Annotated in this window: 58 protein-coding genes and 1 riboswitch (2 of these 59 only partly in view); of the genes, 24 read left to right on the top strand and 34 right to left on the bottom strand. The window is 64.3% G+C overall.

Going from position 1 to position 55431, the window contains the following annotated elements:
- A protein-coding gene (gene thiB, locus RFN30_RS12865; protein WP_320262444.1) for a thiamine ABC transporter substrate binding subunit crosses the window boundary here: on the bottom strand, positions 1 to 905 show its 5' portion. It extends 106 nt beyond the left edge of the window; the window shows 905 of its 1011 coding nt (coding positions 1-905); its start codon is at positions 903 to 905; the stop codon falls past the left edge of the window.
- A 43-nt stretch (positions 906 to 948) separates the two neighbouring features.
- Positions 949 to 1064: riboswitch (TPP riboswitch) on the bottom strand.
- A gap of 146 nt (positions 1065 to 1210) precedes the next feature.
- Here thiB and RFN30_RS12860 point away from each other — a divergent pair.
- Genes RFN30_RS12860 through RFN30_RS12850 form a run of 3 tightly spaced genes read left to right on the top strand, consistent with a single transcriptional unit; the run spans position 1211 to position 3977 of the window.
- Positions 1211 to 1855 carry a thiamine diphosphokinase gene (locus RFN30_RS12860; RefSeq protein ID WP_320262443.1) on the top strand — a complete coding sequence of 215 codons (645 nt, stop codon included), beginning with the start codon at positions 1211 to 1213 and terminating at the stop codon, positions 1853 to 1855.
- Position 1856: 1 nt separating this feature from the next.
- Entirely contained in the window at positions 1857 to 3677 is a 1821-nt protein-coding gene (locus tag RFN30_RS12855) for an ABC-F family ATP-binding cassette domain-containing protein (RefSeq protein ID WP_320262442.1), read from the top strand.
- A 57-nt stretch (positions 3678 to 3734) separates the two neighbouring features.
- Entirely contained in the window at positions 3735 to 3977 is a 243-nt protein-coding gene (locus tag RFN30_RS12850) for a type II toxin-antitoxin system CcdA family antitoxin (RefSeq protein ID WP_320262441.1), read from the top strand.
- 49 nt (positions 3978 to 4026) lie between these two features.
- Here RFN30_RS12850 and RFN30_RS12845 read toward each other — a convergent pair whose 3' ends face one another.
- The 7 genes from RFN30_RS12845 to glmM form a co-directional block, all read right to left on the bottom strand.
- Entirely contained in the window at positions 4027 to 5814 is a 1788-nt protein-coding gene (locus RFN30_RS12845) for a hypothetical protein (protein WP_320262440.1), read from the bottom strand.
- A gap of 68 nt (positions 5815 to 5882) precedes the next feature.
- Positions 5883 to 7181 carry an adenylosuccinate synthase gene (locus tag RFN30_RS12840; RefSeq protein WP_320262439.1) on the bottom strand — a complete coding sequence of 433 codons (1299 nt, stop codon included), beginning with the start codon at positions 7179 to 7181 and terminating at the stop codon, positions 5883 to 5885.
- A 298-nt stretch (positions 7182 to 7479) separates the two neighbouring features.
- Entirely contained in the window at positions 7480 to 9081 is a 1602-nt protein-coding gene (serA, locus tag RFN30_RS12835) for a phosphoglycerate dehydrogenase (RefSeq protein WP_320262438.1), read from the bottom strand.
- A gap of 66 nt (positions 9082 to 9147) precedes the next feature.
- Positions 9148 to 10323, bottom strand: a complete 1176-nt coding sequence (locus RFN30_RS12830; protein ID WP_320262437.1) for a phosphoserine transaminase — start codon at positions 10321 to 10323, stop codon at positions 9148 to 9150.
- Between the two features lie 194 nt (positions 10324 to 10517).
- Positions 10518 to 11393, bottom strand: coding sequence for an outer membrane protein (locus RFN30_RS12825; RefSeq protein WP_320262436.1), 876 nt, complete (start codon positions 11391 to 11393; stop codon positions 10518 to 10520).
- 207 nt (positions 11394 to 11600) lie between these two features.
- Entirely contained in the window at positions 11601 to 12446 is an 846-nt protein-coding gene (locus tag RFN30_RS12820) for an outer membrane protein (protein WP_320262435.1), read from the bottom strand.
- Between the two features lie 217 nt (positions 12447 to 12663).
- The gene (glmM, locus tag RFN30_RS12815; protein ID WP_320262434.1) at positions 12664 to 14016 is read right to left on the bottom strand and encodes a phosphoglucosamine mutase; all 1353 of its coding nucleotides are present in this window, start codon (positions 14014 to 14016) and stop codon (positions 12664 to 12666) included.
- 369 nt (positions 14017 to 14385) lie between these two features.
- On the opposite strand from glmM, the gene RFN30_RS12810 reads away from it, so the two are divergent.
- Entirely contained in the window at positions 14386 to 15258 is an 873-nt protein-coding gene (locus RFN30_RS12810) for a hypothetical protein (protein ID WP_320262433.1), read from the top strand.
- A 515-nt stretch (positions 15259 to 15773) separates the two neighbouring features.
- Here RFN30_RS12810 and ftsH read toward each other — a convergent pair.
- From ftsH to ybgC, 10 genes are all read right to left on the bottom strand, one after another.
- A complete protein-coding gene (ftsH, locus tag RFN30_RS12805; protein ID WP_320262432.1) occupies positions 15774 to 17708 on the bottom strand; it encodes an ATP-dependent zinc metalloprotease FtsH in 1935 nt (644 codons plus the stop codon).
- Between the two features lie 105 nt (positions 17709 to 17813).
- Positions 17814 to 19205 carry a tRNA lysidine(34) synthetase TilS gene (gene tilS, locus RFN30_RS12800; RefSeq protein ID WP_320262431.1) on the bottom strand — a complete coding sequence of 464 codons (1392 nt, stop codon included), beginning with the start codon at positions 19203 to 19205 and terminating at the stop codon, positions 17814 to 17816.
- 51 nt (positions 19206 to 19256) lie between these two features.
- Complete coding sequence (ybgF, locus tag RFN30_RS12795) at positions 19257 to 20405, bottom strand: tol-pal system protein YbgF (protein ID WP_320262430.1); 1149 nt, start codon at positions 20403 to 20405, stop codon at positions 19257 to 19259.
- A 269-nt stretch (positions 20406 to 20674) separates the two neighbouring features.
- Positions 20675 to 21181 carry a peptidoglycan-associated lipoprotein Pal gene (gene pal, locus RFN30_RS12790; RefSeq protein WP_095816681.1) on the bottom strand — a complete coding sequence of 169 codons (507 nt, stop codon included), beginning with the start codon at positions 21179 to 21181 and terminating at the stop codon, positions 20675 to 20677.
- A 242-nt stretch (positions 21182 to 21423) separates the two neighbouring features.
- Complete coding sequence (locus RFN30_RS12785) at positions 21424 to 21762, bottom strand: four helix bundle protein (protein ID WP_320262429.1); 339 nt, start codon at positions 21760 to 21762, stop codon at positions 21424 to 21426.
- A gap of 108 nt (positions 21763 to 21870) precedes the next feature.
- Entirely contained in the window at positions 21871 to 23190 is a 1320-nt protein-coding gene (tolB, locus tag RFN30_RS12780; RefSeq protein ID WP_320262428.1) for a Tol-Pal system beta propeller repeat protein TolB, read from the bottom strand.
- Between the two features lie 40 nt (positions 23191 to 23230).
- On the bottom strand, positions 23231 to 24385 hold the full coding sequence (gene tolA, locus RFN30_RS12775; RefSeq protein WP_320262427.1) for a cell envelope integrity protein TolA: 1155 nt from the start codon (positions 24383 to 24385) through the stop codon (positions 23231 to 23233).
- Positions 24386 to 24391: 6 nt separating this feature from the next.
- Positions 24392 to 24853, bottom strand: coding sequence for a protein TolR (gene tolR, locus RFN30_RS12770; RefSeq protein WP_127857324.1), 462 nt, complete (start codon positions 24851 to 24853; stop codon positions 24392 to 24394).
- Positions 24854 to 24862: 9 nt separating this feature from the next.
- Positions 24863 to 25573: a protein TolQ gene (gene tolQ / locus RFN30_RS12765; RefSeq protein ID WP_320262426.1), complete on the bottom strand. Its 711-nt coding sequence runs from the start codon at positions 25571 to 25573 to the stop codon at positions 24863 to 24865.
- A gap of 289 nt (positions 25574 to 25862) precedes the next feature.
- On the bottom strand, positions 25863 to 26336 hold the full coding sequence (ybgC, locus tag RFN30_RS12760; protein WP_320262425.1) for a tol-pal system-associated acyl-CoA thioesterase: 474 nt from the start codon (positions 26334 to 26336) through the stop codon (positions 25863 to 25865).
- A 132-nt stretch (positions 26337 to 26468) separates the two neighbouring features.
- Between ybgC and RFN30_RS12755 the strand changes: the two genes are divergently transcribed.
- Entirely contained in the window at positions 26469 to 27719 is a 1251-nt protein-coding gene (locus RFN30_RS12755) for a glycoside hydrolase family 5 protein (protein WP_320262424.1), read from the top strand.
- A gap of 60 nt (positions 27720 to 27779) precedes the next feature.
- Here RFN30_RS12755 and RFN30_RS12750 read toward each other — a convergent pair whose 3' ends face one another.
- The 7 genes from RFN30_RS12750 to rcdA all read right to left on the bottom strand — a co-directional run bounded on the left by RFN30_RS12750 (position 27780) and on the right by rcdA (position 32403).
- Positions 27780 to 28682 (bottom strand): metallophosphoesterase, encoded by a 903-nt coding sequence (locus RFN30_RS12750; protein WP_320262423.1) that lies wholly within the window; start codon positions 28680 to 28682, stop codon positions 27780 to 27782.
- Between the two features lie 134 nt (positions 28683 to 28816).
- The gene (gene ruvB / locus RFN30_RS12745) at positions 28817 to 29854 is read right to left on the bottom strand and encodes a Holliday junction branch migration DNA helicase RuvB (RefSeq protein ID WP_320262422.1); all 1038 of its coding nucleotides are present in this window, start codon (positions 29852 to 29854) and stop codon (positions 28817 to 28819) included.
- Between the two features lie 43 nt (positions 29855 to 29897).
- The gene (gene ruvA, locus RFN30_RS12740) at positions 29898 to 30518 is read right to left on the bottom strand and encodes a Holliday junction branch migration protein RuvA (protein WP_320262421.1); all 621 of its coding nucleotides are present in this window, start codon (positions 30516 to 30518) and stop codon (positions 29898 to 29900) included.
- A 15-nt stretch (positions 30519 to 30533) separates the two neighbouring features.
- Positions 30534 to 30947, bottom strand: coding sequence for a type II toxin-antitoxin system VapC family toxin (locus tag RFN30_RS12735; RefSeq protein ID WP_320262420.1), 414 nt, complete (start codon positions 30945 to 30947; stop codon positions 30534 to 30536).
- Between the two features lie 2 nt (positions 30948 to 30949).
- Entirely contained in the window at positions 30950 to 31201 is a 252-nt protein-coding gene (locus tag RFN30_RS12730; protein ID WP_320262419.1) for an AbrB/MazE/SpoVT family DNA-binding domain-containing protein, read from the bottom strand.
- Between the two features lie 61 nt (positions 31202 to 31262).
- On the bottom strand, positions 31263 to 31772 hold the full coding sequence (gene ruvC, locus RFN30_RS12725) for a crossover junction endodeoxyribonuclease RuvC (protein WP_320262418.1): 510 nt from the start codon (positions 31770 to 31772) through the stop codon (positions 31263 to 31265).
- A 100-nt stretch (positions 31773 to 31872) separates the two neighbouring features.
- A complete protein-coding gene (gene rcdA, locus RFN30_RS12720; protein WP_320262417.1) occupies positions 31873 to 32403 on the bottom strand; it encodes a protease adaptor protein RcdA in 531 nt (176 codons plus the stop codon).
- 521 nt (positions 32404 to 32924) lie between these two features.
- On the opposite strand from rcdA, the gene RFN30_RS12715 reads away from it, so the two are divergent.
- On the top strand, positions 32925 to 33476 hold the full coding sequence (locus RFN30_RS12715) for a DUF2269 family protein (protein WP_320262416.1): 552 nt from the start codon (positions 32925 to 32927) through the stop codon (positions 33474 to 33476).
- 52 nt (positions 33477 to 33528) lie between these two features.
- On the opposite strand, the gene RFN30_RS12710 is transcribed toward RFN30_RS12715, so the two are convergent.
- Positions 33529 to 34299 carry a sulfite exporter TauE/SafE family protein gene (locus RFN30_RS12710; protein ID WP_320262415.1) on the bottom strand — a complete coding sequence of 257 codons (771 nt, stop codon included), beginning with the start codon at positions 34297 to 34299 and terminating at the stop codon, positions 33529 to 33531.
- A 188-nt stretch (positions 34300 to 34487) separates the two neighbouring features.
- Between RFN30_RS12710 and RFN30_RS12705 the strand changes: the two genes are divergently transcribed.
- Complete coding sequence (locus RFN30_RS12705; protein WP_320262414.1) at positions 34488 to 34946, top strand: GNAT family N-acetyltransferase; 459 nt, start codon at positions 34488 to 34490, stop codon at positions 34944 to 34946.
- Positions 34947 to 35093: 147 nt separating this feature from the next.
- Here RFN30_RS12705 and RFN30_RS12700 read toward each other — a convergent pair whose 3' ends face one another.
- On the bottom strand, positions 35094 to 35528 hold the full coding sequence (locus RFN30_RS12700) for an SRPBCC family protein (protein WP_320262413.1): 435 nt from the start codon (positions 35526 to 35528) through the stop codon (positions 35094 to 35096).
- Positions 35529 to 35690: 162 nt separating this feature from the next.
- Between RFN30_RS12700 and RFN30_RS12695 the strand changes: the two genes are divergently transcribed.
- Positions 35691 to 36788, top strand: a complete 1098-nt coding sequence (locus RFN30_RS12695) for an adenylate/guanylate cyclase domain-containing protein (protein ID WP_320262412.1) — start codon at positions 35691 to 35693, stop codon at positions 36786 to 36788.
- Positions 36789 to 36885: 97 nt separating this feature from the next.
- Here RFN30_RS12695 and RFN30_RS12690 read toward each other — a convergent pair whose 3' ends face one another.
- A complete protein-coding gene (locus RFN30_RS12690) occupies positions 36886 to 37326 on the bottom strand; it encodes an Lrp/AsnC family transcriptional regulator (protein ID WP_320262411.1) in 441 nt (146 codons plus the stop codon).
- 134 nt (positions 37327 to 37460) lie between these two features.
- Between RFN30_RS12690 and RFN30_RS12685 the strand changes: the two genes are divergently transcribed.
- From RFN30_RS12685 to RFN30_RS12640, 10 genes are all read left to right on the top strand, one after another.
- On the top strand, positions 37461 to 38360 hold the full coding sequence (locus RFN30_RS12685) for a DMT family transporter (protein ID WP_320262410.1): 900 nt from the start codon (positions 37461 to 37463) through the stop codon (positions 38358 to 38360).
- Positions 38361 to 38618: 258 nt separating this feature from the next.
- The gene (locus tag RFN30_RS12680) at positions 38619 to 39266 is read left to right on the top strand and encodes a thiamine phosphate synthase (protein ID WP_320262409.1); all 648 of its coding nucleotides are present in this window, start codon (positions 38619 to 38621) and stop codon (positions 39264 to 39266) included.
- 1 nt (position 39267) lies between these two features.
- Positions 39268 to 40398 (top strand): tetratricopeptide repeat protein, encoded by a 1131-nt coding sequence (locus RFN30_RS12675; RefSeq protein WP_320262408.1) that lies wholly within the window; start codon positions 39268 to 39270, stop codon positions 40396 to 40398.
- Positions 40399 to 40531: 133 nt separating this feature from the next.
- Entirely contained in the window at positions 40532 to 41098 is a 567-nt protein-coding gene (efp, locus tag RFN30_RS12670) for an elongation factor P (RefSeq protein WP_067001754.1), read from the top strand.
- Positions 41099 to 41123: 25 nt separating this feature from the next.
- Complete coding sequence (locus RFN30_RS12665) at positions 41124 to 41924, top strand: inositol monophosphatase family protein (RefSeq protein WP_320262407.1); 801 nt, start codon at positions 41124 to 41126, stop codon at positions 41922 to 41924.
- Between the two features lie 200 nt (positions 41925 to 42124).
- A complete protein-coding gene (trhA, locus tag RFN30_RS12660) occupies positions 42125 to 42817 on the top strand; it encodes a PAQR family membrane homeostasis protein TrhA (RefSeq protein ID WP_320262406.1) in 693 nt (230 codons plus the stop codon).
- Between the two features lie 162 nt (positions 42818 to 42979).
- Entirely contained in the window at positions 42980 to 43999 is a 1020-nt protein-coding gene (locus RFN30_RS12655; protein ID WP_320262405.1) for a MotA/TolQ/ExbB proton channel family protein, read from the top strand.
- A 1-nt stretch (position 44000) separates the two neighbouring features.
- Positions 44001 to 45029, top strand: coding sequence for a peptidoglycan -binding protein (locus tag RFN30_RS12650; protein ID WP_320262404.1), 1029 nt, complete (start codon positions 44001 to 44003; stop codon positions 45027 to 45029).
- Positions 45030 to 45287: 258 nt separating this feature from the next.
- Positions 45288 to 45698, top strand: a complete 411-nt coding sequence (locus RFN30_RS12645) for a hypothetical protein (RefSeq protein ID WP_320262403.1) — start codon at positions 45288 to 45290, stop codon at positions 45696 to 45698.
- A gap of 420 nt (positions 45699 to 46118) precedes the next feature.
- The gene (locus RFN30_RS12640) at positions 46119 to 46544 is read left to right on the top strand and encodes a hypothetical protein (RefSeq protein WP_320262402.1); all 426 of its coding nucleotides are present in this window, start codon (positions 46119 to 46121) and stop codon (positions 46542 to 46544) included.
- Positions 46545 to 46612: 68 nt separating this feature from the next.
- On the opposite strand, the gene RFN30_RS12635 is transcribed toward RFN30_RS12640, so the two are convergent.
- A complete protein-coding gene (locus tag RFN30_RS12635; RefSeq protein ID WP_320262401.1) occupies positions 46613 to 46966 on the bottom strand; it encodes a DUF1304 domain-containing protein in 354 nt (117 codons plus the stop codon).
- Positions 46967 to 47113: 147 nt separating this feature from the next.
- On the opposite strand from RFN30_RS12635, the gene RFN30_RS12630 reads away from it, so the two are divergent.
- Positions 47114 to 48601 carry a carboxypeptidase M32 gene (locus tag RFN30_RS12630; RefSeq protein ID WP_320262400.1) on the top strand — a complete coding sequence of 496 codons (1488 nt, stop codon included), beginning with the start codon at positions 47114 to 47116 and terminating at the stop codon, positions 48599 to 48601.
- A gap of 24 nt (positions 48602 to 48625) precedes the next feature.
- Here RFN30_RS12630 and RFN30_RS12625 read toward each other — a convergent pair whose 3' ends face one another.
- Entirely contained in the window at positions 48626 to 50428 is a 1803-nt protein-coding gene (locus tag RFN30_RS12625) for an ABC transporter transmembrane domain-containing protein (protein ID WP_320262399.1), read from the bottom strand.
- A gap of 206 nt (positions 50429 to 50634) precedes the next feature.
- On the opposite strand from RFN30_RS12625, the gene rpmE reads away from it, so the two are divergent.
- Entirely contained in the window at positions 50635 to 50856 is a 222-nt protein-coding gene (gene rpmE / locus RFN30_RS12620; protein WP_040974396.1) for a 50S ribosomal protein L31, read from the top strand.
- 323 nt (positions 50857 to 51179) lie between these two features.
- Here the strand turns inward: rpmE and RFN30_RS12615 are convergent, their stop codons facing one another.
- The gene (locus RFN30_RS12615; RefSeq protein ID WP_320262398.1) at positions 51180 to 51821 is read right to left on the bottom strand and encodes a TetR/AcrR family transcriptional regulator; all 642 of its coding nucleotides are present in this window, start codon (positions 51819 to 51821) and stop codon (positions 51180 to 51182) included.
- Positions 51822 to 51955: 134 nt separating this feature from the next.
- Between RFN30_RS12615 and RFN30_RS12610 the strand changes: the two genes are divergently transcribed.
- Positions 51956 to 52432 carry an anthrone oxygenase family protein gene (locus tag RFN30_RS12610; RefSeq protein WP_320262397.1) on the top strand — a complete coding sequence of 159 codons (477 nt, stop codon included), beginning with the start codon at positions 51956 to 51958 and terminating at the stop codon, positions 52430 to 52432.
- A 32-nt stretch (positions 52433 to 52464) separates the two neighbouring features.
- Here the strand turns inward: RFN30_RS12610 and RFN30_RS12605 are convergent, their stop codons facing one another.
- The 3 genes from RFN30_RS12605 to RFN30_RS12595 form a co-directional block, all read right to left on the bottom strand.
- Complete coding sequence (locus RFN30_RS12605) at positions 52465 to 52776, bottom strand: Rdx family protein (RefSeq protein WP_320262396.1); 312 nt, start codon at positions 52774 to 52776, stop codon at positions 52465 to 52467.
- Positions 52777 to 52794: 18 nt separating this feature from the next.
- On the bottom strand, positions 52795 to 53544 hold the full coding sequence (locus RFN30_RS12600; RefSeq protein ID WP_320262395.1) for a YebC/PmpR family DNA-binding transcriptional regulator: 750 nt from the start codon (positions 53542 to 53544) through the stop codon (positions 52795 to 52797).
- A 214-nt stretch (positions 53545 to 53758) separates the two neighbouring features.
- Complete coding sequence (locus RFN30_RS12595; protein WP_320262394.1) at positions 53759 to 54082, bottom strand: ArsR/SmtB family transcription factor; 324 nt, start codon at positions 54080 to 54082, stop codon at positions 53759 to 53761.
- 51 nt (positions 54083 to 54133) lie between these two features.
- Between RFN30_RS12595 and RFN30_RS12590 the strand changes: the two genes are divergently transcribed.
- The 3 genes in view from RFN30_RS12590 to RFN30_RS12580 are tightly spaced (at most 54 nt apart) and all read left to right on the top strand, a layout consistent with a single transcriptional unit that may run on beyond the window.
- A complete protein-coding gene (locus RFN30_RS12590; RefSeq protein WP_320262393.1) occupies positions 54134 to 54616 on the top strand; it encodes an SRPBCC domain-containing protein in 483 nt (160 codons plus the stop codon).
- 29 nt (positions 54617 to 54645) lie between these two features.
- Positions 54646 to 55035, top strand: coding sequence for a VOC family protein (locus tag RFN30_RS12585; protein ID WP_320262392.1), 390 nt, complete (start codon positions 54646 to 54648; stop codon positions 55033 to 55035).
- A 54-nt stretch (positions 55036 to 55089) separates the two neighbouring features.
- Positions 55090 to 55431, top strand: the 5' portion of a protein-coding gene (locus tag RFN30_RS12580; RefSeq protein ID WP_320262391.1) for an SRPBCC family protein. Its footprint extends 120 nt past the window's final position; 342 of the gene's 462 nt are visible here — the first part of the coding sequence; the start codon lies at positions 55090 to 55092; its stop codon lies off the right edge, out of view.

The raw sequence follows: 55431 nt of genomic DNA, 5'->3' as shown, positions 1-55431 counted from the left end.
AACGCGGGGTTGAGCGGCTTGTCGGTCTTGCCGGCCGGGAACATCCAGTTGGTTTCGGGGATGACGTCCTGGAATTTCGGCCCGGTCATGAAGGCGATGAATTTTTCCGCCAGCGGGTTCTTCGCGCCGGTCGTGGTGATGCCGGCGACCTCGATCTGCAGGTACTCGCCCTCCTCGAAGGAAGCCGCCTGGTAGCGCTCGGTGTTCTCGGCCACCATGTGATAGGCCGGCGAGGTCGTGTAGGACAGCACCATCGGCGCCTCGCCCTTGGTGAACAGGCCGTAGGCCTCGCTCCAGCCCGGCGTTACGGTCAGAACCTTCGACTTCAACTTTGCCCAGGCTTCCGGCGCCTTGTCGCCATAGACCGACTTAACCCACAAGAGCAGTCCGAGGCCCGGCGTCGAGGTGCGCGGATCCTGGATGACGATCTTGTCGGCGCCGGCACCCTCGACCAGCTCCTTCAGGCTTTTCGGCGGGGTCTTCAGCTTCTCGGTGTCGTAGACGACGGCGAAATAACCATAGTCGAAGGGCACGAACGTGTCGTCCTTCCAGTCGCCGGGCACATTCAAATCGGCAATGGCGCCATGCGGCGCGAACAGCCCACTGGCCTTCGCATCCGCGGTCAAGTTGGTGTCGAGGCCGAGCACGACATCGGCCTTGGTGCCGGCACCCTCCAGCTTGACGCGGTTGAGCAGCGCCACGCCGTCGGCCACCGAGACGAATTCAAGATCGCAGCCGCATTCGGCTTCGAATTCCTTCTTCACCGCGGGTCCCGGACCCCAGTCGGCGGTGAAGCTTTCATAGGTATAGACGGTGAGCTTGTCCTTCGCCTCGGCGGGCACGATGCCTGCCAGAAGTGAAACAACGACCGTTGCGAGGATAAGCTGGGACAACAGTAAGCGCATCGGCGCCTCCTTCGTTCGTGTTAAAGGAATTGAGGCGTCGGATGGTCCCGAAACGTCTAATCCCTCCGCCGGTACAAACCGGATCAGGTTCAGCGGGTTGGCTTTGTCGCCTCTCAGCCGGTTCGCAAAAGTCAGCGTCCGGCACCCCGTTAGAGCGTTTCGAGACATAGGCCCGGCGGAAGCGGCGCGCAAGCGGAAGTTGCCGGGCATCCAATGCATCACGGCTTATTCTGAAACGCAGCGCCGTTCCGTTTGGATACGGCCCGGCTTCCGTTTCGCGGGCGGGGCTGGTAAGGGCGACGCCCATGGGCACATTCACCATCCTGCTTGGCGGCGACCTCGTCCGCACGCCTCGGCTCGATCGCCAGATCGAAGGCTCCCGCGTCATCGCCGCCGACGCCGGCATGGGCCATGCCCATATGCTCGGCCTGGTGCCGGAGCTCTGGGTCGGCGATTTCGACTCGGTGCCGGCGAACTTGCCGGAGGATCTCGCCGCCGTGCCGCGCAAGATCTTCCCGGCCGAGAAGGACATGACCGACGGCGAGCTTGCCATCGCCGAGGCGCTTGCGCGCGGCGCCACCAGCCTGGTGCTGGCCGGCGCCTTCGGCGGCAAGCGCGCCGACCATGCCTTCCTGCATCTGGCTCTGAGCGTGCGACTGGCCGAGGCCGGGACGACGGTGTTGCTGACCAGCGGCGCGCAGGAAGGCGTGCCCATCCTGTCGGGCAAAGCCGGCTTCGACTATGCAGACGGCACGCTGTTTTCGGTGCTCGGCTTCTCCGAGCTTGCCGGCCTGACGGTCTCCGGCGCCAAGTGGCCGCTCGACCGTGTCGAGGTGGCGTTCGGCTCCTCGCTCACTATATCAAACGAGGTCAAGGGCCGGCTCGAGATCGCCCTCGAGCGTGGCCGGGCGCTGCTGCTCGCCCACCCCTATCCTCTTCCCGAAAGCTGACATGACTCCGCCTCTTCTCAATCTCGACGGCATAAAACTGACCTTTGGCGGCACGCCGCTGCTCTACGGTGCAACACTCAGCGCCTCCGCCGGCGAGAAGATCGCACTTGTCGGCCGCAACGGCTCGGGCAAGTCGACCTTGCTCAAGATTGCCGCCGGACTGATCGAACCCCAGGACGGCGAGGTGTTCCGCCAGCCCTCGGCGACGGTTCGCTACCTGCCGCAGATGCCGGACATGGACGGCTTCGCCGACGTGCGCGCCTATGTCGAGGCCGGTCTGGGGCCGGCCGACGACCCGCATCGTGCCACCTATCTGATGGACCATCTCGGCCTGACCGGCGAGGAGCGGCCGAACGACCTTTCCGGCGGCGAGGCGCGCCGTGCAGCGCTTGCCCGGGTGATGGCGCCCGTACCCGACATCCTGCTGCTCGACGAGCCGACCAACCATCTCGACCTATCGGTCATCGAATGGCTGGAAGAGGAGCTTGCCCGCACCTCGTCCGCAGTCATCCTGATCTCGCATGATCGCCGCTTTCTCCAACGCGTCTCGCGCGCCACGGTCTGGCTCGACCGCGGCCAGACGCGGCGGCTGGACAAGGGCTTTGCCCATTTCGAGGAATGGCGTGACCAGGTGCTGGAAGAGGAAGAGCGCGAGCAGCACAAGCTCGGCCGCCAGATCGTGCGCGAGGAGCATTGGCTACGCTATGGCGTGACCGCCAGGCGCAAGCGCAACATGCGCCGGTTGGGCGAGCTGCAGGCCATGCGCCAGCGCTTTCGCAGCCATCGCGGCGCCGAGGGCACCGCGACCATGGTGGCGAGCGACGCCGCCGAATCCGGCAAGCTGGTGATCGAGGCCAAGGGGATCGACAAGAGTTTTGGCGATCTCACCGTGGTCAAAGGTTTTTCGACCCGCATCCAGCGCGGCGATCGTGTCGGCCTGGTCGGGCCGAACGGCGCCGGCAAGACGACGCTGCTCAAGATGCTGACCGGCGAGCTTGCGCCGGATGCAGGCTCAGTGCGGCTCGGCGTCAATCTGGAGATCGCGACGCTCGACCAGAAGCGCGAGGCCGTCGACCCGCAGGAGACGCTGGCGCATTATCTCACCGACGGCCGTGGCGAGAACCTCGTCGTCAATGGCGAGCAGCGCCATGTCGTCTCCTACATGAAGGATTTTCTGTTCAAGCCGGAGCAGTCGCGCACGCCGGTGCGCGAGCTTTCGGGCGGCGAGCGCGCGCGCCTGCTGCTGGCCCGCGTGCTGGCGCGGCCGGCGAACCTTTTGGTGCTCGACGAGCCGACCAACGACCTCGACATGGAGACGCTGGAGCTGCTGCAGGAACTGGTCGCGGGCTTTGCCGGAACCGTCATCCTGGTCAGCCACGACCGCGATTTCCTCGACCGCACCGTCACCAGCGTCATCGCGCCGGACGGCGGCGGACGCTGGATCGAATATGCCGGCGGCTATTCCGACATGCTGGCGCAGCGCGGCGGCTCGAGGCTCCAGGACCGCAAGGCAAAACCGAGGGCCGAAGCCGCGGACGCAGGCGCTGCGTCCAAGACTGATCAAGCCGCCTCGAAAGGCCCGGCGAAGAAACTCTCGTTCAAGCAGAAATTCGCGCTGGAATCCCTGCCGAAGAAGATCGAGGCGGTCACGGCCTCGATCTCAAGGCTGGAGAACAACATCGCCGATCCGTCCTTCTACGAGCGCGATCCTGTCTCGTTCCAGAAGACCATTGCAGCGCTGGACAAGGAGCGCACGACGCTGGCCGCGCTCGAGGAAGAGTGGCTGGAACTTGAGATGCTGCGCGAGGAGATGGAGGGGTAGCTGGCTTGCTCACGGGCTTCTACGCGTTTTACGATACGCATAGTCGGAGGCTCCAAGATGCTTCGGCCCGGTTCCAAATCTGAGCGGAAATCAGTCAGACTCTCGATTGACTCTCGGCTGATCGAAGATGCCAAGGCATTGGGCATAGGTATCTCCAGCGTTGCCGAAGCGGCTATCGCGGCGGCGGTCTCAGCTGAAAAGACGCGTCTATGGCAAGAAGAGAATAGGGAAGCCATCGATAGCTGGAATAACTACGTCAGGCGCCACGGCCTGCCCTTGGCCAAGTACCGCCTGTTTTGATCCCGTAGCAGGTTCTGCGGTCCCGGAAAAATCCGGGGTCGCCCTCACCTCACCCCGAAGTCTTCGTCGCCCAGGCCTTCAGCGCCTCGTCGAAAACCTTTTCGCCGGGAATGCCCTTTTCCATGGTGAGGAGCGCGCGGCGTCCGGTCTTGTAGACCACCGGCACGTCGATCCAGTCCTGTCCCCTGAGCAGCGTCAGGTTCGCGTCCTCGTCGGCCTTGGTGTCGTTGAGCGCGACGAGGAAGAAGCCGTCGGCGATCTTGGCCGGGATGCCGATCAGCGGGCTGCCGGCGTCCTGCTCGGAGCTCTTCATGGCGATGCGCAGGATGTTGTCGACGCCGCCGCCGTCGAAGCCTTCCGGCGTCAGGAAGATCATCTCGATGATGTGGCTGGCCGGCAGCGTCTGGTCGGTGTTGCGCCGGATGGTCATGCGCAGCTGGATGTCCTTGCCGGGAATCGTCGCCTCGGCGCGGATCGCCGGCTCCGGCGGCAGGTCGCCGCCCGGCGATTCCTGCACCAGCGACCAGACGATGCTGCCGGGCTCGGCGGTGCCCTGCTGCGTGCTGGTGCGCTCCTCATAGAAGATCGCCTTCTGGCCGACCGGCACGGTCGCCTGGGCCGTCGCCGGCGCGGGCGTAGTTCCGGCGGCGGGCGGCGTGGTGGCGGCCGCCGGCGGTGTCGTCCCCGCTGCAGGCGGTGTGGCCCCGGCGGCCGGCGCGGGCGGATTGGCGGCGGCACCGGCAGGCGCCGGCGGCGTTGCTCCCGCGACAGGCGGTGTCGCGCCCGGCGTCTGTGTGGCGGCGGCGGGCGGCGTGCCGGCGGCGGCCGGCGGAGTTGTCGTCGCAGGCGCGGCCGGCGGCGGCGTGGTCAGCGCGGCGACGGATTCACCCTCGCCGATGGTGGTCTGTCCGCCGGCCGGGCCGGGATCGACCTCCTTGCCTTCAGGCGTCAGGCGCTGGGTGAACTTGGTTTCGGCCGGTTCGTTGGCGCCGGATGCGTTGGTGCCCCCGGCGGCAGGTGCAGCCGCCGTCTCGGTCGCCGGCTTTGTCGGAGCGGGCTTCACCAACGGCTCGACCGAAACCGTCTTGCTGCCGCCGCCGTTCAAGCCGAGCATCGAGCTGAACGCATCCTTGTTCAGCCAGACGCCGTAACCGCCGCCGCCCAGCACCAGCAACGCGACGACGATGGCGATCAACCCGCCATAGCTGCGCTTGCGCGCCGGCGATCGCAGCCGCTGGAAGGTGTCTGCCGCCGGCTGCTCGTCATTGGCGAAGACATCGCTGCCGTCGTCCGGCTCGGCGGCGTTCATGCCGGGCAGGTTGACATCGTCCTCGCGCGGCGAGGGCATCGGCGGCGGTGCCGCAGGCACTCTGTGCCAGCCGCCGGGCTCCGTCTTCGTTGCGCCTTGCCAGCTTGGCTCGGTCTTTGGAGCGCTTTGCCAGCTCGGTTCCGTCTTCACCGGGGCGGGAGCCGGCTTGAAAGGCTCCGGCTTGGCAGGTTCGGGCTTCGTTACCGGCGGCTGCCGGACGTGGCTCGGCTGGTTCTTGTTACGGTCGATCGACGAAAAGATATGTTCCAGCTCCGCCAGCGGATCTTCCGCCGGAGCGGGCTTGGGCGGCGGAGCGGGCGTGACGTATTCCCGCTCGACGCTGGAAATCGCGTCTTCCAGCGAGCGCTTCTGCTTGCTGACGACATCGGCGGACAACGGCGGAGAATAGTCCGCGAGCTTCTTCGCCAGTGCCGCACGCGCATTCTCATAGATGCGCTTGCGCAGCTCGGACGAGGGCTCGCCGTGCTTCTCGAGCTGCTTCTTCAGAACACCAACGAAATCTGCCATGCGTCAGTCGACCTGCATTCTTTCCCCGGGCCGCAAATCAGCGGTGGCGCCGGGAAGGGGCTGTGAAACTAGTCTTGAAACGGATCGGTCACAAGTATCGTGTCGTCCCGCTCCGGGCTGGTGGAAAGCAGCGCAACCGGGGCTCCGATCAGCTCCTCGATGTAGCGGACATATTTGACGGCCTGCGCCGGCAGATCGTTCCAGCTCCTGGCGCCGGCCGTCGTCCCCTTCCAGCCTTCGAGCGTCTCATAGACCGGCTCGACGCGCGCCTGTGCGCCCTGGCTCGCCGGCAGGTAATCGATCGGCTCGCCGTCGAGGCGGTAGCCGGTACAGACCTTGATCTCGTCCAATCCGTCGAGGACGTCGAGCTTGGTGAGCGCGATGCCCTTGATGCCGTTGACGGCAACCGCCTGGCGCACCAGCACCGCGTCGAACCAGCCGCAGCGGCGCTTGCGGCCGGTGACGACGCCGAATTCGTGGCCGCGCGTGCCGAGGAACTCGCCGATCTCGTTCTTTTGCTCGGTCGGGAACGGCCCCTCGCCGACGCGCGTCGTATAGGCCTTGGTGATGCCGAGCACATAGCCGATCGCACCGGGGCCGGTGCCGGAGCCGGCGGCCGCCTGCCCCGCCACCGTGTTGGACGAAGTGACGAAGGGGTAGGTGCCGTGGTCGATATCGAGCAGCGTGCCCTGCGCGCCCTCGAACAGGATGCGCTCGCCGGCGCGCCGCTTGTCGTCGAGCACCTTCCAGACACGGTCCATGTAAGGCAGGATGTCGCCGGCCACCGACGTCAGCTCCTGCATGATCGCCTCATGCGTCGCCTCGGCATGTCCGAGCCCGCGGCGCAGCGCATTATGGTGCGTGAGCAGCCTGTCGACCTTCAGGGGCAGCGTTTCCAAATCCGCCAGATCCATCACCCGCACCGCGCGCCGGCCAACCTTGTCCTCGTAGGCGGGGCCGATGCCGCGGCGGGTCGTGCCAATCTTGGTCCCGGAATTCGAGGCGGCGTCTTCGCGGAACCCGTCCAGTTCCCGGTGCAGCGACAGGATAAGCGCGGTGTTTTCGGCGATTTTCAGGCGCTCTGGCGTCACCTCCACGCCCTGCTCCTTGAGCTTCGCGACTTCCGCGACGAAGGCATGCGGATCGAAGACCACGCCGTTGCCGATGATCGACAGCTTACCCTGCCTGACCACGCCGGACGGAAGGAGCGAAAGCTTATAGACCTTGCCGTCGACGACCAGCGTATGACCTGCGTTGTGGCCGCCCTGGAAGCGCACGACCACGTCGGCACGTTCCGACAGCCAGTCGACGATCTTGCCCTTGCCTTCGTCGCCCCACTGCGAGCCGACGACCACCACATTGGCCATGTTCTTTTCCCTTGAGATGCCGCCTTGGCGGCTTGAAACGACAGGCCTCTATAACCTCATGTGCAGGCCGATGCGACCCTTTCTTTGCCGCCGAAACCAGCCAAGGCACAACAACCAGGCGCAACAAATTCCAGCTTTCGCATCATTTACTTGGCCTCGCTATCGCCATAGGCCGGCTTCGATCCTCGAACGCGCCTCCCGTGCCGGGCCGGGGCGCGCAAAGATCATCCCGACAGACAAAGCCCCGTGCGCAGGCACGCACGGGGCTTTGTCATTGAGGCATGTTCAGGCGCAGTTCTCAGGCGGCGCCGACATCGAAATGCAGCGGCTTGGCCGAGTCGATCGACTTGTGCGCCCGCAGCTGATCCAGCACCTTTTCCGGGAACGGGGCGTCGAGATAGAGCAGCGCGATTGCATCGCCGCCCGGCCGGTTGCGGCCGAGCTGGAAGTTGGCGATGTTGACGCCGTTCTCGCCGCAGACGGTGCCGAGCAGGCCGATGATGCCGGGCGCATCCGCATTGGTCGTGTAGAGCATGTGCTGGCCGACCTCGGCGTCGAGATTGATGCCCTTGATCTGGATGAAACGCGGCTTGTGGTCGGAGAAGCAGGTGCCGGCGATCGAGCGCGTCATGTGCTCGGTCTTGACGGTGAGTTTGATGTAACCGTCGAAGACGCCCGACTTGTCGCGCTTGACCTCGGCGACGATGATACCGCGCTCCTTCACCATGATCGGCGCCGACACCATGTTGACGTCGGAGACCTGCGGCCGGATGAGGCCGGCAAGGGTAGCGCTCACCAGCGCGCGCGTGTTCATGGTCGCGGTCGAGCCGTCGAACAGGATCTCGACCTCCTTGATCGGATCCTCGGTGACCTGGCCGACAAAGGCGCCGAGCACTTCGGCCAGCTTGACGAAGGGTTTCAGCCGCGGCGCTTCCTCGGCGGTGATCGAGGGCATGTTGATGGCGTTGGAGACAGCGCCCTTGATCAGATAGTCCGACATCTGCTCGGCGACCTGCAGGGCGACGTTCTCCTGCGCCTCGGTGGTCGAGGCGCCGAGATGCGGGGTAGCCACGACGTTCTCCATGCCGAACAGCGGATTGCTCTCCGCCGGCTCCACCTCGAAGACGTCGACGCCGGCGCCGGCCACCTTGCCGCTCTTCAGCGCCGCGACCAGGTCGGCCTCGACGACCAGCCCGCCGCGCGCGCAATTGATGATGCGCACGCCATCCTTCATCTTGGCGATCGCGGCCGCATCGATGATGTTGCGCGTCTTGTCGGTCAGCGGCGTGTGCAAGGTGATGAAATCGGCGCGCGCGAAGAGCTCGTCGAGCTCGACCTTCACGACGCCGAGCTCTTCGGCGCGGCTGTCCGACAGGAATGGATCGAAGGCGATCACATGCATCTTCAGGCCGACGCCGCGCGTCGCGACGATCGAGCCGATATTGCCGCAGCCGACCACACCCAGCGTCTTGCCGGTGATCTCGATGCCCATGAAGCGGTTCTTTTCCCATTTTCCGGCATGCGTCGAAGCATTGGCCTCCGGGATCTGGCGCGCCAGCGCGAAGATCATCGCCACGGCATGCTCTGCCGTGGTGATCGAGTTGCCGAAGGGGGTGTTCATCACGATGATGCCCCTGCGGCTTGCCGCGGGGATGTCGACATTGTCGACGCCGATGCCGGCGCGGCCGACGACCTTGAGCCTGGTGGCGGCATTGATCAGCTTCTCGGTGACCTTGGTCGCCGAGCGGATGGCGAGGCCGTCATACTGGCCGATCACCTCGAGCAGCTTTTCCTTGTCCTTGCCGAGATCGGGCAGGTAGTCGACCTCGATGCCGTGGTTCTTGAAGATCTGCACGGCGGTGGTTGAAAGTTTATCCGAAACGAGAACGCGGGGCGCCATAACGGCCTCCTTGAAGCGAATTGAAAGTGTTTGGAAATGGTGGCGGCCCGCGGGCCGCCACGGATTTCAGGCCGCTGCTTTCAGCGACGCCTTCTGCGTGGCGAAGGCCCAGTCGAGCCAGGGCAGCAGCGCTTCGAGATCGGAGGTCTCGACGGTCGCGCCACACCAGATGCGCAGGCCGGGCGGCGCATCGCGATAGGAGCCGATATCGTAAGCGATGCCTTCCTTGTCGAGCGCCGAGACGATGCCCTTGGCGAAAGCCGCCTGACTGTCGGCGTCGAGCCCCGCGACATCCGGATCGGTGAAGGACAAGCATACGGAAGTGTTCGAGCGCGTCGCCGGGTCGACGGCCAGATGACCGAGCCACGGTGATTTGTCCACGAACCGGTCTAGCACCGCGGCATTGGCCTCGGCGCGGGCGATCAGCGCTTCGAGGCCGCCGATCGATTTCGCCCATTGAAGCGCATCGAGATAATCCTCGACGCACAACATCGACGGCGTGTTGATGGTCTCGCCCTTGAAGATGCCCTCGATCAGCTTGCCGCCCGAGGTCAGGCGGAAGATCTTCGGCAGCGGCCAGGCGGGCTTGTAGGTCTCCAGCCGCTCGACGGCGCGAGGCGAGAGGATCAGCATGCCATGCGCGCCCTCGCCGCCCAGCACCTTCTGCCAGGAGAAGGTGACGACATCGAGTTTTTCGAAATCGAGCCGTTGCGCGAAGGCAGCCGAGGTAGCGTCGCAAATGGTCAGACCCTTGCGATCGGCCGGGATGAAATCGCCGTCGGGCACGCGCACGCCCGAGGTCGTGCCGTTCCAGGTGAAGACCACGTCGCGGTCGAAATCGATCTGCGTCAGGTCGGGCAATTCGCCGTAGCCGGCCTCGAACCTGCGCACGTCGGCGAGCTTGAGCTGCTTGACCACATCGGTCACCCAGCCGGAACCGAAACTTTCCCAGGCGACCATGTCGACGCCGCGCTCGCCGAGCAGCGACCACAGCGCCATCTCGACCGCGCCGGTATCGGACGCCGGCACGATGCCGATCCGGTAGCCGGCGGGAACCTTGAGGATTTCGCGCGTCAGCTCGATCGCCTGCTCGAGCTTGCCCTTGCCGATCCTGGCACGGTGGGAACGTCCGAGCGCGGCGGCTTTCAGCGCCTCGGCCGACCAGCCGGGACGTTTTGCGCAAGGACCTGAGGAGAAATTGGGATTTGCCGGACGGAGTCCGGGCTTGGTAAGCGTCGTCATCGTGGTCTATCCTTCCAGATAGTGGCCCCTCGTTGGGGAGGGGTGGCCCACGGACGGCGATATGCGTTCAGGCTTCCGGCGTCAAGAGGAAAGTTTTTGTCGCTGGCGGGATACCCGCCCCACGAAAAGCAATACCGCAAAAGCAGACGGCGGGCCTGATGACCCGCTGTCCGCGAGTTTCGCTGGCCTCTACGCTACCAGAGATCGTAGCGCAGCCCGAGCTTGACGGTCTGGAAGTTCACACCCTTGTGAACGTTGAAGAGCCCGTTGTCATAGGCGACATACTGGGCGCTCGGGATCGAGAGATATTCGTAGCCGAGGTCGACCGAAACATTTTTGGTCACTTGGTAAGAGAGCCCTGCCGCAAGCGAATATGCGAAGTCATATCTGGCCTTCGAACTGACCTGCCCGTCATAGCCGGCTGGATCATCGCAGTTGAATTGCGTCGTGATGGTGTTGCCGTTGCTGACGACGCTGCTGGTTGACGGAACGCAATTTTTCGCGCCGATTGCGCTGGCGTACTTGTCGTAGACAACGCCGGCGCCGGCGCCGATATAAGGCGTGATACCGACATAGGTGCCGAGATCGACATAACCGTTGGCCATCAGGCTATAGGCTTTGTTCAAGGCGTTACTGGATCCATTACAAGGCCGCGTATCGGGAGCAGTGAGTTGGCTTGTAATCGTTCCGGAGGTGTTATCGACGGTTGTCGTCGTAGTCGATCCGGCACACGTGGTGTCTACACTGTCGCCGAACTTGTTTGACGGCAGGATCCCCAGGTTCAGATCGGCGCGAAGGTAGTCGTTGAAGTGATAGCCCATGCCGACGCTGGCGTCGAACAGCGTCCGACTGGACGAAAAGCCCGGAATGTTGCTGCTATTTTCATATGGATGGCTGAAAGCGTAGCCGATGTCGCCGCGCAGGTACCAGCCCGAACCGACCTCGACCGGCTGATAGTCCGGCGCCTCGTCGACATAGATCGGCGGATTGTAGTCGGCCGACACCGCCTGTGTCGCCGGCATCAGCACAATTGCGGCGAGCGCCAGTGCGATACGCGATTTTGAAAACATGGTCCCCGGCTCCTGAAGTTGGCGCCAGTCGCGAACGCGAGCACAGCTGCCGTTTCAAGGAGCATTGTTAACCATAGTGGTTAAGTGCCGGTTAAGGATAATAGGTGGTTACCGAATTGATTTCGATGAGATTTTACCGGCAGCGCACAAACGAAAACCGCCCGGCTGGGCCGGGCGGTTTGACAAGTTTCGCGATATTCCAGGCGACTACTTGGTGTAGATCGGTTCCGGCTCAGGCACATAGGGTTCCGGCGGCGGGGCGCAGTCGGACCTGCCGAACTGATACCGCAGGCCGCCGCGCACTTCGTGCACGTTGATGCCGCGGTCATAACCGGGGCCGACATTGCTGTCCGAAGCATATTCGAACATCTTGCCGCCATTGATGTGGCTGTAACGGTAGCCGACGTCGAGCTTGACGCGATCGGTCAGGCAGTAGGATGCACCGGCCATAAGGGCATAGGCAAAGCGCCAGCCCTTGCCGCCGGCATGCTCAAACGAACCATCGAGATCGGTGTTGTGGAGCGTGTCCCACTTGACCCAGGCGCCGCCGATGCCGGCGCCGACATAGGGCGTGACACCGTGCCAGGTGCCGATGTCGACATAGGCATTGGCCAGAAGCAGCAACGCCGAATAGGACGAGGTGTCGACCGAGGTACAAGGCACCCCGCCGGCGCAGAAGCCATCGGTCGAGCCGCTGAAGTTGGATTTGCCCATCCAGTCCGCGGTGAGGTCGGTGCGGAAATACTGGTTGACCTGGTAGCCGACGCCGGCTCCGGCGGAGAAGGCGCCTTTCAGCTTGCCGCTGGCGAAGCTGCCCTGGACCTGGGGCGGTGCCGCGCCGTAGGTGATGTAGTCGCCACCGCCGAAGCGCGACCAGTGGTAGTCGATGTCGCCGCGGATGTACCAGCCGCCGACATCGACCGGCTGGGCCTCGACGACTGGCGGCGGCGCCTCCTCGACCGGAGGCGGTTCCGCGAGGTCGGCGGCGAGCGTCGGCCCGGCCACCCCCGCGAACAGCGCGGCAAACAATGCCATTCTTGCTGTATTGAACATGCTGTCACCCCTAAGAAGCCTCGGGACGACATCGCCCGAAGATGAACCTCGGCGTGGATAATGAATTGCAAAGGTTAAAAGCCGTTTAACCGTACCGATTAACCACGAATCTATACAATTTTAGAGAGTATGCCGTTGCCCGGCCGTTGCGGGCGCGCACGAAAAAGCCCGCCGGGCGGCGGGCTTCCAAACGCGACGACCTTTGGCTCGACCTCTATCAGGCGGCGCTGCGGGTTTCCGAGATGATGCCGACGATGTCGTTGACGACTGTCTCGACCAGTTGCGGATCGTCGCCTTCGGCCATGACGCGGATCAGCGGCTCGGTGCCGGAGGGCCGGATGACAAGGCGGCCGGACTTGCCGAGCCGGTTGCGCCCTTCCTCGATGGCCGCCTTGACCGGCGCCTCCTCCAGCGGCTTGCCGCCGGAGATGCGGACATTCTTGAGAAGCTGCGGCACCGGCTCGAACTTCTTCGACAACTCGCTGACCGGCCGGTTCTGCCGCTTGATGCAGGCCAGCACCTGCAGTGCCGAAACCAGCCCGTCGCCGGTGGTCGAGAAATCGGAGAGCACGATGTGGCCGGACTGCTCGCCGCCGACATTGAGGCCGTGCGCGCGCATGTGCTCGACGACATAGCGGTCGCCGACCTTGGTGCGGTGCAGCTGCAGCTTCATATCGCCGAGGAAACGCTCGAGGCCGAGATTGGACATCACTGTGGAGACGACGCCGCCGCCGGCCAGCCGCCCACTCTGGTGCCAGGACTCGGCGATCAGCGCCATGATCTGGTCGCCGTCGACGATGGCGCCGTTCTCATCGACAATGACAACCCGGTCGGCATCGCCGTCGAGCGCGATGCCGATGTCGGCGCGCACCTCGTGCACCTTCTTCTGCAGGCCGGCCGGATGGGTCGAGCCGCATTCCTTGTTGATGTTGAAGCCGTTCGGCTCGACATTGATGGCCACCACTTCGGCGCCGAGCTCCCACAGCGCCTCCGGCGCCACCTTGTAGGAGGCGCCGTTCGCGCAGTCGACGACGATCCGAAGCCCGGAGAGCGACATAGAGCGCGGCAGCGTGCGCTTGGCGAACTCGATATAGCGATCGTGGACGCCGTCGACGCGCTTGGCGCGGCCCAGCCCGTCGGAATCGGCCAGCGCAAGCTCGATATCCTTGTCGAGCATGCTTTCGATGCGCTCCTCGATCTCATCGGAGAGCTTGTAGCCGTCGGGGCCGAACAGCTTGATGCCGTTGTCGTAATAGGGATTGTGCGAGGCCGAGATCATCACACCGATGTCGGCGCGCAGCGAGCGCACCAGCATGGCGACCGCCGGCGTCGGGATCGGCCCGAGCAGGAAGACGTCCATGCCGGCGGCGCACAGGCCCGACACCATCGCGTTCTCGATCATGTAGCCGGAAAGCCGCGTGTCCTTGCCGAGCACGACGCGGTGCCGATGGTTGCCGCGCTGGAAAGAAAGGCCGGCGGCCATGCCCACCCGCATGGCGACCTCGGCCGTCATCGGAAACTTGTTGGCGCGTCCGCGGATGCCGTCGGTGCCGAAATACTGCCCTGCCATGCCTGCCAATGTCCCCATCGGTTTTTCAGCCGCCCGTATTGCCACAATTGGGCCGCATCCGATCATCACATTTCGTGATTATATATTACCATTCCTTAGAAAATCATTGTCGCGGGCGGTTCAAGTGATTCGGCAGCCTACCACGCCCCCTCACTGTAGCGGCAATATACCAGCCGGTGCGAGCTTTTCTGTCCAAAATCGCCTGGCAAAACCTTGTTTGCGCAACCAGCGCCAAGCAATTCATCACCTTGTCGGGAGGAACACACTTTGTGACGGCATCCGCGCCGGAAGCATCTGGCGCAACCCAACATTGAGAGCTATTGATTTGGTATAGGAACACCACCTGGCGGCAGCAAGGGAGAAAACGCCATGCTTATTCATAGACTTGCCACATTGACGGGCCTCGCCGTCGCAGCCTTTTTCGTGGCGGCGCCGGCCAACGCGCTGACCATGGCCGAGTGCAGCACCAAGTACAACGCGGCCAAGGACGCCGGAACGCTCAATGGCCAGACCTGGAACCAGTTCCGCAAGGCGCAATGCGGCAGCGATGCCTCTGCCGCGACCGATACGAAGGCCGCGACCGACACCAAAGCGGCGACCGATACCAAGGCTGCTGAAACCAAGCCCGCCAAGAAGGCCAAGGAGACGACCGCCGCGGCAGCCGACAGCTCGGCCAAGGGCCTGACCGCCAAGGAATGCAGCGCCAAGTACCAGGCCGCGAAGGCCGCCGGCACGCTGAACGGCATGAAATGGAACGACTTCCGCAAGACCGAATGCGCGGCCGGAGCCACCGCGGCTGCGACCGACACGAAGCCGGCCAAGGCGACCAAGACCGCGACCTCGACCGCGGCGGCCGAAGGCGGCAAGGGCCTGACCATGGCCGAGTGCAGCACCAAGTATCAGGCAGCCAAGACCGCCAACAAGCTGAACGGCATGAAGTGGAACGACTTCCGCAAGGCCGAATGCGGCGCCGACGCGGCCGACGACGACACCGTGCCGGCTCCGACGGAAGCGACTTTCACCAAGGAACCGGCGAAGCCGACCGCAGCCGCGCCGAAGGGCGTGACCTTCCCGACCGCCATCTCGCCGAAATTCGCGACCGAGACCCCGGCCAAGGGCCGCATGCATACCTGCCTCGAGCAGTACTACGCCAACAAAGACGCCAACACGCTTAATGGCCTGAAGTGGATCCAGAAGGGCGGCGGCTTCTACAGCCTCTGCAACGCCAAGCTGAAGAGCTGATTTAGCAGCCTGCTTTCGAAACAAAGGCCCGCGCATCGCAAGGTGCGCGGGCTTTTTGTTGGGTGACGCCAGAAGGGTCGTAGGCTGAAGCGCCGGCGGCGACGCTGCCAATCTCCCCCCAAGTGGGGAGATGTCCGGTCCACCCTCCGCAGCTGCAGCGCAGCTGCTGCGGAGGACGGGCAGGACAGAGGGGGCGCTGTCCCGCCAGCGTCTCAAGGCTTGGGTTCCTCTCCCCCGCCAACGGCGGGGGAGAGGTGGCCGCGAAGCGGTCGGAGAGGGGACTTCGTAAAGCGATGACTCCTCAAAGAGGAACCTGAACGCAGCCCTGCGCCATTTCCCCTCTCCGTCTCGGCTTCGCCGAGCCACCTCTCCCCCACTTCGTGGGGGCGAGGAACCCAAGATGGACCGAGGCCACATTGCTTAGCGCCTCACTGTGGCCTGACCCGCGTGTGTGAGCTGCCTACAAAAACGCCGCGGCAGTAGCCGCGGCGTTCTTTGGTAGTTGTCTTCTGGAATTAGCCCTGCGGCTGCGGCTCCATGCCGCCTTCGGGCTCGGGGCCCTTCTTGCGGCGGCCGCCGGTGCCGGCCTTCGGCACGGCCGAGCCGCGGCTGGGCGGCGTGTCGTCGCCGAGGTCGCGGGCGGGCTTGTGGCCGGCGATCAGTTGCTTGATCTCGTCGCCGGTCAGCGTCTCGTATTCGAGCAGCCCTTCGGCGAGCGCGATCCAGTCCTTCTTCTTCTTGGTCAGCACGGTCTTTGCGGTGGAGTAGGCATCGTCGATCAGGCGACGCACCTCGGCGTCGATGATCTGCGCCGTCTCTTCCGAGATGTTCTGCGTGCGCGCCACCGAATGGCCGAGGAAGACCTCTTCCTGGTTGTCGCCATAGGCGACATGGCCGAGCTTGTCGGAGAAGCCCCAGCGCGTGACCATGGCGCGCGCCAGCTTGGTCGCCTGCTCGATGTCGGAGGAGGCGCCGGAGGTGATGTTCTCCTTGCCGAACTTGAACTCCTCGGCGACGCGGCCGCCCATCATGATCGCGAGCCTGGAGATCATGTATTTGTAGCTCATCGAATAGCGGTCGCCTTCCGGCAGCTGCATGACCATGCCGAGCGCGCGGCCGCGCGGAATAATGGTCGCCTTGTGCAGAGGGTCGGCCGTCGGCACGTTGAGCGCCAGGATGGCGTGGCCGGCCTCGTGATAGGCGGTCAGCTCCTTCTCGGCCTGCGTCATCGCCGACGAGCGGCGTTCGGCGCCCATCATGATCTTGTCCTTGGCGTCTTCGAACTCGGCCATGGTGACGAGCCGCTTGTTGCGGCGCGCCGCCATCAGCGCGGATTCGTTGACGAGGTTCATCAGGTCGGCGCCGGAGAAGCCGGGCGTGCCGCGCGCGATGACCTTGAGATCGACATTGGGAGCCAGCGGCACGTTGCGCACATGCACCTTGAGTATCTTCTCGCGGCCGACGATGTCGGGGTTCGGCACCACGACCTGGCGGTCGAAGCGGCCGGGCCTGAGCAGCGCCGGGTCGAGCACGTCGGGCCGGTTGGTGGCGGCGATCAGGATGATGCTTTCGTTGGACTCGAAACCGTCCATCTCGACCAGCAACTGGTTCAGCGTCTGCTCGCGCTCGTCATTGCCGCCGCCGAGGCCGGCGCCGCGATGACGGCCGACCGCGTCGATTTCGTCGATGAAGATGATGCAGGGCGCGTTCTTCTTGGCCTGGTCGAACATATCGCGCACACGGGATGCGCCGACGCCGACGAACATCTCGACGAAGTCCGAGCCGGAGATGGTGAAGAACGGCACATTGGCTTCGCCGGCGACCGAGCGGGCGAGCAGCGTCTTACCGGTTCCGGGAGGGCCGACCAGCAGCACGCCGCGCGGGATCTTGCCGCCGAGACGCTGGAACTTCTGCGGATCGCGCAGGAACTCGACGATTTCCTCAAGGTCTTCCTTGGCCTCGTCGACGCCTGCGACGTCCTGGAAGGTGACGCGGCCATGCGCTTCGGTGAGCAGCTTGGCCTTGGACTTGCCAAAACCCATGGCGCGGCCGGAACCGGACTGCATCTGGCGCATGAAGAAAATCCACACGCCGAGGATCAGGATCATCGGCAGCCACGAGATCAGGTAGCCGAACAGCGAGTTGGAGCCGTCGGTTTCAGGCCGGGCGTTGATGGTGACGTTCTTGTCCTGCAACCTGGAGACCAGTGACGGATCGCCGGGCGAGTAGGTCTGGAAGCCGTTGGCGTTGTCCGTGTAGTTGCCCGAGATGCGGGCGCCGGCGATGGTCACGCTCTTGACCCGGCCGGACGCGACATCCTGCAGGAACTGCGAATAGGCAATCTCGCTGGAAGCGCCGCGCGTCTGCGGCGTCTGGAAAAGATTGAACAGGGCGATGAGCAGGACCGCTATGATCGCCCAGAGCGCGAGGTTGCGATAATTCGGATTCATCTATTGTCCTGTTGGCGTCCGCATGCGGACCCACGATGGTGATGGAGGCTTGGGCCTAACATAGGGAGAGCGCCTCCCCTTGCCAAGCATAACAGCACGCCTCGGTTAAGCTTTCGCCCATGCTCCGCTGCGATCATGGCCGCGAAAAGGCGATGGCGGCAGCGGCGGCGCGCCGATCAGCTTGGCGACCGCAGCGGCGGGCTGGAGATCGAAGCACGACAGGAAGCGGGCGAAAGGCGACACCACCGGGACGATTGCCATTGGCGGCGACGGGGCGTCGCCGCCAGCAAAATCAAGGCGTTCACCGCCGCGCCACAGCGCGGGTTCAGCGGCCAGCGCCCTGCGCAGCACGCTTGCCGGCACGCCACCTTCCGGGGCAGACCGTCTGGCGACGGGGGTCCCCACCGGCGCGATCACCAACCCGCCCGATCTGTCGCTCAATGTGATGCGGCGCCGGCCGTCCCAAAGGGTGTGGTTCTCGGCCGGAACGGCGGGCAGATTGCGGGCCTCGCGGTGAAGAAAGATGCCGGTCCGGCGCGCATCGACCACCGTCCGCGACAATGTGGCGCAAAGCGCCCCGGACCGCAGACGCTCGAACAGCGCCCGGCAACGCGCCTCATCGGCAAGGAACGAGACGCCGCCGATCGTGGCGAGCAGGATGCGTAGCGCATAGACGGCGGCTTCGTTGTCTTCACAATAGGCGAAAGCGCGATCGAGGCGGATGAGCCCTGGAGCCGGGCTGCTGGCAAGAGCGCCGATCAGCGCGGCCGCGCGGCGGCCGAGCTCCTCGCGCTCGGCGGCCGCCTGCCCGGCCTTGGCGACTGCCTGCGCGAAGCGCGCCTCGCCGTCGCTGCCTGCAAGCGAGATGCGCAGGCGCGGCCGCTCGAAGCGTTGGTCGACATTGGTCGGATCCTCGATCCAGCCGATGCCCTGGCGCTTCAGCATCTCGCGCAATGCCGCGCGGCGCGTGCCGAGTAGCGGTCGGGCGATCCATACACGCCAATCGTAGAGCGTGGCGGGCGCCATGCCGGCGAGGCCGCGGCCGTCGCGCGCATCCTCCTTGCGGGCTTCCTTTTCACGAGCTTGCCGCATCAGCACGGTCTCCGCCTGGTCGTCGGCGGTGTGGCCGGTCAGGATCAGGCGGATGCCTTCCGCCTCCGCCGCCTCAGCCAGCAGCCGGTAGCGCGCCTCACGCGCGGCGGCGGGAAGGCCGGTCGACGGCTTGCCGCCGGACCAGATGAGCGTGCGATGCGCGATACCGTGCTCGGCGCAGAGCCGGGCCATGGCTTGCGCTTCGGCTGCCGAATTCGGTCTGAGGTCATGATCGATCGTCACCGCAAGCAGCCTTGCGGCGGGCAGGGTTCGGTCGAGGTGGTGCTTGAGAAGAAAGAGAAGGGCGGTCGAGTCGCTGCCGCCGGACACGGCTGCAACGGCGCCGTTGGAAAAGTCGAAGTCTGAAAAAAGGTCGTCCGAAAGGTCAGGCCCGGTGCCGAGCATCAGTGCATGTCGCCCAAAGGTGGTCCCGGTTTCGGGACAACGACATGCAAGCTAGCACGACGCCAGCGCCTTTTCCTGCTTGATGCGTTCCTTCAACGTCCCGGAAACATCCGGATAGCGCTTGCCGATCTCGTTGAAGGTGGCGCAGGCCACGTCGTTCTGCTTGAGGCCGACCAACGACACGCCGAGTTTCAGCAACATGTCGGGCGCCTTCTTGGCCTTCGGATACTCCTTGCTGGCGGCGAGGAAGATCTCCGCCGCGTCGCGGTATTTCTGCTGGCCGAGCAGGGATTCGCCCAGCCAGTAATGCGCGTCCGCCGCCTTGGCGTCCTTGGGGAAGCGGGAGATATGGTCGCGGAAACCCTGCTCGGCGGTGGGATAGTCGCCCGACAGGATGAACTGGTAGGAGTTGCGGTAGAGCTCGTCCGGATCGTTGGTCGAGGGCAGCGAAGCCATCACCGTGTCGCCGGACTTGCCCTTGCCGCTCTTGGCGCCGGTCTCGGCGGAAGGCGCGTTTGCCGTGGCCGCCGGAGCTTGCGCTTGCGAACCGGCCTGCGGGTCGGATTCGGCGTTGACGACATTGCCGTTCTTGTCGACCGTGATGGTGCCGAAGGTCTTCGGCGGCGCCCCGGTGATCACCTTGCCCGGGTCGCCGTTCTGCGATTCGACGATGACCTCGCCGACGCTCTTGCCGCCGCCGTCCTGCGCAGCCGTGTCGGCCGGAGCTTGCGTCGCCGGGGCTGCGGCGACGCCGGTATCGGTACCGCTGTCGGCGGTGCCCGCATCACCCATGTTCGTATTACCGTTGCTGTTGCCGTCCTGCGGCGCGGCGTCGGACTTCTTCTGCCCGGTGGGCTTGGCACCCTGCGAGCCGCCTTCGAGCTGCTGGAAGCGGAACTCGTTGTCTTCCTGCTGCTTGCGCATCTGCTCCTGCATTTGCAGGATCTGGAAATTGAGCTCCTCGATCTTGCCGTTCATCTGGCGCAGCTGATCTTCCAGACCGGTCATGCCGGCGTTGTCCTGCTGCGCCATCTGCGCCTGCTCGGCCTTCTTCTTGTCGCCGAAGATGCCGAGTGTCGGCAGATGGAAAGTGAACCCGCTGTCCGAGGATTGCCCGCTGTCCGCCGGGGCGGCGACGGCTGCGATGCTTGATACGAGCAGCAGCGCAAGCGTGCCGCTCAGGACCGTTCTGAAATGCATTATGTCTCTCGCCGTGAAATCTGTTGGCCTGATGCGCCTTTCCAAATCGGGATGGGAGGAAGCGCCCTCGCGCTCTTAGCAGGACGCGAGACTTCGGCCAAATTTTGTTTCAGGCTGTCGCATATGAAAAAGGCGGCCCTGAGGCCGCCTTTCGTTCCGCGATGTTGTATTTTTGCCGCCCACAGCGCCGCGCGTCGTCAGACGCGCAAAGGACGCTGTGGCGCTTATGATCCCTTCCGAAAATCGATATCGATTTTCGGCGCGGCGCGTCAGGAGCCGGCGCCCGAGAGCGTGGTGACGGCGCGGCGGTTCTGCGACCAGCACGAGATGTCGTCGCAGACGGCGACCGGGCGTTCCTTGCCGTAGGAGATGGTCTTCAGGCGGTTGGCCGCGACGCCCTTGGAAACCAGGAAGTCGCGGGTGGCGGCGGCGCGGCGGGCGCCCAGCGCCAGATTGTATTCGCGCGTGCCGCGCTCGTCGGCGTGGCCTTCGATGACGATGGCATACTGCCGGTACTGGTTGAGCCACTGCGCCTGGCGCCCCAGCGTCGTCTGCGCGTCGGCGCGGATCGACGAGGAGTCGGTGTCGAAGAAGATGCGGTCGCCGATGTTGACGGTGAAGTCCTGCGCCGAGCCGGGCGTGGCGGCGCCGGCGCCGTTCAAGCCGAGATCGGCCGCGCTGTTCGGGGTCTTCTTCGAGGCGCAACCGGTGATGGCGAGAGCCGCCACCAGCGCAATCATCGCCGGGTTTCTGGTAAGTGCTGCGATACGGCCCATGCCGCCTCTCCTTCGCATTCGAGTGATTTCGTTGATCACCCAGTAACCACGTTTGGGTTAACCGGCATTCAAGAAACACGGTTAAAATTTGGTTTCGGCCGCCGTCCTCGGCCGTTACGCATCACGCATTTACCAAGATCGACAATGTGCGCGGACCGTAGGCGGAAATTTGGCCAAAACGCGACCGGCCTGTGAAAAAGAGGAATTGAAGAATTGGAGAATTGAGGAATTGAAGAGAAGGCTCACTTCAGCCTCTCCCGCAGATTCACCAGCATTCCATAGATATGGACATAGGCTTGCAGCCATTCGTGGCGCTGCGTTTGTGCGATGTAGCCAAGATCGAACGCGTAAGAAATCCACGTTTCAACTTCGCTGCAGGATCCCATAGCCATCGAAATGATCCGCGCGAATTCGGGCCTAGAATGCGTCTGCTTGGCGAAGCCCTCAGCTAGATTGGCGCAGATTGCCTTACTGGATCGACGCATTTGGTCCGCCAGCGCGTATTGCTCGATTTTGGGAAAAACGAGCGTGGCTCTGTGGACGTCAAGGGAAACTGCATAAGCACGCCTATAGACTTCCAAATCCTTCGCGCGCTTGATGTAGCTGCCCTCTTTCTCAATTCTTCAATTCTTCAATTCTTCAATTCTTCAATTCCCCAGTTCTTCAATTCCTCTTCTGCCCTCCTCCCCTCACTCCAGCAGCGGCGACCAAGCCGGATCCGACGCAAAATTCGCGGTCGGGATCTGCTGTTCGTTGCGGCCGGTGAGATCGACCGAAACCAGCTTCGGCCCGCCGGCCGAGTCGCGGAAGAACATCAGCACGCGACCGTTCGGCGCCCAGGTCGGCCCCTCCTGCTGGAAGCCGGAGGACAGGATGCGCTCGCCCGAACCGTCGGTCTTCATGACGCCGATCTGGAACTCGCCGCCGGATTGCTTGGTGAAGGCGATGAGGTCGCCGCGCGGCGACCATACCGGCGTGGAATAGACGCCGTCGCCGAACGAGATGCGGCGCGGGTTGGAGCCGTCGGCGCCCATGACATAGATCTGCGACCGGCCGCTGCCACCGCCACGGTCGGAGGTGAAGACGATCTGCGAGCCATCCGGCGAATAGGACGGCGAGGTGTCGATGGCGACCGAATTGGTGAGCCGCGTGGTGGTGCGGCTTCTCAGATCCATGGCGAAAATGTTGGAGTTGCCATCGTCGCGCAGCAGGCTCATGATCACCTTCTGGCCGTCGGGCGAAAAGCGCGGCGCGAACGTCATGCCGGGGAAGTTGCCGACCAGCTCGCGCTGTCCGGTCTCGATCTGCAGCAGGTAGACCTTCGGCTGCCCGCTCTCATAGGACATGTAGGTGATTTCCTGCCGGTTCGGCGAGAAGCGCGGCGTCAGCACGATGGAGCGGCCATCCGACAGGTAGCGCACATTGGCGCCGTCCTGGTCCATGATGGCGAGGCGCTTCTTGCGCGCGTTCTTGGCGCCGGATTCGTCGACGAAGACAACGCGCGTGTCGAAGTAGCCCTTTTCGCCGGTCAGCCGCTCATAGATCGCGTCGGCGATGATATGGGCGACGCGGCGCGTGTTGGCGTCATTGGCGAAGAACTGCTCGCCTGCCATCTGCTGGCCGGCAAACGTATCCCACAGCCTGTACTGGGCGCGGATGCGGCCGTCGGCCTCCTTGCCGACGCTGCCCGTGACCAGCGCCTGCGCATTGATCACCTTCCAGTCGTCGAAGCGCGGCGTGGCATCCGGTCCCGAGATCTTCTCGATGAAGGCGCTCTTGTCGATCGGCGCGAACAGGCCCGAGCGCTTCAGGTCTGCGGTGACAATCTCCGTGATCTGGGCGCCGAGCGCATCGTTGGACTGGAAATCCGTGATGGCGATCGGCAGCGGCTCGACATTGCCCTTGTTGACGTTGAGCTCGACGAGCGCCCAGGCCGGCAAGGTGGCGACGGCCGTCATGCCCAGCGCCATCGCTGCAATCGTCAGGAGCGGCTTGAGGAAAGATCTCATATCTTCTCGCTTCTCTTCTTTGATGGTTCGGACGCCCGACCTAGAGGCCAAGCATCTCCCTTGGGTCGAAGGTGACCCGGATGTCGTTCCAGATGTCCTGCTTGCCGGCGGGAACCTGCAGCCCGGCCACATCGCATTTTTGAACCGCGCGCACGGCGCTTTCGTCGAACTGCCGGTTGCCGCTCGACTGCTCGACCGACGGGCGGCCGTCGAGCTTGCCGTCGGTGTTGAGATTGAACCGGACCACGACGACGAAGTTCTCCGAACCTTCCAATCCGACGGGCAAGGTCCAGCAGCCGCCGAGCTGAGCTTCCAGCGCGCCCTGCTCGGACTTGGAAAGCTTCTGGCCCTGATCCTTCTCGCCGCCGAGCGATGACTGCTGCGTCGAGCGCTTGGCGCCGCCGCCGGACGGCTTCTGCTTGTCGAGCAGCGCGGAAATCTCGTCGGCGTTGAACTGCTTCTCGTCCGACTTCGGCTTCGAGGAGGCTTCCTTGACCGGCTTTTCCGCGTCCTTGCGTTCCGGCGCCTTGGCGCTCTCGGCCGGAGCCGGCTGCGGCTTCGGCCGCGCCTCGGGGGCCGGAGCGGAGTCCGGAAGCTTGGCCTCGTCGGTCGGCTGTTCCTTGGCGATCGCCTCGGCGACGGCGTCCGGCTTCACCTCTTCCTTCTGGATGGCGGCGGTCGTGTCCTTCGGCGGCGCAGGCGTGGGCTCCTTGGCCGGCGTCGGCTTGGGATCCGTCTGCTTGACCGGCTCGGGCTTGACCTCTTCCTTCGGCGCAGGCGTCGGCGCCACTTCGGTCGCGGGCACCGGCTTCGGCTTTTCCTGCGGCTTCGGCACGTCCTCGACGGCCGGCTTCTCGGTCGGCGTCGGCGCCGGCGGCGGCGCGGATGTCTTCTCGACCGGCTTCGGCTTGGCCTCGTCGGTCACCGGCTTGTCGGTGTCGACGCTGTTCTCGCCGACCTTCTGGGCATTGGGAACGACATCCGGTCGCTTGGTCGGCAGCGGTGCCGGCTTGTCATGCATGACGGCCTTCTTGTCGCCCTGCAGCGTCTGCGCGATAGCCTCCATCGGCACGATGTCGACCGCCACCGACTCCACGTCGCTGGCCGGCATGGCAGGCGGCGACGACAGCGTGAACAGCCCGAAGGCCAGCGCCACCGCATGCAAGATCACCGATGAGGTGAGGCCGGTGCGCATTGGTGTCTATTGATCCTGTTCCTGCAAGGAGACCAGGCCGATGTTCTTGTAGCCGGCCGCCGAAATGCGGGCCATGACCTTCATTGCCGTGCCGTAGTCCGTCGACTTGTCGCCGCGGATGAAGATGCGCTCGTCGTAGCCGGTCTTGGAGATCGCCTGCAGCTTCGCCACCAGCTCCTCGATCGGGATCTCGGTTTCCTGCAGATAGATCTGGCCGGTCGCATTGATCGACACCGTGATCGGCTGCGTGTCCACATTCATCGCCTTCGCCTGCGTGTCGGGCAGGTCGATCGGCACGCCGACGGTCAAGAGCGGCGCCGCGACCATGAAGATGATCAAAAGCACCAGCATCACGTCGACCATCGGCGTGACGTTGATTTCCGACATCAGGCCATGATGACGGCCACGCCGCCTGTGGCCGCGTCCGCCTCGCCCTATGCCACCTGCGCTAGCAGCAGACATCCCCATGATCGTACCTCAGGCCTTCTGCGCGACTTTTTCATCGATTTGGCGCGAGAGTATGGCGGAGAACTCATCCGCAAACCCTTCCATGCGCATGGCGAGTTTGTTCGCATCCGATGACAGCTTGTTGTAGGCGATGACGGCGGGAATGGCCGCGAGCAGGCCGATGGCCGTCGCGAGTAGCGCTTCCGCAATGCCGGGCGCCACGACCGACAGGCTGGTGTTCTTCGAGGCGGCGATCGCCTGGAAGGAGGTCATGATGCCGATGACGGTGCCGAACAGGCCGATGAAGGGCGCGGCAGAACCCGTGGTGGCGAGGAAGCCGAGACGGCCCTCCATCCTCTCCATCTCGCGGGTCAGCGCCAGGTCCATCGCCTTGTCGATGCGTGTCTGCAGCGCCAGCGGCGATTTCGCGCCCTTCTCGAAGCTCTTCTTCCATTCGCGCATGGCGGCGACGAAGATCGCGCCCATGCCGGTGGTCTTGCGGTCGGCGAGCGTGCGATAGAGATCCTCGAGCGACTGTCCCGACCAGAACACCTGCTCGAAGCGGTTGAGAGCCAGCCGCATGCGGCTATAGGCGACGAGCTTGTCGATGATGATCGCCCAGGTCCAGATCGAGGCGCAAAGCAGGCCGATCATGACCAGCTTGACCACCCAGCCGGCCTGCATGAACAAGGCCCATATCGACAAATGCGCGCCCGGGTCGGCGAGTGCGATGTTTTCCATGACTTAAGTCCTTAAGATTTTCCGGGGCATCGTTGGCGGCTGGCCCATGGGCATCCCTTTGGTCCGATCGCGCGAAGCTTGAAGCTTGCGGGACAAGCCCCGAATGCACCGTTTCGCGGCGTTTTCGGGGCAAATATTGGTGAAACGAAGGCGCACGGATTGCGCCAATCTTCACCGATTCCTTCATGAACCGTTATGGTTAAGGATGGGTTAGGATATGAAGCGCGGCGCATTGCCGCGCCCAAACGGCAAGCCTAGTGCCTGGGATCGTCCCGTTAATGCCCCGAAATCAATCGCTTGCTTTCGGCATGAAGGCGGCGACCCATTCCTTCGGAAATCTGCGCGGCCGGCCGTTCTCGCCGATGATCGCCGCTTCGACCTTCGCCTCGACCAGCACCTCGCCGCCGCGCTTCAATTGCTGCGCCATGAAGATGCGGGCGCCGGAAATATCCTCGGTGCGCGTATCGATGGTCAGGATATCGTCCATGCGCGCCGGTGTGCGGAAGTCGATCTCCATGCGCCGCACCACCCAGACGATGCGCTCGCCGTGCTTGCCATCCAAAAGCTCGGTATGATGGACGCCGGCGAGCCTCAGATAATCCGAGCGTCCGCGCTCGAGGAATTCGAGGTAGCGCGCGTGGTAGACGACGCCGGAGAAGTCGGTGTCGGCATAGTAGACCCGGGCCATCAGGCGATGCCCGGATTCCGTCAGCGCCCCCGAAAGCCCGGCGCTGAGCGCTGCCGATTCACCACGATCATCCATTGCGCTTTCCTTTTCCGGCCCGAACGGGCACCTAGAGCCCGATAGGCTCCAGGCAATTTTTTCTATGCGTGTCGTTATCCCAAAACCACTGCATCCTTTTGGCGACACGCACTGTCCTCGCGCGGGAACCGGATGGCACTGTTGGGCGCGATGATCAAGACCTCGATGGCGGCGCTGCTGGCGCTTGGCGCTCTGGCGATGCCTGCCGGGGCGGCGACATTCTCGATGAAGCGCGGCCTCAATCTCGACCAGTGGACAACCTGGACCGGCGAGGAGAAGTGGAACGACCCGAACGCCATCCTGCCCTATCCGGAATGGCGGAAATTCCTGAAAGAGGATGACCTCAAGGCGCTGAAGGAAGCCGGCTTCGATTTCCTGCGCATGCCGGTCGATCCCTCGCCCTTCCTGTCCGACGAGACGCTTTCGCTGCGCGACGACCTTTACGCCAGCGTTCTGGACTCGGCGCGCATGATCAACCGCGCCGGGCTGAAAGCGATCGTCGACCTGCATCTAATCCCGGCCGGCGGCAACCGAAAGATCGGCATGGGCGAGGTGATGGACGATCCCGCCACCTTCGATGCCTATGTCGAGGTCGTGCGCAAGATGGCGCACACGCTGTCGCAAGAAGACCCTGGCCAGGTTGCCTTCGAGCTGATGAACGAGCCGATCGTCGACTGTGACGACAAAGGCACGAACCTGTGGCCGGACCGCCAGAAGAAATTGTTCGCGGCGGCGCGGTCTTCCGCCACCAGGCTGACGCTCATCCTCACCGGCGGCTGCTATTCGAACGCGGCCTCGCTGGCAAAGATCGACCCGAAGGCGATTCCCGACGACAACATCATCTGGACTTTCCACTCCTACGACCCGTTCCTTCTGACGCACCAGGGCGCGACCTGGGCCGGCGATTTCATCCGCTACGTCACCGGCCTGCCCTACCCGTTGACCGCGGTGCCGCGCGCCCGGCTCGACGTGGCGCTGGAGACGATCCGCGACAGGATCAGGGCGGAGGCGCCGTGGACGCGCCGCAGCGGCATGCTTGCCTATCTTGACGAGCAGGTCGCCGGCATGGACAGCCCCGACAGGCTCGTCGGCCAGATGGATGCGCCTTTCAGGACCGTAGAGGACTGGGTCAAGGCCAATGGCATCAAGCCGGAAAACATCACGCTCGGCGAGTTCGGCATGATCCGCCAGGAATACGGCAACCCTTATGTGATGCCGGCAGAATACCGCGCCGCCTATGTCAGGGACATGATCGCGCGCGCCGAGGCGCATGGCTTTTCCTGGTCGGTATGGGGCTATGGCGGCGCCTTCGGCATCGTCGACGCCTTCGACGGCGCCAAAGCCGAGCCCAATGTGATGGACGCGATCAGGTCACTTCACTGAGCAATTCCAGGAAAAGTGCGCGGCGGCTTCCGCCCGGAATCGCGTAAAAAATACCTGCAACTACCCGAGATCGATCTGCAGGATCTCCGGCGGCATGCCGAAACGCACCGGCGCGATGCTGAAGCCAAGCCCACCGGACACGATCAGGTTGCGGTCGTTCTCGACGACATGGCCATAGGCGTAGCGGTTGCCGAAATCGGATGGCACCACCGGCGAATAGTCGAACAGCCGCACCTGCCCGCCATGGGTGTGGCCGGACAGGGTCAGCGACACCCGCCACGGCACTTTCGGGAAGATGTCCGGCTCATGCGCGAGCAGGATGACGGGCGCGCTGTCGCTGACCTTGGCGAGCGTGCCGCCGAGATCGTCCAAGCCCTTGAAGCCGTGGCGGCCCAGGGCTTTGCTTGGCCGAATCGCCAGCTGGTCCGCAAGTCCGGCGATCCAGAAGCCATGCCCGTCCTTCTCCAGCCGCACGACGTCGTTTTCCAGCACCGGGATGCCGACGCTTTCCAGTGCCTTGCGCGCGGCCGTCGGCCCGGCTTCGGCCCACTGCGCCGTATGGTCGTGCCACCAGTCGTGATTGCCGAGGATCGAGAGCACGCCGAGCGGCGCCTTCAGCCCTGAAAGAGCGGACGCCCAATCCGGTGCGGGGACATCGGCAGTCACCAGGCGCATTCCGTCGACATAGTCGCCAAGGAGCACGATCAGGTCCGGCTGCAAGGCATTTGTCGTTTCGACGAGCGAGGCGATCCGCTCCGGCGTCATCCAGGGATGGCAGGCGTGGATGTCGGCCAACGCCACGACGCGGAGCTTGAGCCCGGGCGACCAGTGCGGCGGCGTCAGGGCGTAGCGCTTCACATGCGTCAAAAGCATCGGCTCGATACCGATCGCATAGGCGCTGAGCGACACCATCGACAGGAACGAGCCGCCGATGAGGCGGAGGAAGCCACGTCTGGTGATCATCAGTTGCCCCAAGCCCTTGGGATTCATTACGCGAGCTTTGCCTTAAAGGCGGCAATTGTGCCTTCACCTTGGCGCACGCAAGCAATTTTCGCGCAGACGCGCTGTTCCACGCGCATCCGGCGAACAAATGTCCGTTACTCTTCCTGGAACAGGCTGATCTGCTGCTGCGCGAGGTCCTTTGGCGGGTCGAGGCCGAGATGCCGCCAGGCATTGGCGGTCAGCACGCGGCCGCGCGGCGTGCGCTGGATGAAGCCCTGCTGGATGAGATAGGGCTCGATAATGTCCTCGATGGCGTCGCGCGGCTCGGAGAGGCCAGCCGCGATCGTCTCGATGCCGACCGGGCCGCCGCCGAAGTTGCGCGCGATCATCGACAGGTATCGGCGGTCGAGCGCGTCGAGCCCGAGCCCGTCGACCTCCAGCCTGGTCAGCGCCTCGTCGGCGATACGTTTGTCGACATGGCCGTTTCCGGCGACGGAGGCGAAATCGCGTACCCGGCGCAAGAGGCGTCCGGCGATGCGCGGCGTGCCGCGGGCGCGGCGCGCGATCTCCAGCGCGCCGTCGTCGCCGAGCGGCATCGAGAGGATGCGCGCGCCGCGGCGCACGATCTGCTCCAGTTCCTCGACCGTGTAGAAATTGAGCCTGACCGGAATGCCGAAGCGGTCGCGCAGCGGATTGGTCAAAAGCCCGAGCCGGGTTGTCGCGGCAACTAGCGTGAAGCGGGCGAGGTCGATCTTGACCGAGCGCGCCGCGGGCCCCTCGCCGATGATCAGGTCGAGCTGGAAATCCTCCATCGCCGGATAGAGGATTTCCTCCACCGCCGGGTTGAGCCGGTGGATCTCGTCGATGAAGAGCACATCGCGCTCCTCGAGATTGGTGAGCAGCGCTGCGAGATCGCCTGCCTTGGCGATGACCGGACCCGAGGTCGAGCGGAAATTGACGCCGAGCTCGCGCGCCATGATCTGCGCCAGCGTCGTCTTGCCGAGTCCCGGCGGACCGACGAACAGAACATGGTCGAGCGCCTCGCCACGGCTCTTGGCGGCATCGACGAAGACCTTGAGGTTGGCACGCGCCGCCGCCTGGCCGACGAACTCGTCGAGCGATTGCGGCCGCAAGGTCTGGTCGGCGTCCTCGCCGCGCTTGTCGGGAGCAATGAGGCGGGGCGAAAGGCTCATGCGGCTTTCCTTGCATACCGCAAGGACCGGGACAAGCGCCGCTTCACCGCGCCAATTCCTTCAGTCCGAAGCGGATCAGCTTCGAGGCGTCGGCGCCCTCGCCGGCTGACTTCAGCGCAGCCGCCACCGCATTGGCGGCGATGTCGCGCGAATAGCCGAGATTGACCAGCGCCGAGACCGCGTCGGTGATGGGTGCCGGCGCGACACCTTCGCCAAGCTCCTGCTTGAGGGCGATCGTGCCGTTGGCGGCGCCCGCATAGGCCGGCGCCTTGGTCTTCAGCTCTGTCACGATGCGCTCGGCCACCTTCTTTCCGACGCCGGGCGCGCGGGAAACCATGGCGATGTCGCGCAGCGCAATCGCATTGGCAAGATCTGCCGGCGCCAGCGTCGACAGCACCGCCAGCGCCACCTTGGCGCCGACGCCCTGCACATTGTTCATCAGGAGGCGGAACCATTCGCGCTCGAGCGCGGTCTGGAAGCCGTAGAGCCGGATCATGTCCTCGCGCACATAGGTCTCGATGAACAGCACCACCGCCTCGCCGGGCCCCGGCAGCGATGCCAATGTACGCGCCGAGCAGTAGGCGACATAGCCGACGCCGTGCACGTCGACGAGGCAGGAGTCTTCGTCGATCTCGTCCAGCGTGCCTTTCAGCTTGCCGATCATGTCCGGGGGGCTTTCTTAGGGGTGGGTGTCAGGCGCGATAAGTTCGACATCCGGAAAGTATTTTCTGAAACCCGCCGGATCGCGCGTAAGGATGGGATAGCCTCGGATGACGGCATGCGCTCCGATCAAAAAGTCGGGCATGACCTTCTCCCGCGGTCCCCCTTGCCGGCGATAGACCAAGAATGCTCTCGACGCGGCGAAGGCCGCTTCGAACGGCAACCCTTCGCGTCGGTACTCATCCTCGGGCAACACATCGTCGACCTCTTCGATCGTCTCGTAGCGCATCGAAAACTCTGCATAGATGATCTGATTGATGATCAGGCTGCCTTGCTTGCGCGCAGTCTCTATTTTTGGCCGCGACCATTTCAGCCAGACAGGATCGCGAACGGCGACATCGATAAGCACATTGGTATCGACAAGCGTCGCCAAGATCAGCGATCCCGCGTCATGGTCATGACGTCGTCGGCATTCATCGTCTGATCGCCGCTGCCCTCCAGCCGATCAAGCGCGGCGAGAAACTGGGCGAGCCGTTCGCGATCTGCATGCCGTCCCTTGTCGTGTCGGGGCGTAATCGTGATCTTTCCGCCTTCTATGCCGAAGATCACTTCACTGTTGGCAACAATGCCGAATGTCTCGCGCAGATCGCGCGGAATGGTCACCTGGCCCTTGCTGGTCACACGCATGGAACAATCCTCTCTTACAAGTAAGAAATATTCCAACAATCGGAACAAGTCAAGAACATCGCTATCCGGCAATCGCCATCCGATAGGCGGCGCTCTGGCGATGATGCGCGTGGCAGATGGCGATGGCCAGCGCGTCGGCCGCGTCATCGGTCTCGAACACCGCCTTCGGCATCAGCACCTTCACCATCATGTGGATCTGCTTCTTCTCGCCGTGGCCGACGCCGATCACCGCTTTCTTGACCGCGTTGGGGGCATATTCGGCGACCACCAGCCCGGCGCGCGCCGGCACCAGCATGGCGATGCCGCGGGCCTGGCCGAGCTTGAGCGTCGCTGTGGCATCCTTGTTGACGAAGGTCTGCTCGACCGCCGCCTCATGCGGCATGGCCTGGTGCAGCACCTCGGCCAACCCGTCATGCAACTGGCAGAGCCTTGCCGCGAGCGGCGCCTTGTCGTCGGAGCGCACGGTACCGGATGCGACGAAGCGCAAGGAATTGCCGAGGCTGTCGACGATGCCCCAGCCGGTGCGCCTCAGTCCCGGATCGATGCCGATGATGCGAATCGTTTCCCCCATGCGCCAAGTCTAACCTCGGCGCAGAGCGATGCCAGCGAAATGTGAACAAACCGGAAACGGCCTGGGGCGGCCTACGCGCCCTCAAAATTCAAGCTGCCTGTCAGCCGCGGGCGAAGGCCGTGTTAAGCAAGCTGATCTGGTCGGAGACAGGGTTGGCGCGGCGGGCGGCGGCCGGCGGTTCGTTGATCGCGCCGCCGTAAATCTCTTCGTCCATGCGCTTTACCAGCGCCTGCAGACGCAGCGACCGGCTCACCAGGTCCAGGAATTCCTTCGGCAGCTCGTTCCAGCCCAGCGCCTCGTCATGCGCCGAAGCGGTGTCGAGCCGCACCTTGGACTTCTCAGAAGCGACCTGGTCACGGGTCATCTCGCCGGAATTCGCCGCCCGCTGCAGCAGCAGCCAGGACGCGACCTGCATCAGCCGGGTGGTCAGCCGCATCGATTCGGCCGCATAGAGCGTCGCCGCGGTGCGCGACAGCTTCTTGGCTTCGAGCCTGCCCTTGCCGTCGAGATATTCGGCAGCCTGTTCGACCAGGCCCATGCCTTCCTGGTAGAGCGGCTTGAAGGATTGGGAGAAAACCCGGCGTTCCGCGAGCTTTATGGTTTTCGCGCTGCCTTTCGAAGGCTCGGTCATCGATACGCCCCTGCACTGCCGCAAGCCGATTCGGCATCCTTGCCGATACGTCCTGCACCCTTAAACGACTGAGGCTTGAAAATGCGCTTCGATGCCCATGAAGGCAAGCGCATGTTTAACAAACGGTTAACGCCACGCGGCGCTCGCGCGGCGCCGGCGGACAAAAAAAGAGCCGCGGATAAGGCGGCTCTCAGGAGTTTAACAGGGAGGCGTCAAACAAAGTGGCTCCAACCACTCGGTAAGAATCCAGACAAACTGGATGGCCGTAGTAAACGCCTGTAAAGCTTAATGAAGCCTTAACGCCGGACGAAATTTTCAACCGAACGGACTTCCCTGTGCCGAAACGGGACGGCCACCTCCCCCGCTGGTGACTAGGTCTCCGACACTTATTGCGGCGCCGAAACACAGGCGCCGCCGCCGCGACATCGTTCCGAAACACACCCCGAGCAAAACGCCCGCTCCTCGCAACGGCTGGCACAACCGACGCCGCCACAATCAAGAAAGACACCCAGGAGCACACCATGGACTGGTACACGATCGTCAAATTCCTCCACGTCGTCTCGGCCATCCTGTGGGTCGGCGGCGGCTTCGTCCTCTTTCTGCTCGGCGTGCTTGCCGATCGCGCCGGCAACATCGAGGACAAGCTGCAGGCGATGCGCGCCAGCGGTGAACTGGGCGGAAGGTTCTTCGCGCCGATGTCGATGCTCACGCTGATCTTCGGCCTCGTCATGTGCGGCTTCTGGGTCGGCTTCTCCGAGCTATGGGTCATCATCGGTCTCGCCGGCTACGCCACCACCTTTTCGATCGGCATGCTCGTCTTCAAGCCGACTGGCGAGCGCATCGGCGCCATGATCGCCAAGGACGGCGTTACGCCCGCTGTTCTTGCTATCGGCCAGCGCATGATGCGCTGGGCGCGCCTCGACTATGCGGTGATGCTGGCGATCATCGCCGACATGGTGCTGAAGCCCACCCTGAACGACATCGCCGTCCTCGCCGGCATGGCGCTGGTGATCGCGGCCGGTGCAGCACTCGCCTTCGGTGGCAGCCGCCAGATGGTGCCGAGCGCTGCCTGATGACACCCTGGGGCGGCTGCCGAGCCGCCCCATCTGTTACATGAGTCCGGTATTACATCAGCCCGGCGACACCGTCCCAAAGCAGCTTGACGGCCACCACCGCCACCGTGGCATAGGTGAACGGATAAAAGACTTCCGGCCGCATGCGGCGCACCAGCCAGGCGCCGGCGATGGTGGAGAGCGGCGCCAGCGGCATCAGCGCAAAGGAGGCGATGAGGTTGGTGCTGTCGAACTGGCCGAGCGCGAAATAGGGAATGAGCTTCAGCGCGTTGGTGGCGGCGAAGAAGATCGCCGCGGTCCCCGACAGCACCTTCGGATCGAGCCGGATCGGCAGCGCGTAGACCTGGAAGGGCGGGCCGCCGACATGGGCGACGAAGCTGGTGAAGCCGGCGACCGTGCCCCAGAAGGCCGCCGCGATGCGGTTCGGTTCCGCCGCATGGTCGGCGCCGTGGCGGAACTGGAGATAGATCCAGCGCAGGACGAAAACCAGCGCGACCGCGCCGACGATCAGCCGCACCATTTCCTCCGTCACCAGGGCCGCCGTAAGCCAGCCAAAGCCGATGCCGATGACGGCGCCCGGCATCATGTCGACCAGCATCCTGCGGTCATAGACGCCCCACCACGTCCACACCGAGACGACGTCCATCAGGCAAAGGATCGGCAGCAGGATGGCCGCCGCCTGCACCGGCGGCATGGCCAGCGCCATCAGCGGCACGCCGACGAAGCCCACGGCGCCGCCGAAGCCGCCCTTCGACAGGCCGACGAGGATGACCGCCGGAATGGCGGCGGCATAGAACCAGGGATCGCTGAGCAGGCCTGACATGGGGAAACGGGGGATGGCGGCTGGAGGATGGAGGGAGACCCGCAATAGACCACAAAGCGGAAGACCGCGATAGCCGAAGCGTTCCGTCATCTGGCCGGCGCGACCAACTGTCCGTAACTCGACCTTCCCGGTTTGCGGCAAGCGGCGGGCCATGCATAAGGTCGCCGGCCAACCACGAGGTTTTGACGATGAGCGAAGTCCTGATCCGTCGCGCGGAAAAAGCCGATCTCCCGGCGATCGTCGCGATGCTCGCCGATGACGCGCTTGGCCGCGCTCGCGAGAATGCAAGCATACCTTTGGCGCAATCCTATCAGGACGCCTTCGCCGCGATCGACGGCAACCAGAACCAGTTCCTGGCGGTGATGACGGATGGCGCCGAGGTCATCGGCACCTTGCAGATCAGCTTTCTTCCGGGGCTGTCGTTGCAGGGCGCCTGGCGCGGCCAGATCGAGGCGGTGCGCGTCGCGGCGAACCGGCGCGGCGAAAGGCTCGGACAGCGCCTGCTGGAATGGGCGATCGGGAAATGCCGCGAGCACGGCTGCAGGATCGTGCAGCTGACGACCAACAAGAGCCGGCTCGACGCGCACCGCTTCTATGAGCGACTCGGCTTCAAGGCGAGCCACATCGGCTACAAGCTGGAACTCTAGATGTGAACGTTTCAGCGTTTCACGGAAACGCCGAACCTCTCTATCTCTTTGTTTTCACGCAATTCCGGACGGAAAACCATTCCACACTTTTCCTGGAATTGCTCTAGCGGTCGGTATCGTTGGCTGTCGGCAATCGCGGCCGCAGCCCTACATCTTGTCCGGTCCCGGGTCGCCACCGGCGACGGTGATTGCGAGCCGGCTCAGATAGTGCGTCCAACCCTTCTCATGGCTGTCGCAAATCTCTCGGTCGGCAAGGCCGCTATGGGTGAGCTTGACCCGCGTTCCGCCGGCCTCTTCGATCAGATCGATTTCAACAAGGCTCGAACCGGGCGGTGTCCGGTCGTTGCCTTCCCAGCCGAAGCTGTAGGCAAGGCGGTGGACGGGTACGACCTCGGTGAATTGGCCGCGTGCCGTGGCTCTTCCTGCCAAATTCAACAAGTAAAGACCACCGGGGTTGGGCTCTGCCGTCGCCTCCGTTCCCATCCAGCGCACGATCTTGTCGGGATCGGTCAGGAAGGCGAAGACGGTCGCCGGCGGGGCTGCGATCTGCACCTCACGACGAACGATCAAGGGTTCAGCCATCGAAATCTCCCGAGTGTGCGTGCGGCAACATGGCTCGCCCGACGGGCGGCGCCGGACCAGCGCTTTTCGATTCGAAGCTAAATCGCCCTTCCGTTCAACAAAAATCTCCTTGGGTTCATTCGCGCTGGTGACAGCAACGGAACGCCGAAGCATGATCGTGCGATGCGGCTTTCTTCAACTCTCGCCTGGCTGGTCGACAGCGCCGGCGGCGCCGTCCAACCGGATGATTTTCTGGCTACGCTCGGCGCGCGGCTGGTTGACGACGGGCTGCCGCTCGCCGGTGGAGCCCTGACGCTCGCCGCGCCGCATCCGATCATAACGCGCCGCGCCTGGCTGTGGCGGGCCGAGACAGGCGTCGTCATGGAGGCGCTGGGTTTTGGCGCCGGCACGATGCCTGGAGCCGAGGAGGACGATCTCGGACGCGAATGGCTGGCGGGACTGGGAACCGGTGTTGTTTACGATTACACGGTTGAGCCCGAGCGTGCGGATGCGCAATCCGCGAATCCAAAACTGAATTGGGTTGCGGCCCGTCCTCTCGCGGAGCACGAAACGGACACACTGGACCAGGTGGCGCGCTTCGCCGCCGCGCCGCTTGCCGCTCTCGCCGCTAGGTCGGCGCTGTCGGCCCTGCTTCAGGCCTATCTCGGGCAGCGAAGCGCGGCGCAGGTGTTGGCCGGCCGTTCCCGGCGCGAGATTGGTGAGACGATCCGCGCCGTCCTGCTCTACAGCGATTTGCGCGACTTTACCGCCCTGTCGGAGGAGACGGACGCCGGACAGGTCGTGGCGGCGCTCAACGCCAGCTTCGACCGTATCGCCGGCGCCGTTCACGCTTTTGGCGGCGAGGTGCTGAAATTCATCGGTGACGGGGTGCTGGCGATCTTTCCTGTCGGTGAGCGCTCGGCTTCAGAGGCTTGCGAAGCAGCGTTGCGCGCGATCGGAGCGGCGCGGGTGGGAATGGCGCAGCTCAATCAGGTCCGCACCAGACAGGGCATGCCCGAGCTGCAGTTCGGCATGGCGCTGCATCTGGGCGACATGGTGTGGGGCAATGTCGGCACGGCCGACCGGCTGGATTTCACCGCGATCGGCCCGGCCGTGAATCTCGTCAGCAGGCTCGAAGGCCTGTGTCGGCCGCTTGGACGGAGTGTGCTGATCTCGGGGGCTGTCGCGGCGGAAATATCAACGCCCTTGGTCGCGCTGGGCGAACATCAGTTGCGCGGAATCGCCAGATCGTGCGCCGTCTTCGGCCTACCGGACGGGTGAGCGGTTCACCGTTTCACGGAAACGCCGAACTGCTCTATCTTTTTGTTTTTGCGCAATTCCGGACGGAAAACCGCTCGACGCTTTTCCTGGAATAACTCTAGATGCCCAGCGGCGGTGGGCGGCGGCGGATCGGCTGCGCCTTGATGATCGCCGTGCTCGTCTCCGCCGTGTCGGCGATCCGGTCGAGCAGCCGGTCCAGCTCGCCGATCGAGCGCACGAACAGACGGGCGACGAAGCAGTCGTCACCCGTCACCTTGTCGCATTCGCCGAATTCGGGCGTCTCCTCGATCAGCTTCTGCACGATGTGCAGCTTGCCGGGCAAGGGCCGGATGCGCACGATTGCCTGCAGCGGATAGCCGAGCGCTTCCGGGTCGATCTCGACGGTAAAGGCGCGGATGACGCCGCGCTCCTCCAGCCGCCGAAGCCGCTCCGAGACGCTTGGCGAAGACAGCCCGACCTCTCGGGCCAGATCTTTCAGCGAGGTCCTGGAATCCCTGACCAGGATTTCGAGAAGCCGTTTGTCGAGGTCGCCCAGCACGTTTCACTTTCCTTCACAAATGATCGCTTTTGCCTCAACAAATTAGGCAGAACTTCTATATCTCCTTTTCTATCTCATAGAAAGCCGCCCCAGAGGTTGAGATGATGAACTCGCAATGGCTTTGGAGAGTTCTCATGGACAATACACTGCGCGGCACGATCGAAATGACCGCGGCAATGGCGATCCTCGGCACGATCGGCTGGTTCGTCGTGCTTTCTGGCCAACCTGCCATCGATGTGGTGTTCTGGCGCTGCGCCTTTGGCGCCGTGACGTTGCTCGTCATCTGCGCCGCCATGGGACTGCTGCGCAGCAGACTGTCGCCGCGCGTCATGGCGATCGCCGCTCTCGGCGGCGCCGCCATCGTCATCAACTGGCTGCTGCTGTTCAGCGCCTTTCCCCGCGCCTCGATCTCCATTGCCACCGCCGTCTACAATACGCAGCCCTTCATGCTGGTCGGCTTCGGCGCGCTTTTCTTTTCCGAGCGGCTGACATTGGCCAAGTTTGCCTGGCTCGCCACCGCCTTCGCCGGCATGCTGTTGATCGTCGAGGCCTCGCCCGACGCCGGCGCTGCCGGCACCGATTATTCCACCGGCATCGCGATGGCGCTGGGCGCGGCCTTCTTCTGGGCCGTCGCCGCAGTCGTCACCAAGAAGCTTAAGGGCACCCCGCCGCATCTGATCGCCCTGATCCAGGTCTGCGTCGGCGTCGTCATGCTGGTGCCCTTCGCCAATCTTTCCCATCTTCCCGCCGACAGCTGGAGCTGGGTCATGCTGGCCACGCTCGGCATCGTCCATACCGGTCTGATGTACATATTGATGTACGGCGCCATCCAGAAGCTGCCGACATACCTGCAAGGCTCGCTGTCCTTCATCTATCCGGTGGTCGCGATCCTGGTCGATGTCGGCGCTTTCGGCCATCGGCTGCATCCCGCCCAGGTCATCGGCGCCGCCGCCATCCTGGTCGCCGCCGCCGGCATGAACCTTGGTTGGACGCTCTGGAGGCCCAAGGCCCCGGCCCCGCAAGCCGTCAAATAGAGCCATTCCAGGAAAAGTGTGAAACGGTTAGGCTCGGCGATTTCGCCGTAGCCCTCCGTCCGAAATTGCTTCAAAACAAAGAGATAGAGCGGTTCGGCGTTTCCGTGAAACGATGAACCGCTCCAGACCAAGGGCCCCCGGCGGCGGGCCGGTGCCCAACGATCCCGCTTCGCCCGCCTGTTCAAACCGGGCGCTTTGCTCTATGCCGCAATGCAACCATCTTCGCCCGGCATAGGCGAAAACCGGGATCGAAGACCAATGAATGAAGCAACGCCGCCCAACCGCTGCCGTATCGTTCTGATCGCGCCGCCGCTCGCGACGGCCGAGCACATCTGCGCGGCGTTCGACGGCGGCGACATCGCCTCGCTGATCCTGCCTGACAACGGCATCGACGATGCCGCCTTCCAGGCTTTCGCCGAGGAGATCGTGCCGGTCGCTCAAGCCGCCGGCATCGCCGTCATCATCGCCGGCGACAGCCGCATCGCCGGCCGCGTCCACGCCGACGGCATCCATGTCGAGGCAAGCCGGCAGGAACTGGCCGAGACGATCGAGCGCTTGTCCGACAAGATGATGGTCGGCACCGGCGGCGCCAGGACCCGCGACGACGCGCTGGACCTCGGCGAGGAGCGGCCCGACTATATGTTCTTCGGCCGCTTCGGCTACGACAACAAGCCGGAGCCGCATCCGCGCAACCTCTCGCTCGGCGAATGGTGGGCGCAGATGATCCAGATCCCCTGCATCGTGATGGCCGGGTCCGAGCTCGCCTCGGTGGAGGCGGTGGCGGCCACCGGAGCCGAATTCGTGGCGCTCTCCAGCGCCGTCTTCGCCGACGGGCTCGATCCGCGCGCGGCGGTCGCCGCCGCCAACGCGCTGCTCGACGAAACCGCGCCGCACTTCGAGGACTGACGTGCGCTGGTCCCGCCTTCCGTTCGCGGCGTTGGCCGCTGCCCTGACCGTCCAGGCGGCCGCGGCTGCAGGCGCCCAGACCGTGCCTGTGCCGCAGCCCAGACCGGACACCAGTACACCGCAGACGAGCGCTCCCGATACAAGCGCTCCCGACACAAGCGCCCCAAGTGCTGGCGCCCCAAGCACTGGCGCCCCGAATGCAGGCGCGGCCGCTGCCGACAAGCCGATCGAAACACCGTTGCCGCAGCCGGCGACGCTTCAACCGCCATCGGCCGATACCGTCAATCCCGATCGCTTCGGCGCCAAGCCGCCGGACGCCGCCTACGGCGCCTTCCAGCGCGGGCTCTACAGGACCGCCTACAACCTTGCCATGGTCCGGGCCAAGAACGGCGACCCCGCCGCCCAGACGCTGGTCGCCGAGATCCTGTCGCGCGGGCTGGGCGTGCCGCTCAACGCGGCCGAGGCCGCGAAATGGTATGGGCTCGCCGCCGAGCAGGGCGTGCCGGAGGCGCAGTTCCAGTATGCGCTGATGCTGCTCGACGGCCGTTATGCGAAGAAGGACGACAAGGAAGCCTATGCGCTGATGCAGGCCGCCGCCGAGGCGGGCAACCGCCTTGCCCAGTTCAACTTCGCGCAATTGCTCGTCCAGCAGGATCCGGGCGATGCCGGCATCGCCAAGGCCGCCGTGTATTATGAGCGCGCCGCAGCGACCGGCCTTGCCGACGCCGAATACGCGATGGCGCAAATCTTCGCCAATGGCGCCGGCGGCAAGCCGCGCGACGACGCCAAGGCACGCCTCCTGCTGGCGCAGGCCGCCCGACAGAACTACGACACAGCGCAACTCGATCTCGCAGCCTGGATGATCGAGGGGCGCGGCGGCGAACGCGACCTGAAATCCGGCTTTGCCTGGATGAGGCGCGCGGCCGAAGGCGGCAATGTCGCCGCTCAGAACCGCCTCGCCAAGCTCTATATGGGCGGCATCGGCACCGACCCGGACCTGATCCTGGCCGGAGCCTGGTACATCGTTGCCCGCCGCGCCGGGCTGATCGACCCGCAGATGGACGACTTCCTGCAAGGCCTCGACGACGACCAGACCAAGCAGGCGCTGCAGAAGGCGAACCGGCTGCCCTGAAAAGACGCTTCATTGCAACGGTCGGCTCCATGAGCGTCCGCGACGCCCTCCCTTGCCACTCAATGCGATTTGTGGTCTTGGAGACGCCAAAGCGTGCTCCGCGCGAAAAAATCTCATTCCGGATCAGTTGAAAATGGCCAAGATCAGTGGCAGCGAAATCCGTCCCGGCTATGTCATCGAGCACGATGGCGGCCTGTGGGTGGCGGTCAAGACCAACACCGTGAAGCCCGGCAAGGGCGGCGCCTACAACCAGGTCGAGCTGAAGAACCTGATCAACGGCACCAAGCTCAACGAGCGCTTCCGCTCGGCCGAGACCGTCGAGCAGATCCGGCTGGAGATGAAGGATTTCTCCTTCCTCTACGAACAGGGCGACGCGCTGGTGTTCATGGACACCGAAAGCTACGAGCAGCTCGAGCTGAATAAGGATTTCGTCGGTGAACGCGCCGCTTTCCTGCAGGACGGCATGATGGTGACGGTCCAGCTCTATGAGGAGAGACCGATCGGCATCTCGCTGCCGGACCAGGTGACGCTGACCATCACAGAGGCCGACCCGGTGGTGAAGGGCCAGACGGCGGCCTCCTCCTACAAGCCTGCGGTGCTGGAAAACGGCGTTCGTGTTCTCGTGCCGCCCTTTATCTCCGCCGGTGAGCGCATCATCGTAGATACCAACGAAATCACTTACGTGCGCCGCGCAGAGTAAAACGGCCGATATAGGAAGATAAAAAATGGCGCGTTCCGCTCTCCTCAATGTCATGGTCCAGGCCGCGATGAAGGCCGGCCGGTCCCTGTCGCGCGATTTCGGCGAGGTGCAGAACCTGCAGGTCTCGATGAAGGGACCGGGCGACTATGTCAGCCAGGCCGACCGCAAGGCGGAAGAGATCGTCTTTGCCGAATTGTCCAAGGCAAGGCCGGGCTATGCCTTCCTGATGGAAGAGCGCGGCGCCGTCGAAGGCGAGGACGACCAGCATCGCTGGATCGTCGACCCGCTCGACGGCACCACCAACTTCCTCCACGGCATCCCGCTTTTCTCGGTGTCGATCGCGCTGGAGCGCCAGGGCCAGATCGTCGCCGGCGTCATCTACAATCCCGCCATGGACGAGCTCTATACCGCCGAGCGCGGCGGCGGCGCCTTCATGAACGATCGCCGGCTGCGGGTTGCCGGGCGCGCCAAGCTTACTGATGCCGTGATCGGCTGCGGCGTGCCGCATCTCGGGCGCGGCCAGCACGGCAATTTCCTGATCGAACTGCGCAACGTCATGGCTGAGGTCTCCGGCGTCCGCCGTCTCGGTTCCGCCTCGCTCGACCTCGCTTATGTCGCGGCCGGCCGCATGGACGGGTTTTGGGAAACCGGGCTTTCGGCCTGGGACATCGCCGCCGGTACTCTGCTCATCCGCGAGGCGGGCGGCTTCGTTTCGGACATGGATGGCGGACAGGACATGCTCGAGCGCGGCTCCGTCGTCGCCGGCAACGAAGTCATCCAGCGCGCGCTCTTGAAGACGGTGAAGAAGCCGCTGGCATCGCGCTGACTGGTTGGTATCGCTGACAACGCGCTGAAGCGCCAACGCATGATCCCCGAACCGAAGGTTCGGAAAGGATCATGCGCAAATCAAAGTGCTACTGCGTCCTTTGCGCGTCGAAAGGACGCGCGGCGCTGTAGTCGCAAAACCGCAATCGAAGCTTGAAATACTGATCCGCGATCGCCCAGATTAGGGGCGTAGGATCACTCATGAACGACGCGCGGCTACAGACCCAGATCGAAATCCCCTTCGTGGGCCGCTGGCATTACTCGCGCGCCGAGATGATCGCCGACGGCATTGTCCATGCCGTGGGCATCGTGCTGGCGATCGCCGCCGGCTCAGCCTTCCTGGCTTTGGCCGCCTTCCATTCCGGTCCCGGCGAATATGTCGCCGCCGTCTTCTACGTGGTGTCCCTGCTCACCGTGCTGTCGGTGTCGCTGGCCTATAATCTGTGGCCGATATCGTGGCCGGCGAAATGGATATTGCGCCGCTTCGACCATGCCGCGATCTATCTCCTGATCGCCGCCACCTACACGCCATTCCTCGCCCAACTCAAAGCCTCGGCGCTGGCCCTGCCGATGATCATTGTCGTGTGGGCCGCGGCGGCAATGGGCATCGCGATCAAGATGTTCCTGCCCGGCCGCTACGACCGGCTGGCGATCGTCTTCTATCTCGCCATCGGCTGGAGCGGCGTCGTGCTCGCCGGGCCTCTGGTAGAGACGCTGCCGCCAGCCTCCGTCGTGCTGCTGGTCGCCGGCGGCATCGTCTATTCCTTGGGCGTCATCTTCTTCGCCTGGAAAGGCCTGCGCTTCCACAATGCCGTCTGGCACGGCTTCGTCGTTACCGGCGCCGGGCTGCACCTGGCCGCCATGGTCGACTGCCTGGTCATCAGCAGGTTCTGAGACCAAGAGCAATTCCAGGAAAAGTGTGAAGCGGTTTTCCGTCCGGAATTGCGCCAAAACAAGGAGGCGGCGGCGATATTGCCAAGCGCCATTCATTTTGGTCACAATTCCGTTTAGAGTCGCGGCAATTCTGCGGCGGGTGGCATCGGAAACGGGGCACGGATGGCTTTTCTCAGATCCTTCGGCAGGCGCTCGGATGTCCTGGTCTACGATCCGCACAAACTATCGAGCCCGCAGGTCTTCCTGCTCACCATGGTGATCTTCCTGGTCATCGTCGCCTTCATCGCCGCCATCCTCACCCGCCAGATCTCGAGAGCCTTCTCCGCCAATCCCGGCCTCAACGGGCTGATCATCGGCGTGCTCGCCGTCGGCATCCTGCTCGCCTTCGTCCAGGTTGGGCGGCTGTTCCGGGAAGTGCGCTGGGTCAATTCCTTCCGTGCCGGCTCCGAGACCACCGAGCCGGTGCTTTTGGCGCCGATGAAGGCGATGATCGGCCGCTCGTCGGCGGTCGCCTTCTCGACCAGTTCGATGCGCACAATGCTCGATTCCATCGCCACCCGCCTCGACGAAAGCCGCGACACCTCGCGCTATCTCGTCGGGCTCTTGGTGTTCCTCGGCCTGCTCGGCACCTTCTGGGGCCTGCTCGGCACCATCGCCTCGATCCGCGAGACCATCGAAGCGCTGGACCCCGGCAGCGGCGATGCGGCGGCCGTGCTCGATGCGCTGAAGCAAGGCCTGTCGGCGCCGCTCGCCGGCATGGGCACGGCCTTCTCGTCCTCGCTGTTCGGCCTCTCCGGTTCGCTCGTGCTCGGCTTCCTCGACCTGCAGGCCGGCCGCGCCCAGACCCGCTTCTACACCGAGCTCGAGAACTGGCTGTCCTCGGTCACAGATCTCTCGTCCGACATCGTGGTCTCCGACCAGGTCCGCGCCGAGCCGTCGGAGGAAATCCGCCTGCTGTCGGAACGGCTGCGCAGCCTGCAGGAGAATGGCGGCGGCTCCAACCCGCGCGTCGCCACCGCCATGGCCAACCTCGCGGACGGCATCTCCGGGCTGGTCAAGAACATGCGCTCCGAGCAGCAGATCATGCGCGACTGGGTCGAGGCGCAGTCCGACGAGCAGAAGGCCATGCGCAACACGCTGGAGAAGATCGCCGACGCGCTGAAGAAGACTGGAGTGCACTGACGTGGCGCTGGCAAGGCGGCGCGCCGATCGCCGGATCGATTACTGGCCGGGCTTCGTCGACGCGCTGTCGACGCTCCTGCTCGCCATCATGTTCCTGCTGACGGTGTTCGTGCTGGCGCAGTTCCTGCTCAGCCGCGAAATCTCCGGCAAGGACACGGTGCTCAACCGCCTCAACTCGCAGATCAACGAACTGACACAGTTGCTCGCGCTGGAGCGCTCGAACAGCCAGGACAAGGAAGACACGCTCGCCAACCTGCAGGCCTCGCTGTCGGCGGCGGAAGCGGAAAAGAGCCGTCTTCAGCAATTACTGGAGCAAGGCGCCGGCGCCGGCGACGCGGCCAACAAGCGCGCCACGGCCCTTTCCGGCGAGCTAGACAACCAGCGCCAGATCAGCCAGCAGGCGCTGAGCCAGGTCGAGATCCTCAACCAGCAGATCGCGGCACTTCGCAAGCAGATCGCGGCGCTCGAGGATGCGCTCAACGTCTCCGAGCAGCGCGACCGCGAGTCCAACACCAAGATCGCCGATCTCGGTCGCCGCCTGAACGTGGCACTCGCGCAGCGCGTCCAGGAGCTAAACCGCTACCGCTCCGATTTCTTCGGCCGGCTGCGCGAGATCCTCGCCGACCGCGAGAACATCCGCATCGTCGGCGACCGCTTCGTCTTCCAGTCGGAGGTACTGTTTCCCACCGGCTCCGACGTGATCAACGATGCCGGCAAGGTCGAGATGAAGAAGCTCGCCGACGCCATCATCGAGCTGCAGAAGGAAATCCCGCCCGAGATCAGCTGGGTGCTGCGCGTCGACGGCCACACCGACAACAAGCCGCTGTCCGGCACCGGCCGCTATCGCGACAACTGGGAACTCTCGACGGCGCGCGCGACCTCGGTGGTGAAGTTCCTGATCGAGAACGGCGTTCCGGCCAACCGGCTGGTCGCCGCCGGCTTCGGCGAGTTCCAGCCGCTCGATCCGGCCGATACGGACGATGCGCGCAGCAAGAACCGCCGTATCGAGCTGAAGCTCACCGAACGCTGAGCGCTAGCCCGAAATCCGTCTGCGCCGGACGCCGCGCTTGAACGCGGCGTTTTAGGGCGGGGATCGGGCGTGACAAGGTCGCAAAAGATTACCGTTTTTTAATTCCACTTTGCCGGGTGCCGCTCCTAGGTTTTCTCTATAGGGCCGAGGACCGCCGGCGGTGCCTCCCACATCGCGACGCGACGGAACCGGACGGCCCAGGCCGGAAGGCAGGTCGCTCCCGGCGCCGCCTTCCCCAGCAAACAAGGAGACGCAACCATGCGCTCTTTCAAGCTACCCAGGACTTTCAACTTATCCAGGACTGCAGCACTCGCAGCACTTGTCGTCGCCGTTCCGTTTGCCGGCGCCTATGCCGCATCGGCCGGCTTCTATGCCCTCCGTACGGCCGGTCTCATCGACCAGGCGCAAAGCGTGGATCAAGGCATCGCGGCAGCCAGGCAGACGGACAAGATCAAGCCGGACGAAGCACGCAGACTTCATATGCAGGCCGCCCACATCAGCCGGGTCGCGCAAAGGGAAGCTGCCGCGGGGCATGGCACGATACCGGCGCAACGATACCGGCAGTTGGTGGCACAGCTCGATGACGTGAGCCAGAGCCTGCGCAATGCCACGGGCAGCAGCCCGCTCATCGGCGACGGCGCCGACGGCGGTTACTATCCGAACGGCTGAACCTATCCATTGCAACAAGTTTTGCCGCGACGCACTCGTGCGTCTTTGGCGCGCGGGGGGCATCAGCGGACGGCTGGCCTCGACGCGTTTCGACCGCTCGATCCGTCCGCTACGGACGAGGTGCGCGCAAAGAACCACTCGAATTGAGCGGAAGCTCACCGAGCGTTGATCCGGTATCACGCCAACTCACGCGAATTTGTTCGTCGGCTCAACTCTAGGGCGCAGGAACTCGCCGACAAGGCCTGAAAACATTATCTTTTTTTAATTACCCACGGCGATTTGGCGCTCCTAGCTTGCCGCGCAGGGCCGGGGACCGCCGGCGATGCCTCCCATCGCGACGCGACGGAACCGGACGGCCCCGCAAGGTCGGAAGGCGGAGCGGAATGGCCGCTCCCTTCCCCAGCAGGAGGATGCGCCGTCATGCGCGCTTCACCATCTCTCAAGACTGCAACCCTCGCCGCAGTTCTGACCGCCGCTCCGCTCGCCGGCGCCTACGCCGCCGGGCATCACAAGGGTACCCTCGACGCGGCCGATCCGACGGACATGACCGGCCCGCGCGTGACCAGCCTCATCGAGCAGATCCAGGGTGTGGACCAAGGCATCAAGGATGCGCGGGAAGCCAACACCATCTCGGCCGCCGAGGCGCAGCAATTGCATATGCGCGCCGCCCACATCGGCCAGGCCGCGGAAAAGGTCGCCGCCTCGGATCATGGCAGGATCCCCGCCACGCAATATCACGACCTGCTGCGCCGCCTCGATAATGTCGACCAGAAGCTGATGGTCGACACCGGCAGCGGCTTCCTGATGGGCGACGGCGCCGACGGCGGCCACTATCCGAACGGTTGAAGTCTTCGGAGGAAACGGAAGGACCGCCCGACGCCCGAGGGACCTGGCTCCGAGGGCGTCCTTTTTGATCACACGCCGAGCCAAAGCGCGACGATGGCGAACACCGCCGGCACGGCCTGGATGAACAGAATCTTCCGGCCGACGGTCGCCGCGCCGTAAAGGCCGGCGATGGCGACACAGAGCAGGAAGAAGATCTTGAGCTGGAATCCGCCTGCGCCGAGGTAGAGGCCCCAGATCAGACCCGCAGCAAGAAAGCCGTTGTAGAGGCCCTGGTTGGCGGCGAGCACCTTGGATGCGCTCGCGAATTCGGGCGTCAGCTTGAATGCCTTGTGCCCGCGCGGCGTGTCCCAGAGCACCATCTCCAGATAGACGATGTAGCAGTGGATGAGCGCCACCAGCCCGGTCAGGATATTGCCGATCATTGTCCCCTCCGCTCGTTCGCATCAACATTGATCACGCGGCGCTGTTGCAAGGCAAGATGGGCTGACCCGCAACCGGCGGATCGGGGTTGCCAAGCTCGATGCCTTGGTATCTTTTCGCGCCAGCCCATTTGCAGCCGGAAACCATCCATGTCCTTCCAAAAACTCGACCAACTCGGCCACAGGCTCGAAGCGCTGGAGCATGCGCTGGCCATCCTCGGCGCCGATGAGGCGACCCACATGGCGGTCGGCGGCGGCGAGAAGCGCGCCGAGGCGACGTCCGCCCTTGCCGGCATGCTGCACGCCCAGGCGACCGCGCCGGAGATCGGCGACTGGATCGCCGCCGCCGAAGCCGAACCGCTGAACGACGAGCAGCAGGCGGCGGTCAGGGAACTGCGCCGGCAATACACCAACCTCACCTGCCTGCCGGTCGAGTTCGTCGAGCGCCAGACGACTGCGCGCATGCGCTCCGAGCAGCTCTGGCGCGACCTGCGCGTCAGGAACGATTGGGCGGGTTTCCTGCCGGCGCTGGAAGGCGTGGTGGCGCTGGTGCGCGAGGAGGCGACGCTTCGCGCCGACGCGCTCGACCTCGCTCCCTATGACGCGCTGATGGAGCAGTACGATCCCGGCAACCGCGCCGCCGACATCACGCCGGTGTTTGCCGAGCTGAAGGCCTTCCTCAAGGATTTCCTGCCACATGCGCTCGCCGTGCAGGACGCGCGGCTGGCGAAGCATCCGCGGAAGCCGCTCTCCGGCAGCTACGCCGTCGAGAAGCAGCGCGAGCTTGGCCTCGCCATGATGGCGGCGGTCGGCTTCGACCTCACCCACGGCTCGCTGTCGGTGTCGCACCATCCCTTCTGCGGCGGCGTGCCGAGCGATGTGCGCATCACCACCCGCTACAAGACCTCCGACTTCCTGTCGGCGCTGATGGGCGTGCTGCACGAGACCGGCCACGCGCTCTACGAGCAGAACCTGCCGAAAGCCTGGTCGCACTGGCCGCTCGGCAAGGCGCGCGGCATGGCCGTGCACGAGAGCCAGAGCCTGTTCGTCGAAAAGCAGATCGGCCGCAACCCGGCCTTCTGGCGCTGGGCGCTGCCGGTGGTCGAAAAACATCTCGGCGAAGCCTGGTCGCTCGACGACATCCTGCCGCACGTCCACCATGTCGGCCGCGGCCTGATCCGCGTCGATGCGGACGAAGTCACCTATCCGCTGCACGTCATCCTGCGCTACGAGCTCGAGCAGGAACTCGTGTCCGGCCGGCTGGAAGCCGCCGAACTGCCCGAGGCATGGGACGCCAAGATGCGCGACTATCTCGACCTGTCGACCATCGATAACCCGGCCGACGGGCCGATGCAGGACGTGCACTGGCCGGGCGCCGCCTTCGGCTATTTCCCGTCCTACACGCTGGGCGCGATGATGGCGGCGCAGCAATGGGCCGCCCTGACCAGGGAACACCCGTCCGCGGACAAGGACCTCGCCAAAGGCGACTTCAGCGCGATAAACGAGTGGCGACGCGACAAGATCTGGTCGCAGGGCTCGCGCTGGTCGACGCCCGAACTGCTTGAGCGCGCCACCGGCGAGAAGCTCAACGCCGTGTACTTCACCGATCATTTGCGCAGGCGCTACGGCGACGCATAGCGCCTGCCGACGCGCTGGAGCGCTCTACTCCGCCGCGCCTCGGAAGGCGCTGGCTCCCGTCTCGAACTGCAGCTTGGCCAGCCGTGCATAGGTGCCGCCCTTGGCGACCAGGCTCTGATGCGTGCCCTCTTCGACGATGCGACCGCCTTCCATCACGAGGATCCGGTCGGCCTTGAGCACCGTCGCCAGCCGGTGGGCAATCACGATGGTGGTGCGGCCGCGCATCAGGTGTTCCAGTGCCGTCTGCACCAGCGTCTCGCTTTCGGCGTCGAGCGCCGAGGTCGCCTCGTCGAGAAGCAGGATCGGTGCGTCGCGCAGGATGGCGCGGGCGATTGCGATGCGCTGGCGCTGGCCGCCTGACAAAGTCACGCCGCGCTCGCCGACCTGGCTGTCATAGCCCTTTTCGAGCCTGCCGATGAACTCGTCAGCAAGCGCCGCCTTTGCCGCCGCCTCGATCTCGGCGTCGCTGGCGCCCGGCCGGCCGAAGCCGATATTGTCGCGCGCGCTTGCCGCGAAGATGGTGACGTCCTGCGGCACGATGGCGATGCGCTCGCGCACGGCGGCCGGATCGGCCTCGCGCACGTCGACGCCATCGATGACGATGCGCCCGCTTTCCGGATCGTAGAAGCGCAGGATTAGCGAGAAGACGGTGCTTTTTCCCGCGCCGGAAGGCCCGACGATCGCAACAGTCTCGCCCGGCTTTACCTGGAAGGAGAGCTCGTGCACGGCGGCCCGGTCCGGCCGCGCCGGATAGGAGAATGAGACGTCGTCGAAGCTGATGGCGCCCTTGGCCTTGGCTGCCAGCGGCTGCGGATCGACGGGCGACTGGATGGCGGGCTTCTCGGCCAGGATCTCGGTCAACCGTTCGGCGGCGCCCGCGGCCTGCGACAGCTCGCTCCACACTTCCGACAGCGCGCCGAGCGCGCCGGCGGCGAACACCGAATAGAGCAGGAACTGGCCGAGCGTCCCGGCCGACATCGTGCCGGCAAGCACGTCGCGCGAGCCGAACCAGAGCACCGCCACCACCGAGGAAAAGATCATGAAGATGGCGAAGAAGGTAAGGAAGGAGCGGGCAAAGACCGACATGCGCGCCGCCTCGAAGGCGGCCTCCACGGCTGCCGAGAAGCGCCCCGTGACCAGCTTCTCGTTGGTGAAGGCCTGCAGCGTGCGCACCGCGCCGATCTGCTCGCTGGCATAGGCGGTGGCCTCGGCCAGCGTGTCCTGCGCTAGCCGCGACTTGCGCCGCACCGAGCGGCCGAAGGCGACCAGCGGCAGCACGATCAGCGGAATGGCGGCGATGACCAGGCCGGAAAGTTTCGGGCTGGTGAAGACCATCATCGCCACGGCGCCGAGGCCGAGGATGAGATTGCGTAGCGCGACCGAGGCAGTGGCCCCGACGGCGGACTTCACCTGCGTCGTGTCGGCGGCGAGCCGCGACACGATCTCGCCCGACTGCGCGCGATCGAAAAAGGCCGGTGAAAGTGTCGTGACATGGGAAAAGACGTCGCGGCGGATGTCGGCGACGACCCGCTCACCGAGCGTGATGACGAAATAGTAGCGGCTGGCGGACGCCGCCGCGAGCAGTGCCGCCATCAGAACCAGTGCCGCGAAATACTCCGCGATGAAGGTGGAGCCCGCAGCCTGGAAGCCGTGATCGATCATGCGCCGCACGGCCATCGGCAGGGCAAGCGTCGTGGCCGCCGCGACGATCAGCGAGATGATGGCGCCGACCGCCAGTTTGCGATACCGCGTGATGTAGGGAAAAAGGCTTCTGAGCGGCCGGATCGAGCGCCTGCGCTCGTCTCCACTGACACCGATATCCGCCATGAGCGTTTCCTCTGGCCGCTTGCCGGTCATGCGCTTCAATATGCGCTTGCCGCGGCCTTGTGATTCAATTCCGGCTGATGTATAGGCTCGCCGACCGTTTTAGAAGCCGTGGCTTTTCATTAGCTGCGGCTTCGAGTTTTAAAAAGGGGCGCATCGACGCAGGCCTTAGGCCCGTCACCGGCGCCGGCAAGCCAGGAAATAAGACAATGAAGGCCGATATCCATCCCGACTACCACACCATCAAGGTCGTCATGACCGATGGCACCGAATACCTGACCCGCTCGACCTGGGGCAAGGAAGGCGACACGATGAACCTCGACATCGACCCGACCACGCACCCGGCCTGGACCGGCGGCCAGCAGACCCTGCTCGACCGCGGCGGCCGCCTGTCGAAGTTCAAGAAGCGTTTTGAGGGTTTCGGCCTCTAAGCCTTACCAGCATTGTCGCAGATCAAAAACCCGCCTTCGAGGCGGGTTTTTTTGTTGGCCAGTGCTCCCTTCTCCCCGTTCACGGGGAGAAGGTGCCCGAAGGGCGGATGAGGGGCAGCGCCAACTTCGGCAGGTGGCTATCGCCACGCGTCAAGTGTCGGAGAAATCCGGTGACAGTGCAATTTTTCGATGACGCCAATGTCATAGGCCAGCGCCGCCCCTCACCTGCCTGCCGGCATCCTCTCCCCGTATAGTGACGGGGAGAGGGGCGCTCTCGCCGACGGTTTCGCCAATTGTCAACGTAATGCCAAGGCCCGATCTCCCTAGTCAGCCAACAGTTCCCTCAGCGCCATGCGCTTGTAGGCGGTGACCAGCCTGTCGCCCTCCTCCCGATCGACCGAAATCGCCAGCCGCACTGCGGCCTCGCCCATCTGCCAGACGAGAAACGCCGTCGTCTCCAGCGCGATAGGATCGGCACCGGGCCTCAGCCGCTTCAGCACCGCGACGAGGAAATCGGCGTTGGCGCGGCTGTCGGCGAGTTCGAGCTCGCGTAGCGCCTTGTCGGCCTGCGTGCCCGACCAGATGTCGCGCATCACCGGCTCGGCCAGGAACAGCCGGTAGTAGATGTCGACCAGCTCCGAAAACGCCTGCTTCAAACCTTCGGCGTCGCCGACATCCTTCAGCGCCGCCGCAATGCAGGCCTGGCTTTCGGCCGTGTAGCGCTCGGCCAGCGCCCAGACGATCGCCCGCTTGTCCGGGAAGAACTGATAGAGCGAGCCGATCGACACGCCCGCCCGTTCCGCCACTTCGCCCATGCGCATGGCGTCGCTGCCTTGCTCGGCAATCAGCGCCGAGGCGGCGGCAAGCATGCGCTCCACCCGCTCGCGGCTGCGCTGCTGCGTCGGCGCCCGCCGCGGTGAAGCGACGGCCGCCTGCTCGGTCTTCGCCGCGACTTTGTCACCCATGGCTCTCTCCGGGGCGATTCTTCGAAACTGGCTTGACTCGAAAAATACGAGGGTTTATCACGTTTTGCAAACATGAGCATTTCTCATATTTCAAACATACGAGCCATCCTCGCTGCAAATCTGGAGCAACCGACATGATGAAACTCCTTCCCACCCTCACCTTCATTGCCGCGATCGGCTCCGGCGTTGTCGGCGGCGTTTTCTTCGCCTTTTCCAATTTTGTCATGGCGGCGCTTGCCCGGCTGCCCGTCCCAAACGGCATCGAGGCGATGAATTCGATCAACATCACGGTGATCACCCCGACCTTCATGACGGCGCTTTTCGGCACCGGGCTCATCTGCCTGGCCCTGATTGCCGGCGCCATTATGGGCTGGAGCCAGCCGGGTTCGTACTGGCTGCTTACCGGCGCGGTGATCTATCTGATCGGCAACCCGATCGTGACCATGGTCTTCAACGTGCCGCTCAACGATGCGCTCGCCGCCGTCGACCCGGCCAGCAGCAACGGCGCCGCCGTGTGGGCGAACCATCTGAGCCAATGGGTGATGTGGAACCATGTCCGCACCGTCAGCGCCATCGTCGCGATGGCTTGCTTCATCTTCGCAATGCTTTGAACGGCGCCCCTTAAATGCAGAAGACCCCTGCCTCAGGCGGGGTCTGTCTTCTTGTGCGTTTTGCGGTCGGCATGGCCAAGATCGCGATCCGGATCGATGACGTCGCGCACCAGCTGCTTGAGCTTCGCCGCATCCGGAAAGCCGCCGTCGTGCTTGCGGTCCCAGACAAGCACGTCGTTGCAGGAAATGGTGAAGATGCCGCCCGTGCCCGGCACCAGCGTCACCTCGCCCAAATCGGTGCCGAAGGTCGAGAGCAGCTCCTGCGCCATCCAGCCGGCGCGCAACAGCCACTGGCATCGCGTGCAATAGGTGATGCGGATGCTGGGCAGCGGCTTCTCGCTCATGCCGGATCGCGCGGCCGATCAGGCCGCGCTGAGCTTGGCCATCGTCTCGTCGTCGACCTCGAAATTGGCGTAGACGCTCTGCACGTCGTCGTCGTCCTCGAGGGTGGCGACCAGCTTCATCAGCGACTGCGCCCGTTCTTCGTCGACCGGGACATTGTTCTGCGGTCGCCAGATCGGCTTGACCGATTCCGCCTCGCCGAGCGCGGCTTCCAGCGACTTCGACACCTCGCCGAGATTTTCGAAGCTGCAGTAGATGGTGTGGCCTTCCTCGTCGGACTCCACGTCGTCGGCGCCGGCCTCGATCGCGGCTTCCATCACCTTGTCGGCGCTGCCGGCAGCGGCTGGATAGTAGATCTCGCCGATGCGGTCCCACATGAAGGACACCGAGCCCGTTTCGCCGAGCGCTCCGCCGGCCTTGGTGAAGGCGGCGCGCACATTCGACGCCGAGCGGTTGCGGTTGTCGGTCAGCACCTCGACGATCAGCGCCACGCCGCCCGGGCCGTAGCCCTCGTAGCGCACCGCCTCGTAGTTTTCGGCGTCGCCAGCGGATGCCTTGTTGATGGCGCGCTGAATGTTGTCCTTCGGCATCGACACGGCCTTGGCGTTCTGCACCGCAAGGCGCAGCCGCGGGTTCATCGCCGGGTCCGGCGTGCCGGTCTTGGCGGCGACAGTGATTTCGCGCGCCAGCTTGGAAAACATTTTCGACCGCACCGCGTCCTGGCGGCCCTTGCGGTGCATGATGTTCTTAAATTGCGAATGGCCAGCCATGGCACCCCTGTCGTGTTCGGCTAGAGCATTTTTCGGCCGGGCGCGATCACCCGGCATCGGCAAATGCTCGAATTCAAATTTTCAGAACGTCTGAGCTATGCCTGCAAAGGCACGCGGCGCTCTCTGACGGAATGGCCGGCTTATAGATAAATCGGCTCAATTCGTCCAGCCGCGCCGTGGAGCCGGTGCCGAAGCCAACCTCGTGAGGACTTTGTCATCCCTCCAGATCCGACTTGAGCCGGTCGAGGATGCTGATGGCATGGCCGGCATACTGGCTGATCCAGCGGTCGTGGATCTGCTTGATCGGCAGCGCGTTGAGATGGTTCCAGCGTTCGCGCCCCTCGCGCTTTGCGACGACCAGATCGGCCTCTTCGAGCACCTTCAGATGCATCATGACCGTGCAGCGATCCATGTCCGGGAAAGCCTCGCAGAGCGCGCCGGTGGTCTGCGGCTGATCCTTCAGCCGGTCCAGCAGCTCGCGCCGGCGCGGATGCGCCAAGGCCTTGAAAACATGGTCGTCCGTGGTTTGGCTTGACATGTTATATATCTATAACATATTGTTTCACGCGGCAAGGAAGGAGCTGTGGATATGTCTCTTGGATTCAGGATTTCCGGACGCATCGGCAAACCGGTCGCCGAAGTCTTCGACGCGGTGGTCAATCCGACGAAGCTCAGCGGCTATTTCACCACCATCGGCGGCGCCTCCGCCCCGTTGGTCGAGGGCACCGCCGTGACCTGGTGGAAGACCGTACCGGTCGAGGTCGACGAGGTGACCAAGGACAAGCGCATCGTGCTGCGCTGGGACGCGACCGACGCCGAGGGCAAGCCGGCCTACAAGACCCGCATCGAGATGAATTTCGAGCCGCTGGACGACGGCGGCACCTTCGTCACCATCGCCGAGGCTGGCTGGCACGAAGGCGATGCCGGCCTGAAGAAGTCCTACCTCAATTGCGAGGGCTGGTCGCAGATGCTCGCCTGCATGAAGGCCTATCTCGAATACGGCATCAACCTGCGCGACGGCTATTATCGCGCCGAGATGAAGGGCGAGCCCGCCAACGAGACCAACATCTGACCCCAATCTCTGAGCCCGGGAGGACTGCCGTGAAAGTAACGCCGTTCCTGATGTTCGAAGGCCGGGCCGAAGAGGCCGTGGCCCTCTATTGCGAGACCATTCCGGACAGCAGCGTCCTCGACATGACGCGCTACGGTGCTGGCGAGGACGGACCCGAAGGAACCGTCAAGCTGGCGCGAGCGTCCATTGGCGGTGTGGAGGTCACGCTCTTCAACAGTCCGGTCCACCACGCCTTCACCTTCACGCCGTCCTTCTCGTTCTTCGTCGACTGTTCCTCCGCGGAGGAACTGGGGCGTATTGTCGACGTTCTGTCGAAGGACGGTTCGTTCCTGATGCCGACCGGCAATTACGGCTTCAGCCGCCGTTTCGCCTGGCTCAACGACCGGTTCGGCGTTTCCTGGCAGATCAACCTGCCCTGATGCGGCTCAAAGGCCGTAGCAGATTCGATATGCCTTCAATGAAAGGAGGCCATCATGGAACTCCGCGAAACCCCGACCGCCGAGACCGGCATGCTGATCCGCCGGCCGGTCGCCGAAGTCTTCGAGGCCATCGTCGATCCGGCGGTCACCACGAAATTCTGGTTCACGCATTCGAGCGGCAGGCTCGACGGCGGCAAGCCGGTTCAGTGGGAATGGCGCATGTACGGCGCCTCGACGACGGTCGAGGTCAGCGAGATCGTCCCCCACGAAAAGGTCGTCATGCGGTGGAGCGATCCGCCGACCACCGTCGTCTGGACTTTTAGCGAAATGCCCGGCGATGCGACCTTTCTCGAAGTCCGCAATTTCGGCTTCGCCGGCTCCGCCGATGAGCAGGTG

Origin of the sequence: Mesorhizobium dulcispinae (assembly GCF_033977345.1) — a bacterium.
Taxonomy (GTDB): Bacteria; Pseudomonadota; Alphaproteobacteria; order Rhizobiales; family Rhizobiaceae; genus Mesorhizobium; species Mesorhizobium dulcispinae.
The sequence above is the reverse complement of the archived record's forward strand: the minus strand, read 5'-3'. Positions and strand labels throughout refer to the sequence as shown.

Bases quoted from the DNA above. Each gene is read 5' to 3' on its own strand.
- RFN30_RS12860 (WP_320262443.1), top strand. From the start codon at position 1,211: ATGGGCACATTCACCATCCTGCTTGGCGGCGACCTCGTCCGCACGCCT.
- RFN30_RS12855 (WP_320262442.1), top strand. From the start codon at position 1,857: ATGACTCCGCCTCTTCTCAATCTCGACGGCATAAAACTGACCTTTGGC.
- RFN30_RS12850 (WP_320262441.1), top strand. From the start codon at position 3,735: ATGCTTCGGCCCGGTTCCAAATCTGAGCGGAAATCAGTCAGACTCTCG.
- RFN30_RS12845 (WP_320262440.1), bottom strand. From the start codon at position 5,814: ATGGCAGATTTCGTTGGTGTTCTGAAGAAGCAGCTCGAGAAGCACGGC.
- RFN30_RS12840 (WP_320262439.1), bottom strand. From the start codon at position 7,181: ATGGCCAATGTGGTGGTCGTCGGCTCGCAGTGGGGCGACGAAGGCAAG.
- serA (WP_320262438.1), bottom strand. From the start codon at position 9,081: ATGGCGCCCCGCGTTCTCGTTTCGGATAAACTTTCAACCACCGCCGTG.
- RFN30_RS12830 (WP_320262437.1), bottom strand. From the start codon at position 10,323: ATGACGACGCTTACCAAGCCCGGACTCCGTCCGGCAAATCCCAATTTC.
- RFN30_RS12825 (WP_320262436.1), bottom strand. From the start codon at position 11,393: ATGTTTTCAAAATCGCGTATCGCACTGGCGCTCGCCGCAATTGTGCTG.
- RFN30_RS12820 (WP_320262435.1), bottom strand. From the start codon at position 12,446: ATGTTCAATACAGCAAGAATGGCATTGTTTGCCGCGCTGTTCGCGGGG.
- glmM (WP_320262434.1), bottom strand. From the start codon at position 14,016: ATGGCAGGGCAGTATTTCGGCACCGACGGCATCCGCGGACGCGCCAAC.
- RFN30_RS12810 (WP_320262433.1), top strand. From the start codon at position 14,386: ATGCTTATTCATAGACTTGCCACATTGACGGGCCTCGCCGTCGCAGCC.
- ftsH (WP_320262432.1), bottom strand. From the start codon at position 17,708: ATGAATCCGAATTATCGCAACCTCGCGCTCTGGGCGATCATAGCGGTC.
- tilS (WP_320262431.1), bottom strand. From the start codon at position 19,205: ATGCTCGGCACCGGGCCTGACCTTTCGGACGACCTTTTTTCAGACTTC.
- ybgF (WP_320262430.1), bottom strand. From the start codon at position 20,405: ATGCATTTCAGAACGGTCCTGAGCGGCACGCTTGCGCTGCTGCTCGTA.
- pal (WP_095816681.1), bottom strand. From the start codon at position 21,181: ATGGGCCGTATCGCAGCACTTACCAGAAACCCGGCGATGATTGCGCTG.
- tolB (WP_320262428.1), bottom strand. From the start codon at position 23,190: ATGAGATCTTTCCTCAAGCCGCTCCTGACGATTGCAGCGATGGCGCTG.
- tolA (WP_320262427.1), bottom strand. From the start codon at position 24,385: ATGCGCACCGGCCTCACCTCATCGGTGATCTTGCATGCGGTGGCGCTG.
- tolR (WP_127857324.1), bottom strand. From the start codon at position 24,853: ATGGGGATGTCTGCTGCTAGCGCAGGTGGCATAGGGCGAGGCGGACGC.
- tolQ (WP_320262426.1), bottom strand. From the start codon at position 25,573: ATGGAAAACATCGCACTCGCCGACCCGGGCGCGCATTTGTCGATATGG.
- ybgC (WP_320262425.1), bottom strand. From the start codon at position 26,336: ATGGATGATCGTGGTGAATCGGCAGCGCTCAGCGCCGGGCTTTCGGGG.
- RFN30_RS12755 (WP_320262424.1), top strand. From the start codon at position 26,469: ATGGCACTGTTGGGCGCGATGATCAAGACCTCGATGGCGGCGCTGCTG.
- RFN30_RS12750 (WP_320262423.1), bottom strand. From the start codon at position 28,682: ATGATCACCAGACGTGGCTTCCTCCGCCTCATCGGCGGCTCGTTCCTG.
- ruvB (WP_320262422.1), bottom strand. From the start codon at position 29,854: ATGAGCCTTTCGCCCCGCCTCATTGCTCCCGACAAGCGCGGCGAGGAC.
- ruvA (WP_320262421.1), bottom strand. From the start codon at position 30,518: ATGATCGGCAAGCTGAAAGGCACGCTGGACGAGATCGACGAAGACTCC.
- RFN30_RS12730 (WP_320262419.1), bottom strand. From the start codon at position 31,201: ATGCGTGTGACCAGCAAGGGCCAGGTGACCATTCCGCGCGATCTGCGC.
- ruvC (WP_320262418.1), bottom strand. From the start codon at position 31,772: ATGGGGGAAACGATTCGCATCATCGGCATCGATCCGGGACTGAGGCGC.
- rcdA (WP_320262417.1), bottom strand. From the start codon at position 32,403: ATGACCGAGCCTTCGAAAGGCAGCGCGAAAACCATAAAGCTCGCGGAA.
- RFN30_RS12715 (WP_320262416.1), top strand. From the start codon at position 32,925: ATGGACTGGTACACGATCGTCAAATTCCTCCACGTCGTCTCGGCCATC.
- RFN30_RS12710 (WP_320262415.1), bottom strand. From the start codon at position 34,299: ATGTCAGGCCTGCTCAGCGATCCCTGGTTCTATGCCGCCGCCATTCCG.
- RFN30_RS12705 (WP_320262414.1), top strand. From the start codon at position 34,488: ATGAGCGAAGTCCTGATCCGTCGCGCGGAAAAAGCCGATCTCCCGGCG.
- RFN30_RS12700 (WP_320262413.1), bottom strand. From the start codon at position 35,528: ATGGCTGAACCCTTGATCGTTCGTCGTGAGGTGCAGATCGCAGCCCCG.
- RFN30_RS12695 (WP_320262412.1), top strand. From the start codon at position 35,691: ATGCGGCTTTCTTCAACTCTCGCCTGGCTGGTCGACAGCGCCGGCGGC.
- RFN30_RS12685 (WP_320262410.1), top strand. From the start codon at position 37,461: ATGGACAATACACTGCGCGGCACGATCGAAATGACCGCGGCAATGGCG.
- RFN30_RS12680 (WP_320262409.1), top strand. From the start codon at position 38,619: ATGAATGAAGCAACGCCGCCCAACCGCTGCCGTATCGTTCTGATCGCG.
- efp (WP_067001754.1), top strand. From the start codon at position 40,532: ATGGCCAAGATCAGTGGCAGCGAAATCCGTCCCGGCTATGTCATCGAG.
- RFN30_RS12665 (WP_320262407.1), top strand. From the start codon at position 41,124: ATGGCGCGTTCCGCTCTCCTCAATGTCATGGTCCAGGCCGCGATGAAG.
- trhA (WP_320262406.1), top strand. From the start codon at position 42,125: ATGAACGACGCGCGGCTACAGACCCAGATCGAAATCCCCTTCGTGGGC.
- RFN30_RS12655 (WP_320262405.1), top strand. From the start codon at position 42,980: ATGGCTTTTCTCAGATCCTTCGGCAGGCGCTCGGATGTCCTGGTCTAC.
- RFN30_RS12645 (WP_320262403.1), top strand. From the start codon at position 45,288: ATGCGCTCTTTCAAGCTACCCAGGACTTTCAACTTATCCAGGACTGCA.
- RFN30_RS12640 (WP_320262402.1), top strand. From the start codon at position 46,119: ATGCGCGCTTCACCATCTCTCAAGACTGCAACCCTCGCCGCAGTTCTG.
- RFN30_RS12635 (WP_320262401.1), bottom strand. From the start codon at position 46,966: ATGATCGGCAATATCCTGACCGGGCTGGTGGCGCTCATCCACTGCTAC.
- RFN30_RS12630 (WP_320262400.1), top strand. From the start codon at position 47,114: ATGTCCTTCCAAAAACTCGACCAACTCGGCCACAGGCTCGAAGCGCTG.
- RFN30_RS12625 (WP_320262399.1), bottom strand. From the start codon at position 50,428: ATGGCGGATATCGGTGTCAGTGGAGACGAGCGCAGGCGCTCGATCCGG.
- rpmE (WP_040974396.1), top strand. From the start codon at position 50,635: ATGAAGGCCGATATCCATCCCGACTACCACACCATCAAGGTCGTCATG.
- RFN30_RS12615 (WP_320262398.1), bottom strand. From the start codon at position 51,821: ATGGGTGACAAAGTCGCGGCGAAGACCGAGCAGGCGGCCGTCGCTTCA.
- RFN30_RS12610 (WP_320262397.1), top strand. From the start codon at position 51,956: ATGATGAAACTCCTTCCCACCCTCACCTTCATTGCCGCGATCGGCTCC.
- RFN30_RS12605 (WP_320262396.1), bottom strand. From the start codon at position 52,776: ATGAGCGAGAAGCCGCTGCCCAGCATCCGCATCACCTATTGCACGCGA.
- RFN30_RS12600 (WP_320262395.1), bottom strand. From the start codon at position 53,544: ATGGCTGGCCATTCGCAATTTAAGAACATCATGCACCGCAAGGGCCGC.
- RFN30_RS12595 (WP_320262394.1), bottom strand. From the start codon at position 54,082: ATGTCAAGCCAAACCACGGACGACCATGTTTTCAAGGCCTTGGCGCAT.
- RFN30_RS12590 (WP_320262393.1), top strand. From the start codon at position 54,134: ATGTCTCTTGGATTCAGGATTTCCGGACGCATCGGCAAACCGGTCGCC.